This is a genomic window from Cupriavidus sp. SK-4, from assembly GCF_000611125.1.
In the GTDB taxonomy this organism is placed as follows: Bacteria; Pseudomonadota; Gammaproteobacteria; order Burkholderiales; family Burkholderiaceae; genus Cupriavidus; species Cupriavidus necator.
In genome coordinates this window covers 3,956-61,626 of record NZ_JFJW01000009.1, presented here as the reverse complement: position 1 = coordinate 61,626, position 57,671 = coordinate 3,956, and the positions used below count along the sequence as shown (strand labels likewise).

General features: G+C 61.5%; 52 protein-coding genes and 3 pseudogenes (1 of these 55 cut by a window edge). 43 read left to right on the top strand and 12 right to left on the bottom strand.

Features of this window, described 5'->3' with window-relative positions; all coding sequences use genetic code 11:
* The 4 genes and pseudogenes from CF68_RS01985 to CF68_RS01975 all read left to right on the top strand — a co-directional run.
* Positions 1-1,964: the 3' portion of a MacB family efflux pump subunit gene (locus tag CF68_RS01985; protein WP_035815663.1), read on the top strand. Its footprint begins 31 nt before the window's first position; the window shows 1,964 of its 1,995 coding nt (coding positions 32-1,995); its start codon lies beyond the left edge, outside the window; the stop codon is at positions 1,962-1,964.
* Between the two features lie 9 nt (positions 1,965-1,973).
* Positions 1,974-3,392, top strand: coding sequence for an efflux transporter outer membrane subunit (locus CF68_RS01980; RefSeq protein ID WP_035815662.1), 1,419 nt, complete (start codon positions 1,974-1,976; stop codon positions 3,390-3,392).
* Between the two features lie 178 nt (positions 3,393-3,570).
* Positions 3,571-4,049 (top strand): annotated as a pseudogene (locus CF68_RS35910) (LysR family transcriptional regulator); the annotation flags it as partial.
* Between the two features lie 267 nt (positions 4,050-4,316).
* On the top strand, positions 4,317-4,514 hold the full coding sequence (locus CF68_RS01975; RefSeq protein ID WP_035815661.1) for a hypothetical protein: 198 nt from the start codon (positions 4,317-4,319) through the stop codon (positions 4,512-4,514).
* Positions 4,515-4,905: 391 nt separating this feature from the next.
* On the opposite strand, the pseudogene CF68_RS01970 reads toward CF68_RS01975, so the two are convergent.
* A pseudogene (locus CF68_RS01970) lies at positions 4,906-5,340 on the bottom strand (LysR substrate-binding domain-containing protein); the annotation flags it as partial.
* 237 nt (positions 5,341-5,577) lie between these two features.
* On the opposite strand from CF68_RS01970, the gene CF68_RS01965 reads away from it, so the two are divergent.
* The 4 genes from CF68_RS01965 to CF68_RS35905 all read left to right on the top strand — a co-directional run bounded on the left by CF68_RS01965 (position 5,578) and on the right by CF68_RS35905 (position 9,434).
* Complete coding sequence (locus tag CF68_RS01965) at positions 5,578-6,645, top strand: alkene reductase (protein WP_035815659.1); 1,068 nt, start codon at positions 5,578-5,580, stop codon at positions 6,643-6,645.
* A 10-nt stretch (positions 6,646-6,655) separates the two neighbouring features.
* The gene (locus tag CF68_RS01960; protein WP_013959757.1) at positions 6,656-7,480 is read left to right on the top strand and encodes a pirin family protein; all 825 of its coding nucleotides are present in this window, start codon (positions 6,656-6,658) and stop codon (positions 7,478-7,480) included.
* A 54-nt stretch (positions 7,481-7,534) separates the two neighbouring features.
* Complete coding sequence (locus CF68_RS01955) at positions 7,535-8,140, top strand: isochorismatase family protein (protein WP_035815657.1); 606 nt, start codon at positions 7,535-7,537, stop codon at positions 8,138-8,140.
* 169 nt (positions 8,141-8,309) lie between these two features.
* Positions 8,310-9,434 carry an FAD-dependent monooxygenase gene (locus tag CF68_RS35905; protein ID WP_084186993.1) on the top strand — a complete coding sequence of 375 codons (1,125 nt, stop codon included), beginning with the start codon at positions 8,310-8,312 and terminating at the stop codon, positions 9,432-9,434.
* Positions 9,435-9,807: 373 nt separating this feature from the next.
* On the opposite strand, the gene CF68_RS01940 is transcribed toward CF68_RS35905, so the two are convergent.
* A complete protein-coding gene (locus CF68_RS01940; protein ID WP_035815654.1) occupies positions 9,808-10,713 on the bottom strand; it encodes a LysR family transcriptional regulator in 906 nt (301 codons plus the stop codon).
* A 219-nt stretch (positions 10,714-10,932) separates the two neighbouring features.
* Here CF68_RS01940 and CF68_RS01935 point away from each other — a divergent pair, with 219 nt between their 5' ends.
* The 16 genes from CF68_RS01935 (at position 10,933) to CF68_RS01860 (ending at position 25,298) form a co-directional block, all read left to right on the top strand.
* Entirely contained in the window at positions 10,933-11,799 is an 867-nt protein-coding gene (locus tag CF68_RS01935) for a VOC family protein (RefSeq protein WP_013959753.1), read from the top strand.
* Positions 11,796-12,503 (top strand): class II aldolase/adducin family protein, encoded by a 708-nt coding sequence (locus CF68_RS01930; RefSeq protein WP_051591358.1) that lies wholly within the window; start codon positions 11,796-11,798, stop codon positions 12,501-12,503. The genes CF68_RS01935 and CF68_RS01930 overlap by 4 nt, the downstream gene beginning before the upstream one ends.
* Before the next feature lie 93 nt (positions 12,504-12,596).
* Positions 12,597-14,051 (top strand): 2-hydroxymuconic semialdehyde dehydrogenase, encoded by a 1,455-nt coding sequence (locus tag CF68_RS01925; RefSeq protein ID WP_035815652.1) that lies wholly within the window; start codon positions 12,597-12,599, stop codon positions 14,049-14,051.
* 8 nt (positions 14,052-14,059) lie between these two features.
* A complete protein-coding gene (gene dmpE, locus CF68_RS01920) occupies positions 14,060-14,842 on the top strand; it encodes a 2-oxopent-4-enoate hydratase (RefSeq protein ID WP_035815673.1) in 783 nt (260 codons plus the stop codon).
* A gap of 32 nt (positions 14,843-14,874) precedes the next feature.
* On the top strand, positions 14,875-15,663 hold the full coding sequence (gene dmpH, locus CF68_RS01915; protein ID WP_035815651.1) for a 2-oxo-3-hexenedioate decarboxylase: 789 nt from the start codon (positions 14,875-14,877) through the stop codon (positions 15,661-15,663).
* Between the two features lie 39 nt (positions 15,664-15,702).
* Positions 15,703-15,918 (top strand): 2-hydroxymuconate tautomerase, encoded by a 216-nt coding sequence (locus CF68_RS01910; RefSeq protein ID WP_080569673.1) that lies wholly within the window; start codon positions 15,703-15,705, stop codon positions 15,916-15,918.
* A 40-nt stretch (positions 15,919-15,958) separates the two neighbouring features.
* On the top strand, positions 15,959-16,903 hold the full coding sequence (locus CF68_RS01905; RefSeq protein ID WP_035815648.1) for an acetaldehyde dehydrogenase (acetylating): 945 nt from the start codon (positions 15,959-15,961) through the stop codon (positions 16,901-16,903).
* A gap of 20 nt (positions 16,904-16,923) precedes the next feature.
* Entirely contained in the window at positions 16,924-17,961 is a 1,038-nt protein-coding gene (dmpG, locus tag CF68_RS01900; protein ID WP_035815647.1) for a 4-hydroxy-2-oxovalerate aldolase, read from the top strand.
* A gap of 269 nt (positions 17,962-18,230) precedes the next feature.
* Positions 18,231-19,322 carry a porin gene (locus CF68_RS01895; protein ID WP_035815646.1) on the top strand — a complete coding sequence of 364 codons (1,092 nt, stop codon included), beginning with the start codon at positions 18,231-18,233 and terminating at the stop codon, positions 19,320-19,322.
* A 179-nt stretch (positions 19,323-19,501) separates the two neighbouring features.
* Positions 19,502-20,689 carry an ABC transporter substrate-binding protein gene (locus tag CF68_RS01890; RefSeq protein ID WP_035815645.1) on the top strand — a complete coding sequence of 396 codons (1,188 nt, stop codon included), beginning with the start codon at positions 19,502-19,504 and terminating at the stop codon, positions 20,687-20,689.
* A 24-nt stretch (positions 20,690-20,713) separates the two neighbouring features.
* Positions 20,714-21,625 carry a branched-chain amino acid ABC transporter permease gene (locus CF68_RS01885; RefSeq protein WP_035815644.1) on the top strand — a complete coding sequence of 304 codons (912 nt, stop codon included), beginning with the start codon at positions 20,714-20,716 and terminating at the stop codon, positions 21,623-21,625.
* Between the two features lie 7 nt (positions 21,626-21,632).
* A complete protein-coding gene (locus CF68_RS01880; protein WP_035815642.1) occupies positions 21,633-22,640 on the top strand; it encodes a branched-chain amino acid ABC transporter permease in 1,008 nt (335 codons plus the stop codon).
* Positions 22,633-23,376: an ABC transporter ATP-binding protein gene (locus CF68_RS01875; protein ID WP_035815641.1), complete on the top strand. Its 744-nt coding sequence runs from the start codon at positions 22,633-22,635 to the stop codon at positions 23,374-23,376. Before CF68_RS01880 ends, CF68_RS01875 begins: the two co-directional genes overlap by 8 nt.
* A gap of 1 nt (position 23,377) precedes the next feature.
* Entirely contained in the window at positions 23,378-24,070 is a 693-nt protein-coding gene (locus CF68_RS01870) for an ABC transporter ATP-binding protein (RefSeq protein WP_035815640.1), read from the top strand.
* Positions 24,060-24,443: a YciI family protein gene (locus CF68_RS01865; RefSeq protein WP_035815639.1), complete on the top strand. Its 384-nt coding sequence runs from the start codon at positions 24,060-24,062 to the stop codon at positions 24,441-24,443. Before CF68_RS01870 ends, CF68_RS01865 begins: the two co-directional genes overlap by 11 nt.
* 6 nt (positions 24,444-24,449) lie before the next feature.
* The gene (locus CF68_RS01860; protein WP_035815638.1) at positions 24,450-25,298 is read left to right on the top strand and encodes an NAD(P)-dependent oxidoreductase; all 849 of its coding nucleotides are present in this window, start codon (positions 24,450-24,452) and stop codon (positions 25,296-25,298) included.
* A gap of 222 nt (positions 25,299-25,520) precedes the next feature.
* On the opposite strand, the gene CF68_RS01855 is transcribed toward CF68_RS01860, so the two are convergent.
* From CF68_RS01855 to CF68_RS01830, 6 genes are all read right to left on the bottom strand, one after another.
* The gene (locus CF68_RS01855) at positions 25,521-25,925 is read right to left on the bottom strand and encodes a heme-binding protein (protein ID WP_035815636.1); all 405 of its coding nucleotides are present in this window, start codon (positions 25,923-25,925) and stop codon (positions 25,521-25,523) included.
* Positions 25,926-26,004: 79 nt separating this feature from the next.
* Entirely contained in the window at positions 26,005-26,898 is an 894-nt protein-coding gene (locus tag CF68_RS01850; protein ID WP_035815635.1) for a fumarylacetoacetate hydrolase family protein, read from the bottom strand.
* Positions 26,899-27,450, bottom strand: coding sequence for a VOC family protein (locus tag CF68_RS01845; protein ID WP_035815634.1), 552 nt, complete (start codon positions 27,448-27,450; stop codon positions 26,899-26,901).
* Positions 27,451-27,480: 30 nt separating this feature from the next.
* Positions 27,481-28,524, bottom strand: a complete 1,044-nt coding sequence (locus tag CF68_RS01840) for a CDP-6-deoxy-delta-3,4-glucoseen reductase (RefSeq protein WP_035815633.1) — start codon at positions 28,522-28,524, stop codon at positions 27,481-27,483.
* 296 nt (positions 28,525-28,820) lie between these two features.
* Positions 28,821-29,738, bottom strand: a complete 918-nt coding sequence (locus CF68_RS01835; protein WP_035815631.1) for a LysR family transcriptional regulator — start codon at positions 29,736-29,738, stop codon at positions 28,821-28,823.
* A 128-nt stretch (positions 29,739-29,866) separates the two neighbouring features.
* Positions 29,867-30,745 (bottom strand): LysR family transcriptional regulator, encoded by an 879-nt coding sequence (locus CF68_RS01830; protein WP_035815629.1) that lies wholly within the window; start codon positions 30,743-30,745, stop codon positions 29,867-29,869.
* A 111-nt stretch (positions 30,746-30,856) separates the two neighbouring features.
* Here CF68_RS01830 and CF68_RS36930 point away from each other — a divergent pair.
* Together CF68_RS36930 and CF68_RS01825 are read left to right on the top strand one after the other, a co-directional pair.
* A pseudogene (locus CF68_RS36930) lies at positions 30,857-30,970 on the top strand (alkene reductase); the annotation flags it as partial.
* Between the two features lie 50 nt (positions 30,971-31,020).
* The gene (locus tag CF68_RS01825; protein ID WP_051591356.1) at positions 31,021-32,001 is read left to right on the top strand and encodes an alpha/beta fold hydrolase; all 981 of its coding nucleotides are present in this window, start codon (positions 31,021-31,023) and stop codon (positions 31,999-32,001) included.
* Here the strand turns inward: CF68_RS01825 and CF68_RS01820 are convergent.
* Positions 31,992-32,924: a LysR family transcriptional regulator gene (locus CF68_RS01820; RefSeq protein WP_051591359.1), complete on the bottom strand. Its 933-nt coding sequence runs from the start codon at positions 32,922-32,924 to the stop codon at positions 31,992-31,994. The two genes, CF68_RS01825 and CF68_RS01820, sit on opposite strands and share 10 nt — an antisense overlap.
* A 266-nt stretch (positions 32,925-33,190) precedes the next feature.
* On the opposite strand from CF68_RS01820, the gene CF68_RS01815 reads away from it, so the two are divergent.
* The 4 genes from CF68_RS01815 to CF68_RS01800 all read left to right on the top strand — a co-directional run bounded on the left by CF68_RS01815 (position 33,191) and on the right by CF68_RS01800 (position 38,105).
* A complete protein-coding gene (locus CF68_RS01815; RefSeq protein ID WP_013959611.1) occupies positions 33,191-33,775 on the top strand; it encodes an isochorismatase family protein in 585 nt (194 codons plus the stop codon).
* A gap of 71 nt (positions 33,776-33,846) precedes the next feature.
* Positions 33,847-35,328 carry an efflux transporter outer membrane subunit gene (locus CF68_RS01810; protein WP_369798840.1) on the top strand — a complete coding sequence of 494 codons (1,482 nt, stop codon included), beginning with the start codon at positions 33,847-33,849 and terminating at the stop codon, positions 35,326-35,328.
* 38 nt (positions 35,329-35,366) lie between these two features.
* A complete protein-coding gene (locus tag CF68_RS01805; RefSeq protein ID WP_035815628.1) occupies positions 35,367-36,539 on the top strand; it encodes an efflux RND transporter periplasmic adaptor subunit in 1,173 nt (390 codons plus the stop codon).
* A 30-nt stretch (positions 36,540-36,569) separates the two neighbouring features.
* The gene (locus tag CF68_RS01800) at positions 36,570-38,105 is read left to right on the top strand and encodes an MFS transporter (RefSeq protein ID WP_035815627.1); all 1,536 of its coding nucleotides are present in this window, start codon (positions 36,570-36,572) and stop codon (positions 38,103-38,105) included.
* 31 nt (positions 38,106-38,136) lie between these two features.
* Here the strand turns inward: CF68_RS01800 and CF68_RS01795 are convergent, their stop codons facing one another.
* Together CF68_RS01795 and CF68_RS01790 are read right to left on the bottom strand one after the other, a co-directional pair.
* Positions 38,137-39,225 (bottom strand): porin, encoded by a 1,089-nt coding sequence (locus tag CF68_RS01795; RefSeq protein ID WP_013959608.1) that lies wholly within the window; start codon positions 39,223-39,225, stop codon positions 38,137-38,139.
* A 177-nt stretch (positions 39,226-39,402) separates the two neighbouring features.
* Positions 39,403-40,455, bottom strand: a complete 1,053-nt coding sequence (locus tag CF68_RS01790) for a tripartite tricarboxylate transporter substrate binding protein (RefSeq protein ID WP_084186991.1) — start codon at positions 40,453-40,455, stop codon at positions 39,403-39,405.
* A gap of 134 nt (positions 40,456-40,589) precedes the next feature.
* Here CF68_RS01790 and CF68_RS01785 point away from each other — a divergent pair, with 134 nt between their 5' ends.
* The 7 genes from CF68_RS01785 (at position 40,590) to CF68_RS01760 (ending at position 48,502) form a co-directional block, all read left to right on the top strand.
* Positions 40,590-41,534 (top strand): LysR family transcriptional regulator, encoded by a 945-nt coding sequence (locus tag CF68_RS01785; protein ID WP_035815626.1) that lies wholly within the window; start codon positions 40,590-40,592, stop codon positions 41,532-41,534.
* Positions 41,535-41,683: 149 nt separating this feature from the next.
* Positions 41,684-42,478: a class II aldolase/adducin family protein gene (locus CF68_RS01780; protein WP_035815625.1), complete on the top strand. Its 795-nt coding sequence runs from the start codon at positions 41,684-41,686 to the stop codon at positions 42,476-42,478.
* Positions 42,479-42,768: 290 nt separating this feature from the next.
* Positions 42,769-43,746, top strand: coding sequence for a tripartite tricarboxylate transporter substrate binding protein (locus CF68_RS01775; RefSeq protein WP_035815623.1), 978 nt, complete (start codon positions 42,769-42,771; stop codon positions 43,744-43,746).
* A gap of 33 nt (positions 43,747-43,779) precedes the next feature.
* Positions 43,780-45,585, top strand: coding sequence for a thiamine pyrophosphate-binding protein (locus CF68_RS01770; protein WP_051591354.1), 1,806 nt, complete (start codon positions 43,780-43,782; stop codon positions 45,583-45,585).
* Positions 45,586-45,631: 46 nt separating this feature from the next.
* Positions 45,632-47,104 (top strand): aldehyde dehydrogenase family protein, encoded by a 1,473-nt coding sequence (locus CF68_RS01765; RefSeq protein WP_035815621.1) that lies wholly within the window; start codon positions 45,632-45,634, stop codon positions 47,102-47,104.
* Positions 47,105-47,864: 760 nt separating this feature from the next.
* Complete coding sequence (locus tag CF68_RS35900) at positions 47,865-48,107, top strand: antitoxin (RefSeq protein WP_084186989.1); 243 nt, start codon at positions 47,865-47,867, stop codon at positions 48,105-48,107.
* Positions 48,104-48,502, top strand: coding sequence for a type II toxin-antitoxin system VapC family toxin (locus CF68_RS01760; protein ID WP_022538166.1), 399 nt, complete (start codon positions 48,104-48,106; stop codon positions 48,500-48,502). Before CF68_RS35900 ends, CF68_RS01760 begins: the two co-directional genes overlap by 4 nt.
* A gap of 1,059 nt (positions 48,503-49,561) precedes the next feature.
* On the opposite strand, the gene CF68_RS01755 is transcribed toward CF68_RS01760, so the two are convergent.
* Entirely contained in the window at positions 49,562-49,990 is a 429-nt protein-coding gene (locus CF68_RS01755) for a hypothetical protein (protein ID WP_035815618.1), read from the bottom strand.
* Positions 49,991-51,039: 1,049 nt separating this feature from the next.
* Here CF68_RS01755 and CF68_RS01750 point away from each other — a divergent pair.
* From CF68_RS01750 to CF68_RS01725, 6 genes are all read left to right on the top strand, one after another.
* Complete coding sequence (locus CF68_RS01750) at positions 51,040-52,371, top strand: DUF3300 domain-containing protein (protein ID WP_035815617.1); 1,332 nt, start codon at positions 51,040-51,042, stop codon at positions 52,369-52,371.
* Between the two features lie 17 nt (positions 52,372-52,388).
* Positions 52,389-53,306: a DUF2950 domain-containing protein gene (locus CF68_RS01745; RefSeq protein WP_035815667.1), complete on the top strand. Its 918-nt coding sequence runs from the start codon at positions 52,389-52,391 to the stop codon at positions 53,304-53,306.
* An 82-nt stretch (positions 53,307-53,388) separates the two neighbouring features.
* On the top strand, positions 53,389-53,643 hold the full coding sequence (locus tag CF68_RS01740; RefSeq protein WP_035815616.1) for a hypothetical protein: 255 nt from the start codon (positions 53,389-53,391) through the stop codon (positions 53,641-53,643).
* Between the two features lie 61 nt (positions 53,644-53,704).
* The gene (locus tag CF68_RS01735) at positions 53,705-54,292 is read left to right on the top strand and encodes a DUF1344 domain-containing protein (RefSeq protein ID WP_013959533.1); all 588 of its coding nucleotides are present in this window, start codon (positions 53,705-53,707) and stop codon (positions 54,290-54,292) included.
* Positions 54,293-54,437: 145 nt separating this feature from the next.
* On the top strand, positions 54,438-56,756 hold the full coding sequence (locus CF68_RS01730; protein ID WP_035815614.1) for a DUF3141 domain-containing protein: 2,319 nt from the start codon (positions 54,438-54,440) through the stop codon (positions 56,754-56,756).
* 39 nt (positions 56,757-56,795) lie between these two features.
* Positions 56,796-57,671 (top strand): phosphate acetyltransferase (locus tag CF68_RS01725; protein ID WP_255351069.1); only part of this gene is annotated, 876 nt, incomplete at its 3' end.

Sequence of the window (57,671 nt, the reverse complement as noted above, 5' to 3'; positions counted from 1 at the left end):
TGACGCGCCGGTTTCCTTCCTGGGACCGCGACGTGGTCGTGCTCAAGGACATCAACCTGTCGATCGATGCCGGCGAATTCGTGGCCATTGTGGGTACATCGGGCTCCGGCAAGTCGACGTTGATGAATATCCTGGGCTGCCTGGACCAACCGAGTTCGGGCAGCTACCGTATCAATGGGCGGGAAATCGGTGACCTCGGTCACGACGAGCTTGCCTATCTGCGGCGACAGCGCTTCGGCTTCATTTTCCAGCGCTACCAACTGCTGACGTACCTCGATGCATCGGCCAACGTCCAGATGCCCGCGGTCTACACCGGCGCCGGGCAACGCGCAAGGCAGGCGCGTGCCCTCGAACTCCTCGGGCAACTGGGGCTCGGAGAGCGTGCCAATCACAGGCCAGGCCAATTGTCGGGCGGCCAGCAACAGCGTGTCAGCATTGCACGGGCGTTGATGAATGGGGCAGACGTCATCCTTGCGGACGAGCCAACGGGTGCGCTCGACTCCTCGAGTGGCCAGCAAGTGATGGACACCCTTCGGGATCTGAATGCCCGCGGCCGCACCGTGATCGTCATCACGCATGATCCCGGCGTCGCCGCGCATGCAAGCCGTGTCATCGAACTGCGTGACGGCGAGTTGGTCGCGGACTCGCGACAGTACGCCATCCCTCGGGATGGAATCTCTCCTGACAACGCGAGCGCGACGGCGTCACCCGGCCGGGCAGCCCGGCCCGCCGCGTGCACTGAACCGTTGCTCGGGGATAACGATACGCCGCGTAGCTTTATCGAGGCGCTGCGCATGGCGTCACAATCGATGGTGGCTCGGCGGTTGAGGACGATACTCACAACGCTTGGCATCACGATCGGAATCGCATCCGTCGTAGCGATCGCATGGATCGGAGAAGCCGCCAAGCGGCAAGCGCTCGAATCATTTGGCAGTATCGGGACGAATGTCATTCACGTCTATTCAGGTCGGGACTGGGGCGATCCCCGGGCGTCGGAGATCCAGACGCTTGTACCGGCCGACGCGGCCGCCCTGGCAGAGCAGGCATTCGTCGACGATGCGACGCCTGAAACTCCGCAGGGCGCCACCGTACGTTACCGGGGCGTCGACGCCTTGGCGGATGTCATAGGGGTGAGTGCGAACTACGCCCGGATGTACGGGGCAAGGCTTGTCGAGGGGGCATGGTTCGGACAAGCCGCCGTGCAGCGCCGCGCGCAGGTCGTGGTCATCGACGAAGTGGCGCGCCGCAAGCTGTTCCCGGCTGCCGGGAGCGCGCTGGGAAAGATCATCCTGATCGACAACGTGCCATGCGTGGTGGTCGGCGTTGCCGTCGTGAACGCGGGCATGCTCCTGAACCCTCGGCAATTGAACGTGTGGTTACCCTATACCACCGCCAGTGACCGGCTCTTTGGCCGTCAGCACGTGGAACGGATCATCGTACGCGGTCACGAACGCATTCCTGCGAAGGTGGTCGAGGAGGGGGTCGAGAAGATCCTCACGCTGCGCCACCGTACGAAGGATTTCATGACAATCAACCTTGACGAAGTCGCCAAGAGGAGGCAGAAGGCCCAAGGCGTGCTGACGCGCATGTTGCTGACCGTCTCCGTGATCTCGCTGATTGTCGGCGGGATAGGCGTGATGAACATCATGCTCGTTTCCGTCGCGGAGCGCACCCAAGAAATCGGCATCAGGATGGCCGTCGGTGCAAGACAGCGGGACATCCTGATGCAGTTCCTCTGCGAGGCGGTGATGGTGTGCCTGCTGGGTGCCGCGCTCGGAATCGGACTTGCGCTGCTGGTGGGCCTGATCCTCCCGTGGCTCGGGCAGCAGACGAGGATGGCATTTACCCTCGGGCCTGTCGTGGTGGCAACGCTATGCTCGACGCTGGTTGGCATCGTGTTCGGCTATTTCCCTGCCCGGAACGCCGCCCGCCTGAACCCGGTCGACGCGCTTGCCCGCGAGTGAGACGACGCCATGCCGACATACACATCAAGGCGGCGACGCGGATCGTGCTGGGTGGGCGCCGCGTGCCTCGCCGCATCGTTGGCAGGCTGCTTGCCGGCCAGCCAATATCTCACTCCTGCCGTGGAAATCCCAACGCAATGGAACCAGTACGGAGACGGTGGCGACGCACAGACGCGCACCCGTGAGCTGGGGGCTGGCGCACCGTCCGAAACGGTGCCGTACGATTGGTGGCGAGCTTTCGGAGATGCCAATCTGGATCAATTGGTGGAGGACGTGCTGGTTGTCAACAGCCAGCTGGCGGCTGCGGCGATCCGTATTCATCAGGCCCGGTTGCAGGCCGGCATTGCGGCGAGCAATGCATATCCAAGAATCTCCTCCGGGCTAGGGCTCAACGCCGGTCGCGAAACCGGTTCGCTCCGGGTTCAGGGCGATTATTCCGTTTCGCTCAGCTACGAGCTGGATCTCTGGGGCAAGCTGGCGGCCGAGCGCGACGCCGAGCGCTGGGCCGCAAGGGCCGCAGAGGCAGAACGTGAAGCGATCAGAATGACCCTCATCGGGGACACGGCGAAGCACTACTGGCAGATCGGCTATCTGAATCATGAGCTCGTCCGCAACGAGGCGGATATTGCCAATGCACAGAGGACGCTCGCCATCGTGCGGGGCCGGCATGAGGCCGGCGCCGCGCATGGCCTGGACGTCGTACGCGCCGAGCAAGGTGTGGCGACGCTGGATGCGCTGAGGCTGAACCTGCTGGCGCAGCGCACGCGGCATCGGAATGACCTCGCGATCCTGCTGGACCGCCCGCCACAGGGCTGGCTGCACGAACCTGGGCATCTGCCCGAAGGGTACTTGCCAGGCGTACCCGATTCCCTGCCTGCGGATCTGTTAAGCCGTCGCCCCGACCTGCGCAAGGCCGAATTCGAGTTGCGCCAGTTGCTTGCGAAAATCAACCAGGCCCGTGCGGAGCTGTATCCCACTTTTTCGCTCACCGGTAAGGCTGGGCGCTCCAGCGCCAGCCTCGTGGGTCTGCTGTCAAACCCGATTGACGGGATTGGACTAGGCGTTGTGCTGCCGTTGCTCGACTGGGGGATGCGGCAGCGAGGGGTGGAGGTGTCGCGCGACGAATACGAAGCCAACGTCGCCGAGTTCAGGAAAACGTGGTACACGGCGCTCGCCGAGGTTGATTCCGCCTTGTCGGGGCGCTGGCAGCTCGAGCAGCAGAAGTCCCTGCATGCCCTATCGTTGGAGCGGGCCCAGCGCGCAGAAGGCCTGGCTCGCGCTCGCTTTGTGGCAGGGCTGTCCGACGTGCAACCCTGGCTTGACGAGCAAAAACAGGTGCGCCAACTGCAGGGCGCTTGCGCGAAGAATCGCCTGGACCGATTGAACAATATGGTCACGCTGTACAAGGCGCTAGGCGGTGGTGCGTAGGTTGGCACTGCTGAGTAAGCCCAAAATACGATCCTCATGCCGAAGGGGATCCCTTCTATGTCAATTTGGGTCGAAGATCCCTACGTTTCGGTAAAGTTTCAATATCGTGTCGCCTTCATCTTTCTATTGCTGTTATTTTGTGATTGGCGTGCAGTCGCTGAAGAGTTGGTGGTGCGCACTCTTACTGCGCACCACCCATAGTACGTGCCTGAGTCCTGTGGTCAGCTGTTCCTGGAGCACGCACGGCGCATCCTCGCTGCTGTAGAGCAGGCGCGAGACAGGGTACAGGCAGTCGCTAATGGGCTTCACGGCCAATTGCGCATCGTCTTGTCGGACTGTAGCGCTCGATCACGCCTACCCGCGTTGCTCGCGTTGTGCGGCAGGAAGAACTGGAGGTTGAGGTGCGACTGTTCGAAGCGCCGTTGTCTCAGCTGATCAGGGGACTGCACGATGGTCAATACGACGTCGGACTCTCTCTATCCAACGAAGTTGACGATGGCACCTCCTGCACATCCCCTTTGGAGCGAGCCCATGGTGGTAGCGGTGCCGCCGCGCCATCCGTTGCTTGCCTATAGATATATCCTGCCGGAGGAGCTACTGCGCTATCCGTTGGTGCTCTTCGATTCCCAAGCATGCGAGGGGCATGCTCGTCTGGTCAACCTTAACCATAACTTCCGAGGAGATATCCGTGAAACGTTGGACCCCGTTTGCTCTGACGCTGTTGTTCGGGCACCGTCTTGGCGCAGGCCCAGCCCGCTGTGCCGGCTGATGACATGAATGCGTTTGCTGCCGTGCAAACCGCCTACTCGTGCGAGGAGGCCGACAAGATCAAGTTCAGCAAGGACGCCTACCTCGCCTTGGACCCGACCGAGCGCGTGTTCTTGGACGCCACGTGGCAGAGCTGCCAGACGCCCAAGGAACAAGATGGTAAAGGATGTGGTCACCAACATCCCGCTGGTGTCGAAGGCGGATAAGGACAACATCAAGAAGGTCATCGACAAGGCTACTGGCGTGCCCTCGGTCAAGATCGACAAGAAGAACGTCGAAGTGCAGGCCGGCGGCGTGAAGGTCAGCGTCAAGAAGCCGAAAGTCACCATCAAGAAGCCCAAGATCACGCTGTGAGGGTCTAGCCGCCTTGGCCGCGCCAAAGGTGTTGATCCGCTGCTAGACGATGCATGATCGTCTGCAGAAGGAACAAAGTTCAGCTGTGGTGGCTGGCAGGCGGCCGGATGCTCGTTGCCTGTAGTCTAATGGGCCGGCGGCGGGCAGTCCAAATCTTCCAAAGCATGGGCGGGAAGCCGGCTAGGAGTGCCAATCCTTAATTTCATGATGATGAAATTATGAAGTTAGAGAACGGTGCAATGGATGGGGAGATCACCGCCTACGCGTTTGCCTCATTGCGACCCGTTGCGGCCATATAAACGCCGGCGCTTCAGTGACCACAATCCTCTTCATATGCGACGCTCGGAAAAACTGATAACGAGCACCTAACTCGCACGCCCCTGTTTGCAAGCTAACGGAACGAGACTTTCCGGCATGCAGTGGAACTGCCCCAGGAGCCCAAAGCACTAATTCTCCTTGCCAGCCGTTGGCGCAAGAACTCGATAAAGCGCAGAGTTTTCGCAGGTAGCAAGCGGGCTTCGGTCAGCGCATAGACCGGGGGCGAACTTGTCTGCCACTCGGGCAGAATTCTTCGCAGGCGACCCGCCGCCAAATCTTCCGCAGCCATCTCGACCGGCAGAAGTGCCACACCCAGGTCCAGCGTCGCCAACCTCCGGAACATGCCGACGCTGTTGACCTGGAACCACCCGCCGACCTCAACCTCAACGGTTTCCTCACCTCGCTGGAGCATCCACTTTCCTGCTTTGGGGAAGCCGAGGCACTCGTGCCGTGTCAGGTCGGTGGGATGGGCCGGCTCGTCGGAAAGTTCGAGATGTAGCGGTGAGGCCGGCGGCGCCTCGAAAGCTACGTATCTGGACGACCTCGACAAACAAGGCCATGTCGTTCAACAGTTCCACAGAGATTGCGCCATTTATGGATCAATGATTGCCAATCTACCGCCTTTATCTCCCTCGTGAATCAATCCACGATACGTGCATCGCCACCGCGTGTTGGGGCGGACGGTGGGCAAGCCGGTCTAGCGGCCTCCACGCTTCCGCACCTCGTTACCTTCAAGGACTTCAACATGAACAAGCTTCTCACCCCCGTTCGCATTGGTCGCTACGTTGCGCCGAACCGCCTCGTCATGGCCCCGATGACCCGGTCCCGCGCGGGCAACGACGGTGTTCCCAGCGACATGACCGTTACCTATTACGCTCAGCGTGCCAGCGCAGGCCTCATCATCTCGGAAGGCGTATTTCCGTCCGCCATGGGTAAGGGCTACGTGCATACCCCCGGCATCGAGACCGAGGCCCAGGTTGCCGCATGGAAGAAGGTGACTGAGGCCGTGCACGCACGTGGCGGTCGCATATTCATGCAGTTGATGCATTGCGGCCGTGTCTCGCATCCTTCTTTGCTGGATGGCGCGACGCCCGTGGCCCCTTCTGCCATCAAGCCCGAGGGGCAGGCATGGACGCCCGGTGGCCAAGTCGACTTCGTCACGCCCCGCGCACTGGGCCTCGGCGAGATCGCCGGCATCATCGATGAGTATCGCCAGGCCACCCGCCGGGCGATCGACGCCGGATTCGACGGTGTGGAACTGCACGGCGCGTCCGGCTACCTGCCCGAACAATTCCTATCGACGGGCAGCAACCAGCGCCAGGATCAATACGGTGGTTCCGTTGAAGGCCGCGCCCGCTTCATGCTCGACGTGCTGGCTGCCATGGTCGCCGAGGCGGGGGCGGACCGCGTGGGCATCAAGATCTCTCCAGAGATGAACTACAACAGCATCACGGATGCCGCGCCGCAAGAAACTTACACGTATCTCGTCGACAAGCTTCGCGGAATGGGCCTGGCCTATCTGCATGTCGCCCTGTTCGGAACGAAAGTCGACTATCACGCGTTGCTGCGCCCGCTTTTCGACGGCGCATACCTGATCGGAAGCGGCTTGACGCAGGACAGCGCCGAAGCCGTACTCGACGGAGGCAAGGCCGACGCCACCGTATTCGGCGGTGCGTTCCTTGCCAACCCCGACCTGCCGGAACGCTTCCGTCAAGGTGCCGCCCTCAACGCGCCGGACCGCGACACGTTTTTTGCCCCGCCCACCGCCAAGGGATACATCGACTATCCGGCGCTGGCTGCTGAAGCCGCCTAAGGAGTCAACCATGACCACCACCGCCCGCATGCAACGCGCTAACCGGGGAAGCCATTTCCGGGCATACCGCCTGCATGGCGCAGATCCGGCGTTACTTGATCCGTTCATGGGAATCGACCATGCCTGGATGAGCGCTCCAACGTTTCCGCCGCATCCACACGCCGGCTTTTCCGCGGTCACCTATCTGTTCCTCGATTCGGAGACAGGCATTGCCAATCGCGATTCGTTGGGCAACAGCGTGCTGATCGAGCCCGGCGGCCTGCATTGGACCGCCGCCGGGCGTGGTGTGATCCATGAGGAGAACCCTGCCGTGTTGGGAAGCACGACCCACCTTCTGCAGATCTTCGTCAATCTCCCTCGGGAACGTCAGGAAGCCGCGCCGTTTGCGCTGACCCTGGCACCGCAGGACGTGCCGGTGGTGCAGCGGCCCGGCGTGCGCATCCGGGTTCCCCTTGGCAGCTTCGGCGACGCGCGCTCCCCGCTGGTACCGCCGACCGATGTCACCTTGCTCGATATCTCGCTAGACGCAGGCGCAGCGCTGGACCTGCCTTTGCCGGCGGGACACCAAGCCTTCGTCATGCCGATATTCGGCAGTGCGGAACTCGATGGAGAGACCTTCGGCCTGGATAACCTCGGTGTTCCGATCCGTCCTGCCACGACCGATGCGACGACATTCAAGCTCATCGGAGAGCCCGGCGGAGCCAAGGTCGCGGTGTTCATTGGTCGCCCTTTGCATCAGCCCGTTCTTTCGAATGGCCCTATGGCTTTCGCGAGCCAGGAGAGTCTGTCCGCAGCAACCGCCGCTTATCACCGCGGCGATCTGGGAAGCCTGTAAGAGCTGCCCACACACCGGGGGCCTATGCCCCATTCATCACCAAGGAGATTCATCATGAAGGTTGAACGATTCACCGCAGAAAATAGCGCATTGCTGCTTATTGACCATCAGGTTGGCACGATGCAGCTGATCAAGAACATCGACCAGCAACTTGCAGCCAAGCAGTCGATCGCGCTGGCCAAGATGGCCAAGATCCTGAATCTGCCGGTTGTGATCACGTCGAGCCAGGAGGACCGGGCGCAAGGCCCGATTCTTCCAGAGATCGCCCAGATCCTGCCTCAGGCACACGCGGCCCGGATCAAGCGTCCCGGCGTGGTGAATGCATGGGCCTATCCCGACTTCCGCAATGCGGTGCTCGCCACCGGGCGCAAGAACCTGATCATGGCGGGCGTGACCACCGACGTCTGCCTTATCTTCCCTGCAATTGATGCTGCAGTCGAGGGCTTTGCTGTTCAGGCCGTGATGGACGCCTCGGGATCGCCGAGCGATCTCTCCGAAGAATTTTCGCGTCAACGGATGCACGACGCCGGCGTGGTGCTCACCGCGACTAACACGCTCATGGCGGAGATCGCGCAGGATTGGTCAACGCCTGCCGGCCAACAGTTGATCGGCTTGTTGTTCAGCGATGTGTTCCCGGCCCTCGGCGCCAGCATCTCCTGAAGCCGAAGCCAGAAGCTGTCGACCGAAGTGAGTCTCGTTCGGTCGATAGAACGGGCCTTGTTGGCCATGCGGTACTGGTTTGATCTGCCAAAGAATCATCCTTCTTCACATGCTCCTTGCGACTGAACATACTCGGCCGCAAGCGAAATTTCATGAGTGATCCCTCCCCATGAACGCCCCCCACTCGCAAATCGTTATCGTCGGCGGCTCACTTGCCGGCCTGACGCTTGCATTGGCGTGCGCATCAAGAGGTGTGCCGGTTCATGTTGTCGAGCGCTCGGCCCGCCGCGTACAAGGTGGCGACAGTCTGAGTGTGGATCTTGCGGCGCTGGCAGCGACGGTCGGTCATAATCCGCGGTTGCATCCCATATTGCCCGTCGTACCCGCGTATCGTGATCGTCATCTGACCACCTGGCCGGCGCTGTATTCGTGGCTGCATGACCGCGCTGCCGAAACGCCGGGCATTCTCATTGAGGAAGGAAAATCCGTCACATCGGTCGCAAACGTGGGTGATCGCGCGCAACTTCTCTTTTCGGACGGAACGGAAATGGTTGCCGACGCGGTGATTGGCGCTGACGGGTACCGCAGCACTGTTCGCCAGGCTATCGCGCCAGACGCGCCCCTTGCACGTCATGCGGGTTACGTTGTGTGGCGGGGTCTGATTGATGAGCGGGTGCTCGGGCGAGCCATCCCGTTGCCCGCGACCGGCGGATTGTGGATTGAATTTGTTGAGGGATATCGGTTGGTCGCCGCCGTGCTTCCGGGGCGCGATGGATCTCTCGAAGTCGGTCACCGCCAGGTCACTTTTGCATGGTTCGATGTGCACCGGGAAGCGTTGCTCCGCCGCACCAATCGGCTGACCGCAGATGGGTACCTAGTGGGGACACTGGGACCAGGAACAATTGACACCGAGGTCCGCGAGGCGTTGCTTGCACTGGTTCCGAGGCTTTGGCCCGCGACATGGGCAGAAGCGGTGGATGTCGGAATCCGCTCGACAGATGTACTGAGTGGCGCCCCTATCGCTGAATATGAACCGTCGCGGCTATCGGCCGGCCGGTTGGCGATCGTGGGTGACGCCGCCCATGTCGTCTCACCCATGACTGGACGTGGCTTTGCGACTGGCGTAGAGGACGCAGCCGTGCTCTCGCGATTACTCGCTGACCAGCACGTCGGCGAATCGGTCTCTGCGCCCCTCGCGCGTTACGAAGCAGCAAGACTTCCTTTCGTCCGTGCGCTGGTGAATCAATCAAGGCGAATCAGCGCGGACTATCTTCGCTACGCAAGAGGACCATGATCGGCACCGCCGCACGCATGCGATCTCAACCATCCATCGCCAACATGGCTCCTCGATCGCCGGGGGGGGCCTGAATGGTTGCATCTTACGAGGCAAGCCTACTCGGAACCTTCGGTGGTTCTCACGACGCGGCAGTGAGCGGCATTCGGCTTCAGCGATGGATCCAAGGCGTGAATAGCCGCTTGCAGGCGTTCGCCCTCAGGATCTTCGATGAAGCCTCGGAAAGAAGCCTCGTCCTCCCATTGCGCGTAATTGATTACATGGCGCCGATCGTGGCGCAGTAGCGCAACCTTCTCGTGCAGGCGAGCAGTCTTGAGTTCCGATGCGCAAAGTGCTCTGATTGCTACGGGCCGCGCCCCGTCCCGGCAATTGCTCAGTCGGCGTCGGTAGCGAAAACCTCTGTGACCACGGAGCGCAGCCATTTCGATTTGGGATCCTTGGCAAAACGCCGATGCCAGTACACCTTCAGGTCGTAATGCGGAATTTCAACTGGAGGCGTTACGATGCGCACCCTTTTGGAGTCGGCGAACACATTGGCGACCGTACGCGGCAGCACCACCACCAGATCGGATTCGGCGATGATGGTGGGGATGCTCATATAGTGCGCAGTATGCAAGACGATATTGCGCTGGATACCCTGTTTGGTGAGAACCTCTTCAAACATCTCCTGGCTACGACTTCCATCCTTGACGAAAGCATGTTCTGCAGCCTGAAATTGCGCCAGGGTCATGCGCGGTCCTTTGATCCTGTGCCCGGTGCGCACCATACATACAAGGTCATGCGAGAACAGGCGCCGCTGGAAGAATTCGGCCTTGCGTAGATCCGGGAAATAGCCCAGCGCCAGATCGACCTCGCCGGCTCGCAAGGCGTCCTCCAACTGGGCGGGGGCAAGGCTGACGCCACGAATGCGCGCAGACGGCGCCGTAGCGCGGATGTGTTGCACCAGCTTTGGCAGAAACACGATCTCTCCGATCGCGCTCAGGCAAAAGACGAATTCATCGCTGCACACCCGCGGATCAAATTCCGGCGCCCGCAGGATATCGTGATCGATGGCGTCCAGGACTTCCCTGGCCTTGCCCGCCAGGCTTTGCGCGCGGGGCGTAGGTGACATGCCATCGACCTGCCGGATAAACAGGGCATCTCCCAATGACTCGCGCAACCGGGCGAGGGCGGCGCTGGCCGCCGGCTGGCTCATGTTCAGGCGCTTGGCCGCCGCCGTCACGCTGCCGGTGTCGTAGATCGCCAGCAAGACCCGCAGCAAATTCAGATCGAGTCGCATGGATATCTGAAAAGCAAATAATCTGAATTATAACAATTTGCTTTGTTTATGCGTTCGGCGCCGCTACATTTTTCGAAAACCAGCCGGCGGGATGCTCAGCATCGATGCCTGCGGGGCAGGAGACGAACGTAGCCAGGCCGGTTCACGCTGTGACCGGGGAAGCGCGTGCCTGAGGACTCCTGCCTCGTGATCTGCCGGCGGCGATCAACAGGAGACCCGATGATTCACCTTTCCGATATCCGTTATGTGCGTCTTGGGACGCGCGACCTGCAGGGTTGCGAGCAGTACGCTACGCAGGTGCTGGGCCTGGAGGTCGCGCATCGCGAGAGAGGCGCTCTGTACTTCCGCTCGGACAGCCGAGACCACACGCTGTGCTATTTCGAGGGCGGCCCCAAAGACCATACTTCCGCCTTCGAGGTAGCGTCTCCCGCCGAGCTTGCCGCGGCCGCCGACTTGCTCGATCGCAACGATGTGCGTGTCGTCACGGGCTCCAAAGAGCAGTGCGAGTTGCGACGGGTTGGTGCCTTCATCAACTTTCGTGATCCGTCTGGCAACAGCATTGATCTCGTGGTCGCGCCCGACCACAGCGGTCGCCGATATTTTCCATCGCGCGATGCCGGCATCACCGGCTTCAGCCATATCGGCTTGCGCTCGACCAGTCCGGCGCGCGACGAAATATTCTGGACGGGGCTCTGCAATGCAAAGGTAAGTGACTGGATCGGCGAGGCGCCATTGCTGCGAATCGACGAGATCCACCACAAGATCGCGCTGTTCCCTTCCACTTACGCCGGCGTCCAGCATATCAACCACCAGGTGGAGAGCGTCGATGACCTGATGCGGTCTTACTACCTCTTGCGCGAACGGGGGGTCCGCATCCTGTTCGGTCCGGGACGGCATCCCACCTCGGGCGCGGTGTTCCTCTATTTCGAAGGTCCAGACGACATGATCTACGAGTACTCGACAGGCGTCAGGACCATCTCGGTGGAAGACGAGAAGACCTACCGCCCTCGGCATTTTCCCACCGGGACTTCGTCATCCTTCTGCATGTGGGGTGCCAAGCCGGACATTGCCGAGTTTCGTTCATGAGCACGGCCTCCACGCTCATTGACGCGCAACAACGCCTCCTGCGTGTGGCAGCGCGGGCGATCGGTCGGGCTCATCTTGCCCATGCCTATGGACATTGCAGTGTGCGCCTCAGCCCGGGCGAGTTTCTGGTGTGTGCGGCCAAACCGATGGGACTGATCGGGGGAAGCGACACCGGCACGGTGGTGAACGTCGACGGGGCGCTGCCAGAAGGCGTGCTGGGCGAAGTCCGCATTCACCAGGAGATCTACCGGCAGCATCCGCACGTTGGCGGCGTCGTGCGCAGCATGCCACCGGCCGTGATGGCGTTGTCGGCAGCACGTCTGACACCGCGCTGCCTGCACGGCATTGGCACGTACTTCTCCGCCGGAGTGCCGCTGTGGGACGACCCGCAACTGGTCCGCACGCCTGAGCAGGCGGCAGGTGTGGTCGAAACCCTGGGTGCGGCCAGCGCGGTGGTGATGCGGGGCAACGGCGCCGTGGTTGCCGGCGCTTCGCTGGAGGATGCGGTGGTGCTGACGTGGTACCTGGAAGATGCGGCACGCATGGATCTCGCGTTACGCGGTGCGGGACTGAGCGACCGTGCCGCAGTCATCCCGCAGGCGGACGCCGAACTGCGGGCGACCCGCGCTGGCCGGATCTTCGAACGGATGTGGGAATACCTGACAGCCGGCGATCCGGAGGGCACGGCGATCGGATCAGCCTAGCGCTCCAGGCGAACACGCGCTGCTGCTTGGGTCCGACGCGCCCTGGACGGCGCGGCTCCCATCCCTTTCAAAATCAATCACCGAGGCAATTGCATGAAACAATTCCGCAACTTCATTAACGGAGAATGGGTCGGCACCGGACGGACCTTCGAGAACCGCAATCCGGTCGACAACAGCCTGATCGGGCACGTCCACGAGGCCGGCCAGGCAGAGGTCGACGCCGCCGTCGCGGCCGCGCGCCGCGCGTTGCAGGGCGAGTGGGGGCGCATGACGGTGGCCCGGCGCGTCGAGCTGCTGCACGCCGTGGCCGACGGCATCAACCGCCGCTTCGACGAATTCCTGCAGGCCGAGATTGCCGACACCGGCAAGCCGCTGTCGCTCGCCAGCCACGTCGACATTCCACGCGGCGCGGCCAACTTCAAGGTGTTCGCCGACCTGATCAGGAACGTACCGGCGGAGAGTTTCGCGATGGCTACGCCCGACGGCGGCCAGGCCATCAACTACGCGGTGCGCTCGCCGCGCGGCGTGATCGGTGTGGTATGCCCCTGGAACCTGCCGCTGCTGCTGATGACCTGGAAGGTCGGCCCCGCGCTGGCCTGCGGCAATACGGTCGTGGTCAAGCCGTCCGAGGAAACACCGGCTACCGCCACCTTGCTCGGCGAAGTGATGAACGAGGCTGGCGTGCCGCCCGGCGTGTACAACGTGGTCCACGGTTTTGGCCCGGATTCCGCCGGTGCATTCCTGACCGCGCACCCGGATGTGAACGGCATCACCTTCACCGGCGAAACCCGTACCGGCGAGGCCATCATGAAGGCCGCTGCCAACGGCGTGCGTCCGGTCTCGCTGGAGCTGGGCGGCAAGAACGCCGGCATCGTGTTCGCCGACGCGGATTTCGACAAGGCCGTCGCCGGCATTGCGCGCTCGGCCTTCGAGAACAGCGGTCAGGTGTGCCTGGGCACTGAGCGCGTCTACGTGCAGCGGCCGATCTTCGAGCGCTTCGTCGCGGCGCTCAAGGCAAAGGCCGAAGGCTTGCGGCTGGGCTCCCCGGACGGCGACGGCGTGAACATGGGCCCGCTGGTTTCGCTGGAGCACCAGGCCAAGGTGCTGTCGTACTACAGGAAGGCGGCTGAAGAGGGCGCCACCGTCGTCACCGGCGGGGGCGTGCCCGAGATGCCCGAAGCGCTGGCCGAAGGCGCCTGGGTGCAGCCCACCATCTGGACAGGCCTGCCCGAGGATTCGGCCGTGATCCGCGAGGAGATCTTTGGCCCTTGCTGCCATATCGCGCCGTTCGATACCGAGGAAGAAGCCATCCGGCTCGCCAACGACACGCCCTATGGCCTGGCCGCGACGGTGTGGACGTCCGATCTCGGTACGGCACACCGTCTGGGCAGCGCGCTGGAGGTGGGCATCTGCTGGATCAACGCATGGTTCCTGCGCGACCTGCGCACCGCCTTCGGCGGCGCTAAGCAATCTGGCATCGGCCGCGAGGGCGGAGTGCATTCGCTGGAGTTCTATACCGAGCTGCGCAATGTGTGCGTGAAACTGTGAGCCAGGCCATGAAACCAGAACAAATCCTCGATATCGCTGCTGGCCTTCACCATGCGCTGTCCGCGCGCCAGGCCATCGCACCGCTGACCGAAAGCTATCCGGATCTGTCCCTCGACGACGCCTACGGCATCCAGCTCGCCATGGTGCAGCATCGGCTGGATGCCGGCGAGCGTGTCATCGGCAAGAAGATCGGCGTGACCAGCCGGGTGGTGATGGACATGCTCGATGTGCGCCAGCCGGACTTCGGGCACCTGCTGTCCGGCATGGTCTACGGCGATGGCGCCGCCATTGCCGCCGACACGCTGATCGCGCCCAAGGCCGAGGGCGAGATTGCCTTTGTGCTCAAGGAAGACCTGGAAGGCCCGGGCGTGACCAATGCCGATGTGCTGCGCGCCACCGCCTACGTGCTGCCGTGCTTCGAGATCGTCGACTCGCGCATCCGCGACTGGAAGATTCGTATCCAGGACACGGTGGCGGATAACGCATCGTCCGGTGTGTTTGTGCTGGGCGACGCCGCCGTGGACCCGCGCGGGCTGGATCTCGGCACGGTCGGGATGACGCTGGAGAAGAACGGCGAGATCGTCGCCACCGGCGCCGGTGCCGCCGCGCTCGGCCATCCGGCCAACGCCGTGGCGTGGCTGGCCAATACGCTGGGCCGTCTCGGCATGGGGCTGAAGAAGGGCGAGGTGATCCTGTCCGGCTCACTGGCCGCGATGGTGCCGGTCAAGGCCGGCGACCAGCTTCGCATCAGCCTGGGCGGCATCGGCTCGGCCGGCGTGCGCTTCATCTGAACGGATTCCACATAGCAGCCCAGGACATCGCCATGAATCTCACCCAAGACATCATCCAGCAGCTCGCCGAGCATCTGGAGAACGCCGAACTCAACCGCGAGCCGGTGCGCAAGATCACCGACGACTATCCCGAGATGGACTGGGACGATGCCTACGCGATCCAGGACGCGATCCGGGCACGCAAGGAGGCACGCGGCACGCGCATTGCCGGCCTCAAGATGGGGCTGACCTCGTTCGCAAAGATGCGCCAGATGGGCGTGACCGAGCCGGTCTATGGCTTCGTGACCGACTACGGCGCCTGCATGGATGGCGGCGCCATCGATACCGCATCGCTGATCCATCCCAAGGTGGAGGCGGAGATCGCCTTCGTCCTTAAGCGTCCGCTCAAGGGGCCCGGCTGCCATATCGGCGACGTGCTGGCCGCGACCGACTTCGTGCTGCCGGCGGTGGAGGTGATCGACTCGCGCTACGAGAACTTCCGTTTCGACCTGAAGAGCGTGATCGCGGACAACACCTCCTCGGCCCGCTTCGTAGTGGGCGGCACGCATCGCAGCGCCGATGGCATCGATCTGAAGAACCTCGGCGTGGTGATGGAAAAGAACGGCGAAGTGGTCGCCACCGCCGCCGGTGCGGCCGTGCTCGGACACCCGGCCAGCAGCGTGGCCATGCTGGCCAACATGCTGGGTGCGCAGGGGCGCGAACTGCCGGCCGGCACCTTCATCATGACCGGCGGCGTGACCGAGGCGGTGGCGGTGCAGGCGGGCGACAACGTTACCGTGCGCTACCAGCACCTGGGGACGGTATCGATGCGCTTTGTCTGATGGCAGCACAGCTAGCGGGAGCAAGACGGTGTGCTCCCAATGACCAATGACAGGAGTGAAGTAATGCCCATCATGCAAGTTTTCCTGATGGAAGGAAGGACGGAGGAACAGAAGGCGGGCCTGATCGGCGCGCTCACTGACGCGGCGGTGGCGTCGATCGGCGTCCCGCGCGAATCCGTGCGTGTGCTGATCACCGAAATGCCCAAGGCGCATTTCGGCATCGGCGGGAAATCCGCCAAGGAATTGGGCCGCTAATCAGGCCGCTAACGGACAGCGGCGGCAACGGAGAATCAAGATGGACATGAAAGCAGGCAAGCACAAGGTTGCCATCATCGGCTCGGGCAATATCGGCACCGACCTGATGATCAAGGTGATGCGGCACGGCCGTCATCTGGAGATCGGCGCGATGGTCGGCATCGATCCCGCCTCCGACGGCCTGGCGCGCGCCGCGCGCCTCGGCGTGCCGACTACCGCCGGGGGCATCGACGGCCTGCTGGCAATGGAGAGCTTTGGCGATATCCGTATCGCTTTCGACGCCACTTCGGCCGGGGCGCACGCGCACCATAACCAGTTGCTGCAGCAGCATGGCGTGCGGGTGATCGACCTGACGCCGGCGGCGATCGGCCCCTATGTGGTGCCCGTGGTCAACCTTGATCAGCACCTGGAGGCCAGCAATATCAATATGGTCACCTGCGGCGGCCAGGCCACCATTCCGATGGTGGCGGCGGTATCGCGTGTGGCGAAGGTGCACTACGCCGAGATCGTGGCATCGATCTCCAGCAAGTCGGCCGGGCCGGGCACGCGCGCCAATATTGACGAGTTCACCGAGACCACCAGCCAGGCGATCTGCTCGGTAGGCGGCGCCGCGCGCGGCAAGGCCATCATCGTGCTGAACCCCGCCGAGCCGCCGCTGATCATGCGCGATACGGTGTTCACGCTGTCCGATCTTGCCGACGAGGCGGAGATCGAGGCGAGCATTGCGCAGATGGTGCAGGCCGTGCAGGCCTATGTGCCAGGCTACCGACTCAAGCAGCGCGTGCAGTTTGAGCGCATTCCCGCTTCCGCGCCGCTGAACGTGCCGGGCATCGGGCCTGCCAGCGGATTGAAGACCACCGTGTTCCTGGAAGTGGAGGGCGCCGCTCACTACCTGCCGGCCTATGCCGGCAATCTCGACATCATGACCAGCGCCGCGCTGGCTTGCGCCGAACGCCTGGCCGAGACCAGCCTGGCAGCCGCCTGACCGTGCAGAAGGAGACAGACATGGATCTGAACAAGAAGCTTTATATCTCGGATGTCACCCTGCGCGACGGCAGCCATGCCATCCGCCACCAGTACAGCCTGGACCACGTGCGCCGCATTGCCGCGGCGCTGGACGCAGCGGGCGTGGACTCGATCGAGGTCGCGCACGGTGACGGCCTCTCTGGTTCGAGCTTCAACTATGGCTTCGGCGCGCATACCGATGTCGAGTGGATCGCCGCGGTAGCCGATACCGTGCGTCGCGCCAAGGTGGCGACGCTGCTGCTGCCCGGAGTGGGCACGGTGCACGACCTGCGCGCTGCCTACGATGCCGGCGCGAGGGTCGTGCGCGTAGCCACGCACTGCACCGAGGCGGACGTCTCGCGCCAGCACATTGAATTCGCGCGTGAACTCGGAATGGATGCCGTCGGCTTCCTGATGATGAGTCATATGACCGATCCCGCCGCGCTGGCGCAGCAGGCGAAGCTAATGGAAAGCTATGGCGCGCAGTGCATTTACGTGGTCGATTCCGGTGGGGCGCTGAACATGAACGATGTGCGCGATCGTTTCCGCGCCTTCAAGGACGTGCTCAAGTCAGAGACCCAGACCGGCATTCACGCCCACCACAACCTGAGCCTGGGTGTGGCCAACTCCATCGTCGCGGTGGAAGAAGGCTGCGACCGCGTGGACGCGAGCCTCGCCGGCATGGGTGCGGGCGCAGGGAACGCGCCGCTGGAGGTGTTCATCGCAGCTGCCAGCCGGCTGGGCTGGAATCACGGCTGCGACCTCTACACCCTGATGGATGCCGCCGACGACATCGTACGCCCGTTGCAGGACAGGCCAGTACGCGTGGACCGGGAAACGCTGGCCCTGGGCTACGCGGGCGTCTATTCGAGCTTCCTGCGCCACGCGGAAGCCGCAGCAGCACGCTACAAACTGAAGACCGTCGACATCCTGGTGGAACTGGGGAAGCGTCGCATGGTGGGCGGTCAGGAGGACATGATCGTTGATGTAGCGCTCGACCTCATTACGCAGCGAGGCGAGGAACGCGCTGAAGCTTAGCGACAATTTTCGCCGGGGATTGACAGACCGGGCGAATTCCGGACGAGCCGGCTCATCAAGCGGCTGCGAATCGAAACAACCGCCGAACGAGCCGGGCTCGATTTCGTCGACTGCGGGCGAGGCGTCGTATGCGGCCCCGTGCCGAATGGCACAACACCTGGTCACAGAAATTGCCGGCACGTACGGCTGGGCATTTACCACCTTGACGGAGGCTCGGTGGCGCTCTCGCAACGTCAGCCAATAACTATATGAAAGGTAATGGAGGAGACATGGAGATTCGTAAGATGGCCGCTGCGCTGCTGATGGCAGCTCCCGGATTGGCCGCCGCGCAGAACGTAACGTTGTATGGAGTCGTCGACACCGGCATCGCCTTCGTCAATGGCGTTGGCCAGGCACGCGACACCGAAGCTTTCATGCCTGGCCTGACCAGTACCGTTCCGTCCCGTTGGGGCTTGCGCGGGAGCGAAGACATCGGTGGCGGCAACAAGGCGATCTTCTGGCTGGAGTCGGGTTTCCTGCCAGACAGCGGTGCGTCGAGCCAGGGAGGGCGGCTGTTCGGCCGCCAGGCGCTGGTAGGCCTGTCCGGGCGCTGGGGGCAGGTGGCCATCGGGCGCCAGTACACGATGCTCTTCTGGGCCATGGCCGAGCCCGACATGCTTGGCCCAAATCTCTTTGGTTCCGGATCGCTCGACAGTTACATACCCAATACGCGCGCTGACAATGCCGTGTCCTACAAGGGCACCTTTGGTGGCCTGACAGTTGGCGCCACCTACAGCTTCGGTCGCGACACGGTCAATGCCGGCCCCAGTCCGGGCGGCACCAATTGCGCGGGGGAGAACCCGGCAGACCAACGCGCGTGTCGCGAGTGGTCGGTGCTCCTGAAATACGATGCGGCGCGCTGGAGTATAGCGGCGGCCTACGATTCGCTGCGAGGCGGGCCTGGTGCCTTTGCGGGCCTGACAAGCAGCGCCCTGACCGACGACCGGCTCTCCCTCAACGGGTATTTCATGGTGGGAGAGGCGAAGATCGGAGGCGGATGGCTGCGCCGCGACAACCGGGCAAGCGCGACGCCGCGCAGCGATCTCTACTACCTGGGGACGTCCTACCCGATCACGCCGAGGATCAGCGTCGATGCTGAGGCCTATCACCTTCGCTTTCACAACAGCCCGAACAAGGCATGGATGTTCGCAGGCCGCGGCAGCTATGCGTTCTCAAAACGGACCTCCGCGTATGCGACCGCAGGCTTTATCGACAATCTCGGCAACCTCGCCTTGTCCGTCAACAGTGGTCAGGCCGGTACCAACCCGGCGCCAGGTGGGAACCAGTTTGGCGCAATGGTCGGCATGAAGCACATCTTTTAGGCGAGTCATTTTGTATGGCGCCGGGGAGCGGCGCCCCTTGAGGATCCAGGCAGTCTTCATGCTACATCTGGCTCCCCAGAATCATTCCGCATGCATTCCGTATTGCCGCACGCAATGCGCTGTGCACACAGTGGCCGCCGGGAATAGACGGACCACAAATACACAAAGAGGAGACTCACATGCTTCAAGTAAAGAGATGGATTGCCTTCACTGCCATCGCCCTGTCCTGCACGCAGGGTGCACAGGCCGCTGATCCAATCAAGATCGGTTTCATCGGCTCCCTCACCGGACCACTGTCGACTCTGTCGACCGACATGAAAGACGGATTCAATCTCGCGCTCAAGCACAAGGGGGGCAAGCTGGGCGGTGTTGACACAGTCGTGGCCTACGGCGACGACCAGGCCAACCCGGATACCGGCAAGCAGGTCTACGAGCGCATGGCCAAAAGCGAGAATGTCGACATCATCACCGGCATGGCATTCACCAACGTGATGCTGGCCGTGGCACCAACGGCGTTCAAGGACAAGATCTTCTTCGTCAATTCCAATGCAGGTCCCAAGGAGCTCGCCGGGGCCTCATGCAATTACTATTACTTCAATCCTACCTGGCATACCAGCGCGCTGTCCGAGGCTGCTGGCCGCTTCGCCACCCAGAAGGGGTACAAGCGGATATTCGTGATTGCGCCGAACTACCAGGCAGGTCGCGAGCATGCCGAGGGCTTCGAGAAAGAATACAAGGGCGAGATTGCAGGCCGCGCCCGCAACAAAGTGGGCCAGCTGGATTTCTCGGTAGAAATCGGCCAGATACGCGCCGCCAAACCTGACGCGGTCTTCTTTGCACTGTGGGGGCCGATGGCGATCAATTTTGTCAAGCAGTTCAACCAGGCCGGCCTGAACAAGAAGATCGACCTGGTCACGGCCGGCTTCGCCGTAGACGCGGACATCCTGCCTGCGCTCGGCGATGCAGCCGTCGGCATCTACAACACCAGTCAGTGGAGCCCTGACTTTCCGAACGCCACCAACAGGAAATTCGTCGAGGATTTCGAGAAGGAATTCAAGCGACCCGCTTCGAGCTACGCCTCGCAGGGCTATGAGGTCGGACTGCTGCTGGATGCCGCGATTCGCGACAGCAAGGGCAAGTACAAGGATGACAAGGTACTGCACGACGCGATCATGTCGGCAAAGTACGAGTCGGTGCGCAGCTACTTCAAGTTCTCCTCAAACCAGAACGCGACCCAGCACATCTACTTGCGCCAGGTGGTGAAAAACGAGAAGGGCCAGCTGACCAACAAGACCGTCAGCAGCACGCCGGTATATGCCGACCAGAGCGATCCCTACGTGGGCGAATGCAAGCTCGCGGCGAAATAGGGTAACCGTTGGAAGGAGTACATCATGCTGGTTTTTCTGTTCGAACAGCTCCTCAACGGCGTGCAGTTCGGGCTCATGCTGTTTCTGCTGTCAGCGGGCCTGACGCTGGTGTTCGGCATCATGAACATGATCAATCTGGCGCATGGGTCGCTGTACATGATCGGCGCCTACCTGGTCGCCACGCTGACCCTGAAGACGGACAGCTTCCTGCTCGGGCTGGCCGGCGGCGTGGCGCTGACCGCGGCGATTGGCATCCTGCTCGAAATGAGCCTGTTGCGCCGGCTTTATGACAAGGACCATCTCACCCAAGTGCTTGTCACCTTCGGCATCATCCTGATCGCCAACCAGGCGGTGCAGGAGATCTGGGGGGCGCAGCCGATCATGACCAGCATGCCGGCCTCGTTGAGCGAGTCCGTGCCGCTCGTCGGTAGCTTCGAATATCCGGTATTCCGGCTGTTCATTATCGTCGTCGGCCTGCTGATCGCCGCACTGCTGGCGCTGCTCATCAAGAAGACGCGGGTGGGCATGTGGATCCGGGCGGGCGCGTCCGACCGCGAGATGGCCTGCGCCATGGGGGCGAACATCAACCTTGTGTTCTCGCTCGTCTTTGGTCTCGGCGCGGCGCTGTGCGCCATCGCCGGAGGCCTGCTCGGTCCTTTGCTGTCGATCAATGTCGGCATGGGCGAGAGCGTCCTGATCCTGGCCTTCGTGGTGGTGGTGATCGGTGGCATCGGTTCCGTCCAGGGTGCGCTTGCCGGCGCTGTGCTCGTCGGCGTTGTCGACGCGCTGGGCCGGGCGTTGATTCCGATGGCGCTGCGTGGCTTGCCGGATCAGGGGCTGGCCGATTCGCTGGCATCCACGCTGTCTGCCGTTTCGATCTATCTACTGATGGCGCTGGTCTTGTACTGGCGGCCGCAAGGTCTTTTCTCGCGCTGAGGCTGTCATGAAATCTCATTCTCACATTGCCTGGGCACTGCTTGCCGTCCTTCTGCTCGCTTTCCCCGCGATGGCACAGGCGTTCGGCGGCAGCTTCTATGTCGGCTTTGCCACGCGCGTGCTGATCCTGGCCCTGGCCGCAACCAGCCTGCGACTGCTGGTCGGCGAGCTGGCCCTCGTATCTTTTGGACACGCCGCCTTCTTTGGCACCGGCGCCTTCGTGGTGGCCATCTTGTCAAAGGAACTGACCGCACCGGTCGGATTGGTGCCTGGTACGGATTCCGCATGGATCGCCTGGCCGATTGCCGTCATGGTGTCGGCGTTGCTGGCGGTAGTGATCGGGATGATCTCGCTGCGCACGAAAGGCGCTTACTTCATCATGATCACGCTTGCGTTCGCCCAGATGACCTTCTATTTGTTCGAATCACTGAAGATGTACGGTGGCGACGAGGGCATCAACATGGCGCACCGCTCCAGGCTTGGCTTCGGTCTCGATACTGGTGACAACGTTACGTTTTACTATGTGGTCCTCGCTACCGTGGTCCTGGCGAACCTGTTCTTCCGCTTCCTGATCCGGTCGCCGCTGGGGCGCGTGATGAAAGGCATCAAGGAGAACGAAACCCGGATGCAGGCGCTCGGCTACCGCACCTACAGGTACAAGCTGATGGTGTTCGCGATCGCCGGTGCCGCAGCAGGGCTGTCCGGTGCACTGCTGGCCAACCAGAACAGTTATGCCAGCCCGAACCTGTTCAGCTGGCTGCAGTCCGGCAACCTGCTCATGATGGTGATCCTCGGCGGCAGCGTGAACTTCTGGGGTGGCGCTGTAGGTGCCATCGTCTTTTGTGTGCTGGAAGAAGTGCTGCCACACCTGACCAGATACTGGCAGATCGCCTTGGGCGTCTTTGTCATCCTGGTTGTCATGCGTGTGCCGGAAGGATTGACCGGCCTGCGGTGGCGCGTCCGCGTCCCGCATGCGGCGCAGCGCCGTTCGTCGAGCGAGGTGGGTAATGGCTGAGCAAGTTTTATCGGTAAGGGGCCTCGTCAAGCGCTTCGGCGGACTGATGGCCACCGATCATGTCGACTTCGACATCACGGATAACCAGATCCACGCGCTGATCGGGCCAAACGGAGCAGGCAAGACCACGTTCATATCACAGCTCGCCGGCGGTTTGCATCCGGATAAGGGATCCATTGCATTCTACGGAACCGACATAACACGCCTGAGCATGGCCGAGCGCGCCGACATGGGCCTGGTACGCTCTTACCAGATCACCAGCATTTTCCGCAATCTCTCGGTGTTCGAGAATCTCGCCATCAGCGTTCAGTCGCGGCTGAAGGCAAGCTTCCGCTTCTTTGGTAAGGCATTGGTCGAAGAACTGCGCGAGGAAGTGGTTTCGGTTGCGCACCGCATCCAGTTGGCGGACGAACTTCATACCCAGGCCTGCCACTTGTCATATGGTCAGCAGCGCCAGCTGGAAATCGGGCTCGCGCTGGCGCTAAGGCCGCGCCTGTTGCTGCTTGATGAGCCGATGGCCGGGCTATCCCCGAACCAGGTACCCTGGTTTGTCGACTTCATCAAGAGCCTCAAGGGAAAGAACCTGTCCATCCTGCTGATCGAGCACGACATGGACGCAGTCTTCAGGCTGTCCGATCAGATCTCGGTGTTTGTGGCGGGAAAGCGGATCTTTAATGGATCACCCGACGAAGTCAAGAGCAGCGCGGAAGTAAAGCGCGCCTATCTGGGAGAGTGATATGAGCCTGCTGGAACTGACGTCGGTTGAGGCCGGCTACGGCGCGAGCCAGGTGCTGTTCGGTGTCGACCTCTTCATCGATGAAGGCGAAGTGGTAACGCTGCTCGGCCGCAACGGCATGGGCAAGAGCACGACCGTCAAGGCCATCTCCGGCCTGCTACGGCCGAGGCGCGGCAGTGTGCGCTTCAACGGATGCGAGGTGGCCGGGATGGCGCCGGAACGCATCAGTCGAAATGGGATCGGCCTGGTGCCGGAAGGCCGCCGGATTTTTTCCAACCTGACGGTATACGAGAACCTCGTTGCGTTCGCGCGCCGGGGCCAGTGGACCCTGCCGCGGATATACAAGCTGTTTCCGGTCCTGGAAAGGCGTAAGGGAAACATGGGCTTCCAGCTCTCTGGGGGCGAGCAGCAGATGCTGGCCATTTCGCGGGCGCTGCTGACCAACGCCAGGCTTCTGCTGATCGACGAGGCGACCGAAGGGCTGGCGCCCCTGATCCGCCAGGAGATCTGGCGCTGCCTGCACGAGGTGAAGAAGGAAGGCCAGTCGATCCTGGTGATCGATAAGTACATCCAGAACCTGATTGACCTAGCTGATCGTCACTACTTCATCGAAAGCGGACGGATCGGATGGACAGGGAGCAGCGCGCAGCTGACTGAACAGCCGGAGATCTGGGAGCGATATCTTGGAGTCTGATCGTTCGCCTGTAGATTCATTGATTGCCGGCATGCTCAACCAGAAACTGTATGTGATGCTACGCCGGACCGTGCGCGCCGAGTTGCTGACCGATGAACTCGTCGCGCTTCATTTGAAATGGATGATCGCGCAGGAGCGCGAGGGAGTGATCTTCGCCTCTGGCCCATTCATCGTGCGCGGCCGGCCGCGTGGTGCTGGCGGCGGCATGACTGTATTGCGTGCGACCGATGAGCAGGAAGCGATAGCAATCGGCGATACTGACCCGTTTGTGGCTGCTGGCGCCGTGGAATACGAGTTGCTCACCTGGATGCTGATGGAAGGCGGCCTACGCCTTACTCTCAACTATTCCACCGGAAAATTCGAACTTGGTTAAGAAGAGATGACATCTATTGGAATTCTGGGAACGGGTGGCATCGGCCTGGCCATCGCCCGCAAGCTCATTGGTGCGGGTACAGTGCCCTTCGGCTATCGCCGTGCTGACAACTCCGCCTTTGTTGAGGCCGGCGGCCGGCACTGCGCGTCGGCGGCGGAGTTGGTCGACCAGTCGGACATCGTGCTGTCGTGCGTGCCAGACGCGGCGCTAGAATCCCTGTTTTTCTGCGCAGGTAATGTGCTCGCGCACGTCAGGGCCGGTCAGACATTCGTCGACCTCGGGGTAGCGCCGATCGAGCTTAAGCGCAAGGTGCGCGACCGCTTGTCGCGTGCATCAGCAATCTTCCTTGACGCTCCCGTCATGGGCAATCCGCCACTGATCGAAGCGGGTCGCGCGGTGGTATACATGAGCGGAGAGGAGGAGGCCTGCCGCGTTGTCGAAGACGAACTGCGGAAGTTCGCCGCCGCCCGTTACGTGGGAAAGTTCGGCGACGGCTCCAAACTGAAGTACGTGTCCAACATGCTGCTCGCCGTACATACGGTCGCCGCGGCAGAGGCGGTTGTCTACGCGAAGAGATCGGGGCTCGACATCGGCACGTTGCTCGACCATATCCCGCCGATCGCGCAGTCCGGTGTACTCGGGATGCGCGGCAAGACGATGGCCAGCGGCGCCTACGGTAAGGGTGCGGGCACGGTATCGATGCTGCTCGACGTGATCAACGTGATCCACGACGACGCGTTGGCGTCGGGAATGGAACTTACGTTCTTAGGCAGCGCGAAGCAGTACTATGAAAGAGCGGTATCCGAAGGGTTGGGAGACTCAGACACCGAGAGCTTGGTGGAAGTGATCTCCTGAAATGCGCATAGGGCTCGCTTGAACGAGGAAAGGCCGGAAATGTTGCCGAGAACATTTCCGGCCAATTTCGTTGTCGAAACGCATGCGCGCAAACCGCTTCCACCCTGGCACTGCCACGCGGTCATTCTCTACCTGCGGTCGATCCGCAGGATTGGCACGCCGCGTCGTTAGCTGCGTCGACGATTGGCGCGTGGGGAAAACTGGCCGCCCGCGCCAGGCGGGCTAGGCCAGCGCAGCGATGCCAGCGCGTGCGATTTCAACATCTTCGTTGGAGCGGACGCCGCTCACACCGATCGCCCCGGCGCAGCTACCGTTGACCATGATTGGCACGCCGCCTTCCAGAAGGCAATCCAGGCCGGGCGCCGTCAAGAACGCCTGCCGACCTGCATTGACCATATCTTCATAGAACTTGCTTTCACGCTGGCCCATCGCCGCCGTGCGGGCCTTGGCGGCTGCGATGTAAGCGGTTGCGGGTGGGGCACCATCAGCCCGCTGCAGCCATTGCAGATGGCCGCCATCGTCGACGATGGCAATCGTCACGACCCACTGTTTTGCGCTGGCATAGGCCAAGGCAGCGTCGGCTACCTGCTTCAGTTCCGCCATACCGAGACTGATCTTCTGATACATCCTTAAGTCCTCTCCATTAATGGCAGCGCCGGCGTCAACGTGCGCCGGCGCTGCCCGCTAGTCTCAATCGCTACGCCGCTTATGCGATCGTGAACTCGAACTCGCCAATGTTCTCGATCCACTGCTTGACGACATCGCCCGGCTTCAGGAAGTCGCTGTTCGGCATGCCAACCCCGGCTGGCGTACCCGTCAGGACAACGTCGCCCGGGAGGAGCGTTACGCGCGAGGACAGATGGGAGATCTGGTCGGCGATGTCGAACAGCATCTGGTTGGTGTTGGAATCCTGCTTGAGCCTGCCGTTGACCCACAGCTTCATGCTCAGGTTCATCGGGTCGCCGATGAATTGCGCAGGCGTGATGGCCGGGCCCATCGGGCAGGAACCGTCGAATGACTTCTGGCCGATCCAGTCATAGCGGAAGGGCGAGGTCTCTGCCGCTTCGGGGCGGAAGATGTGGTCGCGAGCGGACAGGTCGTTGGCGACGGTATAGCCAGCGACATGGTCAAGCGCTTGGTCCCGCGACACATCCTTTGCAGGCTTGCCGATGACGACCGCCAGTTCCACCTCCCAGTCGAGCATCGTCGACCCGCCGGGCAGCGCCACCCTGGTGCCGGGACCCACCACGCTCGATCCGGTCGCCTTGAGCGAGTGCCAGGGTTTCTCGCCGCTGCCCTTCGGATCGGGGTTGATATTGAGCTTGAGGCGCTCCCTCATTTCCTCCACGTGGTCCTTGTAGTTCGCGCCCGCGAAATAGATGTTCCGCGGCGCCGGAAGCGGCGCAACCAGTTCGGCATTCTTTACGTCTTCCCGCTCGGCCAGTTTGGGGCCAAGCGTCGCGAGCTTTGTGGAAGCGTTGGACCAGTCCGCGAGCACTTCGATCATGTCGTGGTAGGCGCGGGACGGGTAAATTTTGCCGTTAGTCATCATGCCGGTGCGCACGCCCTCGGGCACCTTGAAAGTAACGAGCTGGATCATTTAGTCTGCCTTTCCGAAGATATTGAGTTCAGGAAGCGCGTTGAGGTCGGCTTTTTCGTCGTCGGAGAACCGGTCCCCGAAATCGAAGAAGTCGTCATGCTGGAACCCGTTCGGGTAGTACTGGATTTCCCACCAGTTGTGGTCCAGGTCTTCCAGGTAGAACGAGTACACGCTGTGCTGCTCGTGCGGTTCCAGCACCTGGCGGATCTTGTACTGGTCTTTGTACTTGAGCGCCGCCTGGTAGGCAGCGTCCACGCTCTCGCGCGACGTGACGTCCAGCCCCCAGTGGTTAAGCACGTTGCAGGGGTGGACCGCGTCGCCGACTTCCACGCACACAATGTGGAAGCGCATACCCAGGCGAACCGACATCGACGGTTTGGCGTGGCGGCGGCACTCCAGGCCGAGGAACTCCTCGTAGAACTTGCGGGACTCCTTCAGGCTGTAGCATTCCAGTGTGCCATGTCCCAGGCAGAAGGGTTTTACGTGCGAATTGCGCTCTGGGACGGGCGCGGTGAAGTCCGCGGGAATGGCATCTTCGATGTTGATTTCCATGGTGTTGTCTCCTCAGTATTGCCGGGCAGCTCAAGCTGCGGCTTTCTGCCGGTCTGCTTCGTTGATGAAAGAATCGGCGTAGAACTCGCCTTCCGGAAGGCCGCACCGCGCCGTGAAATCGCGGCGGGCGGAATCGACCACGACCGGCGCGCCGCAGGCATACACCTGACAGGCGGACATGTCGGGGAAGTCTTCCATGACCGCCTCGTGCACGAATCCGCTGCGACCGGTCCAGTTGCATTGCGGGGTGGCGTCACTCACGACAGGAATGAACTTGATGTGGTCGTGCTCAGCGACCCATTTCTCGGCAAGCGCAGCCATGTAGATGCATGCACGTGTGCGACCGCCCCAGTAGAGGGTGATGGGACGCTTGTTTCCGCACGCGATGCTGTGGTCGATGATGGACTTGATCGGTGCGAAGCCGGTGCCCGAAGCAAGCATGATCATCGGTTTGTCGCTGCGCGCGCGCCAGTAGAAGGACCCGAGCGGCATTTCCAGCATCATGGTTTCGCGCAGCCTCATCGTGTTGAACACGTGTTCCGTGAAGCGACCACCGGGAACGAGGCGGACGTGCAGGTCAAACTGCCTTACACCTTCGCTGGCGGGGGCGGTCGCGATCGAGTAGCTGCGGCGTGTGCCGTCCTTGAGCAGGAAGTCAACGTACTGGCCGGCCTTGAAGACGGTTGGCTCGTTCGGCGGCAGGCCGATGGTGATCAGCATGACGTCTGGCGCTACCCGTTCGAGATGCAGGACGCGGCACGGCAAACGGCGCACCGGGAAGGCTTCCGCGGGGTCCAGCTCGCCGACTTCGATGCTGCAGTCGCCGATGGCTTTGGCCGAGCACAGCAGCGCCTTGCCGGCACGCTTGTCGTCGTCACTGAGGTAGGTCGGGTGGACATTGCCGAAATCAACCTTGCCGTGCTTGACGGTGCCGCGGCAGGTGTTGCAGACACCAGAGCGGCAGCTGAAAGGCATGAGCAGGCCGGCAGCCAGGCCGGCCTTCAGGATCGTCTCGCCGTCGTCGCACTCGAACTGGTTGCCACTGGGCAGCAGGGTGATCGTGTGCCTGGTCATGACAAGAGCCCCCAAGCCGCTGCGATCGGGGAATTGGGCGCTGTCTTAACATGCGCTGACGGGCACAGCTGAGATATCTTCATCGCGTCTCCTCCTTCTTCGGGAATGCGATGGGAGGTTAGGGCGCGACTCGCAGTGCGTCTATGCAGTGGCGTCAATGTAAGGTATTGACACAGTGAATACCGGGGGGAGTCGTGAGGTGCGAGGCGGAAATCGCCAGGATCAGGCCAGCTCGCGGATGGAATGTGCCCTGCACGCATCAGCAGAGCATTGATATGTCAATGCCGTTCGGCGTGTCAGGTGGGAAACAAGCTCTTGAACTGGGCGCGTAGCCACTGATTGGCAGGGTCGTGGTGATAGCGTGCGTGCCAGTATTGGAATATCTCGATATGCGGAATATCGAACGGCAGGTCGAAGACCTGCACGGGGGCCGTTTCGCAGAACGCCTGCGCCAGCACGGACGGTACGGTCATGATCAGGTCGGTGCTGGAGATGATCTTCGGGATGCCGAGCGAATTCGCTACGCGCAATGCGACACGGCGGCGCACGCCGTGTTTCATGAACTCTTCCGCGAGGAGCGCCTCCAGCGCGGCGTGATTGCCGAGAGCAGGCACGTAGGAGATGTGCGAGGCGTTCAGGTAGGCGGGCAAGGTCAGGATACCGTCTATTTGGGGATGCCCCTTGCGGGCAACGGCGACGTAATGACCTGTCGTCACGCGCTGGCGGAAAAAGCTCGGCCCGAAATCTGAAAAATAGCCGATAACAAGGTCCACGTCGCCATTTGGCATCGCCGCTTGCGCGAGCTGCGATGTCATTTCCATAGCCTCGAGATCTACCCCGGGCGCGATCTCGGCGAAGCGGGTGACGATCTTCGGCAAAAAGACGCGTTGTCCCATTTCGTTCATGCAGATGGAAAAACGCCGACAGGAGGTCATCGGGTCGAAGTACCGCTTGTCCTCGATCGCCCGGCGGAGTTGTCCCAGCGCCTCCTGGACCGGTTCCGCCATTTGCAAGGCCAGCGGCGTTGGCCTCATGGCACCATCAGAACGCACGAACAGCGGGTCGCCGAAGAAATTCCGCAGGCGCGCGAGCGCGTTGCTCGTGGACGGCTGGGTCAGCCCCATCTCCTCTGCGGTCCTGGACACGCTGCCGACACGGAGCATCGCATCAAAAACCAGCAGGAGATTCAGGTCCAGTGAGTAGAGCTTGTTCATCGTTGCGTCGGGGTGGACGAATTGATTGTATCAATAGTAGGGCGCTGCCAGTTGAAGGGAATGAGCCACGGAAGCGCCGGTCAACTCCGGGATCGTCATGGCACGTTGCGACCCCGGTGAGAGCGGTCTCACTGCTCCAAGCGCTCTCGCAGGAACTCGATAAAACGCTGCGTCTTCGCCGGCAGCAGACGCGTCTCGGTGATGGCATAGACGGGGATGGGTGTGGCCTGCCACTGTGGCAGCACTCGACGCAGTAGCCCATTGGCCACGTCGTCACCAATGATTGCTTCCGCCAATACGGCGATGCCGAGGTCGAGCGTCGCGAGGCGCCGGATCATGCCCACGCTGTTGAGCAAGAACCGGCCGCCGACTGCGACTTCAACCGTTTTCGTCGCGTCATTCAGTGTCCATGCGCTGGCTTCCGTTGTGCGCAGCCGCAGACACTCATGCCGTACAAGATCGGCCGGCTGGCTTGGCTCGCCGAAGCGTTCGATGTACTGCGGCGAAGCGTAAAGATAGCGGGGCAGGCGGGCGAGGCGGCGCGCGATCAGGTTCGAACTTGGCGGTTCCCCCATGCGGATCGCGACATCGAATGGCTCGGCCACCAGATCGACGCGCCGCGGCGTGAGGTCGAATTCAAAGCCGATGCCAGGATAGCGGTGGGCGAATTCCGCGATCAGCGGCGCCAGCAAGATATTGGCCAAATCCACCGGCAGCGAGGCATGCAGCACGCCACTGGGCTGCGCCAGCATTTCGCCGAGTTGCTCGTGTGCAAGCCGCGCCTCGTCGACGATGCGCTTGCAGCGCTCGAAATAGACCTGGCCAGCTTCGGTCAGCTCGATCTTGCGTGTGGTGCGATGCAGCAGGCGCAGCCCGATCGCCTTCTCCAGGGAGCTGATGCGGCGCGACAGTGTGGAGTTCGGCACACCGATTGCCTCGGCCGCCCGGCGAAAGCTCCTGGCTTTGACGACCTCCACGAACAGGGCCATGTCGTTCAGCAGTTCCATTCTGACTGCTCCATGAGTGGATCAATCAATTCAATTTTGCCATATTTATCCCGCGAGTGATTTGCCGGATGATGCTTTACATCAACCAATCACTTCGGAGCACAGCACAGCATGAACCAGCTATTTGCCCCCATTCGCATTGGTCGCCATTCCCTGCCCAACCGCCTGGTCATGGCCCCGATGACCCGTTCGCGCGCCGATGATGCGGGCGCACCAAGCGACGTCGTCCGGTCATGAGCGAACGTACAGCGTCTTCCGCAGAAAGAGAGAACCTGATGAATATCCCGTTGATTCAAAGGATGAAACGCGCAGCCGGGTACGGCTCAGTACACGATGTTCCCCAACTGGCGGCAGGATTTACGGATGTCTTTGAAAGCTATCTGGTCCCGGCTGGTGACCTTACCCTGCATGCCGTCATCGGCGGCCAGGGGGCGCCGCTGCTACTGCTTGGCGGGTGGCCGCAGAACTGGTTCGCATGGCGGCACTTGATGCTGCCGTTGGCGCGATCCTTTACGGTTATCGCCGTCGATCCCCGCGGCGTGGGACTCTCGGACAAGCCGGCAACCGGTTTCGACTCCAAGACGCTCGCCGCCGATATGTTCGCGCTGATGGATGCGCTAGGCTTTGAGCGCTTCGCTATGGCCGGCCACGACATCGGGATGTGGACTGGCTTCGCGATGGCGTATGACCAACCTGGCCGGATAGACCGGATCGCGCTCGGTGAAGCGCTCATTCCAGGCGTATCGGACTCGCCACCACTTCTCCCCAACGAACGTTGGCTGAGCGATTTCCTTTGGCACTTCAACTTCAACCGTGCGCGCGAGGTCAATGAGCGCCTCGTCGAGGGACGCGAGTCCATCTATTTCGGCCACCAGTTTGCGACGAAGGCCGGCTCTCCCGACGCTGTTCCCGCCTACGCGAGAGCGTTCTACATCGAGCAACTCAGGCGCGATCCAAACGCGCTTCGTGCAAGCTTCGACTATTACCGGGCGATAGACGAATCGATCCCTCAGAATCGTGAACGTGCGCGCAGTGCGAAGCTAACGCTGCCAGTGCTGGCGTTCGCCGGCGAACTGGCCTGTGGCGGCAGCGTGGAAGCGGAACTGAGGACGGTGGCGGATAACGTGCAGTCGGTGATCATCGCGGGCAGTGGCCACTATCCGGCGGAAGAGAAACCGGAGGCCATGCTCGGGGCGCTCCAGGCGTTCTTCGCGCCTTACGCGGATGGGGAGCACGACGCGATGCGCTATCTCTGAGGCGGCGCTGCTGGGTCTTCCGGCCATGGGATGCCCTTGATCGCTTCGATGACAAGGCTGCGAAACCAGATATTCGCGGGATCTTTGTGGAAGCGTTGATGCCAGTAAAGTGCAATCTCGAATGGCTCCAGGGCCAACGGCAGGGGGCGAAGGACCAGAGGGTAGAAACGAGCCAGCACATTGGCCAGGGCTTGAGGCGCTGTCCAGATCAGATTGGAGGCAAGAAGGGCGTGGGGAGCTGCCAGGTACTGCGGCATGCGCAGCTTGATGCGCGATTTTGCTCCGGCCTCGAGCAGGGCGCGCTCGAGAAGGATATGCCCACTGCCCGAGTACGTAATTAATAGATGGTCCTGTGCCAGGAACGCTTCGAGGGGGAGGTCGGGTCTCGTTGCAAGCGGATGGCCAGCCCGCATCACGCAAATGTATTCCTCCTGGAACAGCGGGCACTTGTAGATATTGCGTTCGAGAGCCGGCAGATAGCCTACCGCAACGTCCATGCGGCCGGTCGCAAGAGCGGACAGGGTTTCGTCGATCGGCGCGTAGACGGTCTGGATGCTGCTCTGCGGTGCGGCACGCAGTAGTTCCTGCTGAATGCGTGGCAGCAACACGACTTCGCCTATATCCCGTGTGCGCATCGTGAATTGACGCCTGGCATGCGTTGGGTCAAAGGGCATCAAGGTGCCAGTAGTCTTGCGGATTGTCGACAGAGAGTCGAGCAGCGCTCCCGCAATTGCCGTGGCCAGAGGCGTCGGCTCCATCCGCCGGCCGACCAGCATGAACAGCCGGTCCCCATACTCCGCCCGAAGCCGCTTCAGGGCGCTGCTGACCGCCGCCTGGGTGAGCCCCAGATTCTCCGCGGCCGCAGTGACCGATCGATCTCTCCAAAGCGCCTCAAACACATAAAGCAGGTTTAAGTCTTTCAAGGTTTCTCCCTGGTCGGTCAACCGCAGAAGGTGCTCCGTCTTCGCCCGCGGTAACACCAGATTGCCTGTGCTGCACGCCGGAGAAGCATAAACCAGGTTTATACATTGGTTTTAACTGAGCCATCTGGCTTTAGAGGGGCTGCGGCGACAAGAATGCGGCTACAACAAAAAGCAAGCGTGAATCAGCGACAACATTGCGACCGACATTGAAACCAGTCCCAATCCTGGGGCGTTAGTGCCCCAGCCCTACAGCCAGGAGATTCATCATGACGTACGAAAAATTCAGTGCCAACAATGCCGCGCTGCTGTTGATTGATCACCAAGTTGGGACTATGGGATGGGTGAAATCTATTCCGTTCGAAGAGATGAAACGCAATGCGCTGATGCTCGCAAAGGCGGCAAGCATCCTGAAGCTCCCGGTGGTACTGACTTCCAGCATGGAGGAGTACGCTCAGGGGCCGCTGTTGAGCGAACTGGAGCAGATCCTGCCCGCCGAGTTTGCTTCCCGCGTCAAGCGCCTGGGTATCGTCAACGCCATGGACGATGAAAACTTCGCCGCCGCCGTCAAAGCTACGGGCCGTAAGAAGCTCATCATCGCCGGTGTCACCAATGACGTCTGCACGGTCTATCCGGCGCTGAGTCTGGTGCGCGATGGGTATGAAGTTCAGGTAGTTGCAGATGGTGGTGGCTCACCAAGTGTCATGGCCGATGACATCGCCTTGCGGCGGATGGATAAAGGCGGCGTGACGCTGACCACCACCAACCAGCTGATTGCAGAACTCGCCGGAAGCTGGGCTACGCCAGAAGGCGGCCAATTGGTGCAAGTGTTGATGACAGCGCTTCAAGGCTAAAAGCGTTCTTGGAAGACTGGCAGAACTTCGACGTGAGGTTCTGCCAACCTGAGATCCGGTGACGTTTGACCGTGAGAACGCATCCCAGACCAGTTCCATATCCAGCCTCACTATTGCAGCGGGGGCTCAGGGTGATCCTCGCATCGGCCGCGACGGTGACGCTGGCTTCGTGTTTGAGTTCCGGAGGTCTGGCAAGGAATTCAGCATTAGATACCGCGGCTCGGTTGACTACCAGTCGGAGTTTGGAGAGCACTTCAATCTCCCCTGAATCCTGGCCGAGTGAAGCTTGGTGGACGACGTTTGGTGACCACCAGTTAGACGAGCTCGAGCGGAGGGCATTGAGCGGTCAACCAAGTCTACGCCTGGCAGCGGCCCGCGTCCGCCAGGCAGAAGCCCTTGTTGGAGTCGCCGGTGCTAATCGTTTTCCGCAAGTTGGGGCGAGCTTGAAGAGCACCCGACAGCGATACAGTGCAAATAGCACGGTGCCGAAGCCACTGGCCGGCAGCTGGGACGTCTTTAGCGATCTGAGCCTGGGCGTCAGTTACGAAATAGACTTCTGGGGGAAGAACCAGGCAACGTTTGAAGCCGCCCTGAATCGAGCGCAGGGAATAGAAGTTGACTATCACGCAGCACAGTTGTTAATCACAACATCGATTGCGCGCACCTATCTCAGGCTTGCGCACGGTTATGCGCAAAGAGACCTTGCCGAAGCCACATTGAAAGAGCGCGAGAAAATTCTGCAACTTACCCAGCAGAGAGTTGCTGCACAAATCGACTCAAAAATGGAGTTAAAGCAGGCAGAGGCCGCTCTGCCCGCCACACGAAGCGCCATCGCGAGCTTCAATGAACTCATCGCGCTGACGGAGGCACAACTTGCACAGCTCGTGGGCGAAGGCCCCGACTGGGGCATGGCCATCTCCCGTCCACGACTAAACCTGTCCACGCCAGTTTCACTGCCGAGCAATATCCCCGCAGAACTCATTGGTCGGCGCCCTGATCTGGTAGCGCAGCGGTGGCGCGTTGAAGCGGCTAGTAAAGACATCGAGGTGGCGAAGGCGCAGTTCTACCCGAACGTTAGTCTGACAGCGTTCATGGGCTTCCAGAGTCTTGGATTGCCGGATCTTCTCACCGCAGGCAGCCGCGTCATAGGAGTGGGGCCCGCGATCTCACTTCCTATCTTCGACGGAGGCCGCCTCCGGGGAAACTTGGCGGCACACCAGGCGGAGTATGACATTGCGGTCGAACAGTACAACGGAAATCTCATTGCCGCGGTACACGACGTAGTCAATCAGCTAACGTCAATGAAATGGCTCAGGGAACAAATCGACGAGCAACACCAAGCCCTCATCCTGGCGCAGGAAGCCTTTGAGCTCTCAACGAATCGATACAAGAGTGGTGTCGGTAACTACCTCCAGGTGCTTTCTGCGGAGAGCCTGGTACTTACACAAAAGCGGCTTCTGGTCGAGCAAGAGGCGCGCGGGCGTGAATTGACAGTCGACTTAATTCGCGCGCTTGGCGGCGGCTATGTCCCGGAAGAAAGTACGGAGCAGTAACGCCGATCGAGCATGGCAATGCTGGATACGAGGCAAACATGGCACACCCGGAAAACGACCCTGAAGCACCAACGGCAAAAAGTCATCAGCCGCGTAAGCGCCAGCTGCTGAACATTGTGATTCCGGTCGGTGTGGCAATCGCTTCGGCCATCGTAGCAGTTTTCTGGTATGGCGCCGCACGCAATCAGGAGACGACTGAAGATGCTTACGTGGAGGGGAACATCGTGCAGGTGACGCCACAGATCTCCGGTGTCGTCACTGCGATTGGCGCAGACAACACTGATTACATCGCGGAGGGCCAGGTACTGGTGCACTTGAATGATGTTGACGCGCAACTCTCGCTCGCCCGCGCTCAAGCTGCTCTCGCGAGAGCGGTCAGGCAGGTTCGCGGTCAGTTTGCCGCTGCAAGCCAGACCAAGGCTAATCGTGACTTGAAGGCAGCGGATCTGAACAAGGCGCAAGCAGATGTCATGCGGCGCAAGGCTCTGGTAGCGAGCGGAGCGATTTCGGGAGAGGAACTGCATCACGCCGAAGACGCGCTCGTCGTCGCCAAGGCCGCCTTTGAAGCGGCCGAGCAGCAGTTGGTCGGGAGTCGCGCTCAAATCGACGGGACGAAGGTTTCATCACATCCCGACGTAATGAGCGCGGCAACGCAAGTGCGAGACGCATATGTTGCACTACAACGCACAACTATTCGGGCACCAGTAAGCGGTGTTGTGACCAAGCGTAGCGTCCAGGTCGGGCAACGCGTTAATGCCGGCACGGCACTGATGTCTGTGGTGCCGTTGGACCATCTTTGGGTGAGCGCCAATTTCAAGGAATCCCAGCTCAGGCATATCCGCATTGGTCAACCTGTAGCCCTGATTACGGATGTGTACGGGAGGGAGATTGAGTACCAAGGGGTCGTGGTCGGTCAGGATGCCGGCACCGGCAGTGCGTTCGCCCTGCTCCCTGCCCAAAATGCGACCGGCAACTGGATCAAGGTTGTCCAGCGAGTGCCGGTGAGGATAGCGCTAGATTCATCTCAGATCGCCGCCCATCCTCTGCGCGTTGGCCTGTCGATGAAGGTGATCGTCAATACCACGAAGCGGGATGGTAGGGCTGTAGCGAAGAAAGGGCATAGTCCGCAATCCTACAAGACAGATATTTTTGCCAACGAACTCGCGAACGCAGACGAAATGGTGGACAAGCTTATCCAAGCGAATCTCTAGTTGTCACATCGATCCAGATCGGGAGTCATCGTGAGCCAACCATCGAGAAAGCCGCAGCTTCTCCTCCTTACCATATTCCTGCTGAACGGCATCGAGTTCCTCCAGACCGGCATGATTGCGTTCGCGTCTGCTCCGATCATGGGCGAGATCGGGGCTGGGCCAGAAGAATTCAGCTTGGTCAGCGCAGCCTACGCAAGCGTTGCCGTCATGGCTATATCCCAGCAGCGCTGGTTTGTAGAGCGCCTGGGATGGCGTAGGTTTTTGCAGTACTCGTTGAGCACCTTCATGATCGGAGCGGTCATTTGCGGATCAAGTCAAGCTTATAGTGAATTCCTTCTTGGCCGTCTCGTGATGGCACTGGGTGGGGCGTCATTCATGACCTCGGCGCGCATCATGGTCAATCACATTCATCCTGGCCCACAAAGATTTACCGGGATCAAGGCGTTCGCTGTTGCGCTCGCCGCCGGTACCGCGGCCGCGCCGTGGTTGGCATCGGTTTCGGTGGCGAACGACAACTGGAGTTCGATATTCTGGATCGTGGTCGGCGCCTCAGCGGTAGTGTTTGTACTGGTGACGGCGGTTTTCGATGGTGAGTCGCCGTCGTCAAGTGACAGTGATAAGTCGCAATCGCATCCCGTCTTGCTAATGTTGCTGGCTAGCGGTGCATTCCTTCTGCTTTATTCGCTCCAACGGACCTACTACGATTTCTACAGCGACGGCATTCCCATTTTTTTGACCGCTTCAGTTGCAGTCGTTGCTCTCATTTACTATGTCAGCGCCGAGCATCGACGCGAGACTCCTTTGATCAGAGTCAGGGCGCTGCTAAATCCACGCTATGTCGCAGGCGTTCTGCTTTTCACCTGCTGCTACGTCATTCTCGGTGCGGATAACTATGTGCTTCCCGCCCTGTTGCAACGGACACTTGGGTATCCGTGGCAGACTGTTGGGCAGTTTCAGGCAATGGGATTGGCCTCGGCTCTCGTCAGCTGGTTTATCCTGGCGCGACTTCTGCCAAAGTATCCGAGTCCTCGTAAATTCTTTGTGATTGGCTTCGGCGCGCTGGCGACGTTCGGCTGGCTTCTGTCCGGGCTCACGCCTGCAGCCAACCTCTGGCTGGATATCCTGCCGGCATTGCTGCTAAACGGGGTCTTCATGATGTTTGTCATGGCCAATGCTGCAATCCAGACATTCAGGGATGTCCAGTACGACGAAACGGTGTTCTCCCATGCCCAGCAAGCTAAAAATATGCTGGCGCAGATCGGTCTGGCGCTAGGAATCAGTCTGGCGACAATCGGACAGCAATGGCGGTCGACAGTGCACTACGACGCGCTGGCCAGAAATATCCATCTCGGCAACCCCATTTATCTACAGGCTGTCGACCACCTGGCAAGCCAGGTGTCGACCGTACTCGGGCAAGCGGACGCAGGCAGAGTCGCCGTGGCGCTGGTCGCGCAGTCCTTGGCTCAACAGGCAAATCTTCTCGCAAACCTTGACCACTTTTCCGTGATTGCGGTCATTGGTGGACTCGGTGTCGTGGTCAGCTTAAGCCAACGGCTGCTCAAGTAACTTATCGGGCTTGCGAGCGGCCGGGCCGCCGTCAGAATTTGTGTCGAAGGTTCAGTGTGACGCCAGTCTGGTTCTGCCCGGCCGCGATGGTGCTGCCGAAGCCGTTCAGACCGAGATTGGAGTTGTCCCTGTTGCGCGCATAGCCGATGGTCAGGAAGGCGTCGGTGCGTTTGGACAGCGCATAGTTGGCTGACCCTACCAGGCTCCACGGGTCTTGGCCAGAGCGCTTGTCGTTAAAGTAATAGCCGGCCGCTGTGAGGCTCAGGGCCGGTGTGGCCTGCAGGCGGTAACCCAGCCAATAAACATCGTTCCGGCGGCCTGGCGCGGTCGCCGCCAGCCCGATATTGCCGCTGAACCAGCGATAGCCGGCGAACAGCGTGGAACTGCCAAAGCTGAAGTTGCCGGCCGCTGCAAGGCGGCGGTCGCGCTGTCCAGAATTCTGGCCCGTGAGGCCGCGCGTGCCTTGCTGCTGGTCGTAGATCAGGGTCAGGCCGAAGGGGCCGCCCGCGTATTCCAGCCCGCCGCCGAAGGCGCGGTCGCTCTTGAGGTCGCCCGCGGTTTCACTGGCAAGCGAACTGGCGCCGCCGCTGGTGATGGTGGTACCCCTGGCAAAGCTGTACAGCGCGACGGCGGTCACGGGCCCGAACTTCCCTGTGTACTTGGCAGTGTTGTCGTAGCGACCGACGAAGTTGGGATCCATCATCAGCGCGGAATAGTGCGCGGCCAGCACCATTGGCTCATAGTTGATCAGAAGGTCATACAGTGCATTCTGCTGCCGCCCGAGTGTGACGCGGCCCCACTGGTTTTCCAGCCCGGCGAAGGCCTGTCGCCCGAAGAGCCGGCCGCCCTGGCTGGAGGTGCCGGCGTCGAGGTCGAATCCGCTCTCCAGGACATAGACCGCCTTGGCGCCGCCGCCGAGGTCCTCGACGCCGCGCAAGCCCCAGCGCGAGCCGGACACATTGCCCGAGGTCATCCGGAACAGTTTGTCGCCTTGCGCATTGGCATTGCTGAGGTACTCGAGGCCGATGTCGGCTACGCCGTAGAGCGTAACCGACGATTGCGCGGCGGCAAGCTGTGCCGATGTCGCCAGCAGAATGCCGAGGCACAGTGTTCTTCTCATGGAATCCTCCATTTTTTTATTGCACGCAGGGTGGAAAACGCTGCGCCGCGCAGTGAGCGCGGCGCGAGTGGGCGCACTGAGGCAGGCGGTGCGGCGCATGTCCGCGTCGGCTCCCAGGTCCAAGTACGACTTGTGGATTGACGTTTCTGTGCTGCCGGAACGGGCAGCAAGCAAGCACTATTCGAGAGATATCGCGTACTTCGCCGCGAGTTGCTTCCAGAACGGGATTTCGGTCGCGATTGTCGCGGCAAAAGTTGCCGGATCTGAACCCACCGCGTCATATCCCTGGGCCTCGAGGATCTTGCGCACCTCAGGCTTTTTCATTGCGGCCAACGTGAGCGCGACCAGTCTCTTCAGAACGGGCTCAGGCAGGCCGTTCGGGGCAATGAGCCCGAACCACACGCGCATATCCAGGCTGGTCACGCCTTGTTCCGACGTTGAGGGTATCGCCGGAATGTACCTGCTGCGGTCATGACCGGTGACCGCCAGCACTCCGATACGGGGATCGCGGCTATACGGAAGCGCATTGGCTACCGTGCTGATAAAGATGGGCACCTGGCCGCCCAACGCATCGACCAATGCCGGCGCACAGCCCTTGTAGGGAACATGGACGAAGCGTACATTCCACGCCGCGGCGAGCATGGCGCCGGCGAAATGCTGCGGTGTGCCGTTTCCGCACGATGCGTATGCGAGCGGCTGGCCAGACGCTTTCGCTTTGGCGCGAAGGGCCGACAATGCCGATATGCCAAGCGTGTTCGATACACCAATGACGAGCGGGGACGAGGCAATCAGCGAGACCGGCTGGAAATCTCGCTGCGGATCGAAGGCTAACCGCTTGTACAGCGCACCATTCATCGTGAGATTGCTGGTGGTGAGGCCAATGGTGTAGCCGTCTGCTTGCGATTTCGCGATGGCATCGAGGCCGATGTTCCCGGACGCGCCGGCGCGGTTTTCTACGACAAAAGGTTGTCCTGTATCCGTCGTGAAGGATTTTGCGAGTACGCGAGCAATGCTGTCCGTTCCGCCGCCGGCGGGAAAGGGCACAACAATGCGGACCGGCCTGGTGGGATAGTCTTCTGCCGCGAAGGCGGACTGGACCACTACGGTTGACCAGAGCATTGCCGCGAGCGTGGCTGCTGCGACCTTGGCCAACGGTGCCCTTTCCGAGGCAGGGCATGACTTACCGCGGGGCCGGCAAGAAACGCGATTGATAAAGGTCGTGCAGTCCATGCTGTCTCCTGCGAGGGCCTGATGCCAGGCCACCATGTTGTTTGTGGCTGCAATTGTGGGTAACCTCATCCATATCTTCAAATAGTTCTTATACCGTAATCACATAGCAATCCAGCTATGCATGGAGGAGGCGCGTGCGCGGATTCGACCCATATCTCACTTTCCAGAAACTTGAAGTTTTCTGCACCGTGGCGGAGCTCGGCAGTGTGACGCGCGCAGCCGACAGGCTGTGCATTGCGCAACCCGTCGTCACTGCGCACCTGCGCAGCATGGAGGCCCGGCTGGGGTATCCCCTGGTGGCGCGTGCCGGCAGGAACATCGCGCTCACCGAAGCAGGAGAGCGTGTCTATCGTTGGGCGACCGAAGTCATCACGCGGACGCGCGAAATCGAGCGGGAGCTCGCAGGACTTGAGGGCGGGGGTGCCGGAAACGCGGTCGTTGCAACGTCGATGTCGATCGGCTCCTATGCATTGCCGCCACTGATAGTGGATTTCTACCGGCAGCACCCCAACGGACTGGTGACCGTTCAGATTTCAAACCCGCAAGCGGCAGTGGACGCGACGCGCATAGGGGGCTGCGATTTTGCGGTAATCCTGCTGACGGCAAAGCAAGATCTGGATGGGCTGACGGCGATTCCGCTGTGGGAGGAAGACCTTTTGCTGGTATGCGCGCCGGGCAGCCGCTGGGTCAAACAACCGTCAAGGGAACTCGACCTTCATCAGGTGCCCTTTATCAGCACGCCACGGAATCTGGCAAGGCGTGAATTGGAGGACACGCATCTGCGCAAGCATGGCCTCGAGAACCGCAGGGTCGTGCTGGAGCTGGGGCATCCTGAAGCGATGAAGCACGCGGTCCGGCAGGACATCGGGCTGAGTTTCATGCTTGCTTCCTCGATCCGCGCCGATGTGGCACGCGGAGACCTGGTGGTCCTTGATCGCCCCGACTTGCCAATGAAGATTCCATCCTACGTGGTGTACCGGGAAGACAAGCGCTTCTCCGCTTTTCAGGCAGCGCTCCTGCAGTTCATCCGCGACGCCGCGCCGCAAAACAACGCCCTGCAGGTGCATCTCAAATCATAGTTGGTGGAGTATGGATCAAGGCCTAAATAGCTAATAGACCTATCATCAACCCAAGTCTAAGCTGTAACGACGTTCCGGGCAGTAGTGCGGCGTCGTATGTCCCGGGACACGAATCGAACCACATTCGCCAACCTGAGACTAGGCCCTCCATGTGCAACTCCCATACCAATCCCGGCAGCAGCGTCGACTACGCTGAAGATCTCGATCGTCCTTCCGGCTCCGCAAGCGACACGTTGATCGAAGACCTGGTGTGCGCCAATCACATCTTGTTCGATCAGGGCATTGTCGATGCCTTTGGCCACGTCAGCGTCCGGCACGACAAGGATCCAGGCCGGTTTCTGCTGGCGAGGAACATGGCACCCGCCACTGTTACGCCAGACGACATTGTGGAGTTCAAGCTGGACGGGTCTCCAGTCAACGCGGGGGGGCGCGCCATCTACCTGGAGCGATTCATCCATGGCGAGATCTACAGGGCCCGACCCGACGTGCACGCCATCGTGCATAGCCACTCGCCTACCGTACTTCCATTCAGCGTCGTCAAGAACACCCCCTTCAGGCCCGTATGCCATATGAGCGGTTTCCTGGGCGCTGGAACACCGATCTTCGAGATTCGCGAAACTGCCGGCGACGCGACCGACCTGCTGATCCGCGATGGCAAGCTTGGCGCTGCGCTTGCGCAGAAGCTTGGCGAGGCGTCGTTTGTTTTGATGCGGGGCCATGGTTCCACCGTCGTCGGTCCCACGCTCAAGCACGCCGTCTACCGAGCGGTCTACGCAGAAGTGAATGCGCAGCTACAGGTGGGCGCTATGCGGCTTGGCGAAGTGACTTACCTCAGCCAGGGCGAAGCCGATACTGCCTGCCGGAATATCGAAACGCAAATCGAACGTCCATGGGCGCTTTGGAAGATGCGGGTGCAGCGCACCGGCGCCATGGACGGACGCTGACCTGGGCGCGTGCCGGTGCGTGTCGCTTGCTGCCAACACCGGCGCGTCTATTACTGATGCCCACATCGCTCTCGAACCGTAAGCAAAGGCTTTTCGAGAGGAACTCATAAAGGTCACGCACGAATCACGAAAACAGGAAACACCAGCCGACGGCGCTACTGACGATAACAAAAATGCCGGAATGCGGTGACGTGGAAGAGCGATTGCTGCTTCTTTACTGCACGCGCTCTAACGTGAAAGGGCCCGCAACCTGACAGGGCCCCACCCGCAGTAAATACAGGAGACAAGACATGAAATTCAATCCCGGCACAGGGATGCTTGCCCTTTGCCTTGCCACCGTGATCATTGGCGTACCTGCCTCGGCGCAGACCTACCCGACCAAGCCCATCCACATCGTCGTGCCGCTTCCGCCCGGCGGATCCAATGACGTGCTTGCCCGAATCCTGGCGCAGAAAATGTCCGAGTCTTTTGGCCAGCCCGTCATCGTTGAAAACAAGCCGGGTGCCGCAGGCAATATCGCCACCGATTTCATAGCCAAGGCCGAAGGCGACGGCTACAGCATCGCCGTTGCACCCAATCAGACCGTGGCGGTTAACCCGGTTCTGTATCCCAGGCTGCCGTTTGAGGTGAGCCGGGACCTGACGGGCATCGCCCTGCTGGGTCGCGTGCCCATGGTGCTGGTGGTGTCGCCAGGCAAGGTGGCGGCAACTTCGGTCGCCGAATTGATCGCGCTGGCCAAAGCCAACCCCGACAAGCTTTCCTATGCGTCCGCCGGCTCGGGCAGCCCGCAGCACATGGCGGCGGAAGTCTTCAAGTCCATGACAGGAACCCGCATCACCCAGATCCCATACAAAGGCTCGGCCCCCGCGCTTGTGGATTTGTTGGGTGGCAACGTGGACATGATGTTCTGCCCGATCAATTCAGCCCTGCCGCACATCCGCAGCGGCAGGCTGCGCGCACTTGGTACCAGTGGCGCGAAGCGCGTCGAGCTGCTGCCAAAGGTGCCGACGATTGCCGAGACTCTTCCCAATTTCGAAAGCGATATCTGGATCGGCATGGTTGCCCCAGCCAGGACGCCACCGGCGATCATCAACAAGCTCAATGCTGAGTTGCGCCGCTCGCTGGCGCTACCCGATGTACAGGGCAAGCTGGCCGAGCAGGGCATCTATGCGGAAACCAGCACGCCCCTCGAATTCACCAGGCTGATCGCCAGCGACCAGAAGCGCTGGGCAGAGGTGATCAGGGCCGCAAACATCAAGCCCGAATAATTCTCTTCTTTTCATTTTCACCTGGGAGTTTCCATGAACGTTCCCTCCGGTCCCTCCGTGCGCCGCGATATTCCCACGCCTTCCGAACCGGATGAAGCCGTCTGGGCCAGTGACGCGATTGCCGACATGCTGCGCGCGATGAACATCCCCTATGTGCTGCTCAATCCTGGCGCAAGTTTTCGCGGCCTGCATGACAGTATCGTGAACCACCTGGGCAATGAAAAGCCGCAGATGATGGTGGTGCTCCATGAAGAGCATGCGGTGGCCATCGCGCACGGCTACACCAAAGTTACTGGCAAGCCGCTGGTGGCCATTGTGCACAGCAATGTCGGGCTGATGCACGGCTCCATGGCTATTTTCGATGCCTGGGTGGATCGCGTGCCGGTCATTGTGCTGGGTGCCACCGGACCGGTCGACGCGAACAAGCGCCGGCCGTGGATCGACTGGATTCATACGGCGCAGGACCAGGCCGCGCTGGTGCGCCACTTTATCAAGTGGGATGCGCAGCCGGCTTCGATTCCGTCCGCGCACGAAGCGCTTCTGCGGGGCCGCCAGATTGCCACCACCGCACCCAAGGGCCCGGTCTACGTCTGTTTTGATGCGGCACTGCAGGAATCGAGGCTGGCTGAGCGGCCGGCGATTCCCGAGCCGGCGCGCTATCTCGCGCCGCCGCCGGCCCGGCCTTCGGATGACATCGTGGCGCAGGCGGCAGCGCTTCTGTCAGAAGCCAGCCGCCCGGTGATCCTGATGGGCCGCGTGTCCCGGGACGTCGAAGGCTGGGAGCAGCGCATCCAGCTGGCCGAAACTCTGAACGCTGAAGTGCTGACCGACCTGCGTGTCGGCGCGGCCTTTCCGACCGACCACCCGCTGCACGCAGCGCCCAGCGGTGCCTTCCTCACAGCTAATGCACAGGCAGTCTTGCGCGAAGCCGACGTGGTGCTCAGCCTGGACTGGCTGGATCTTTCAGGAACGCTGAAGCAGGCCTGGGGAGACAAGCCCGTCGGCAGCAAGATCATCCAGGTCTCCGTGGACCACTACAGCCACAATGGCTGGAGCATGGACCACCAGGGCCTGCCGCCGGTCGATGTCTTCATGTTGTGCGAGCCTGAGCCGGCCGTGGCCTTGTTGAACCAGCACGTCAAGCCGCGCGAGACGCCGGCGCCCGCCAAACGGCCGCTTCCCCCGGTCTCAGTGACGCTGCCCGTGCCAGGCGCCACCAGCGGTAGCAACATTACGGTGACCACGCTGGCGGCCACCTTAAAGCGCGCCGTTGGTGAGCAAGAGGTTTGCCTGATGCGCCTGCCGTTGAGTTGGAGTGGCGAGATGTGGGACTTCCGGCACCCATTGGACTTTCTAGGGTACGACGGCGGCGGGGGCATTGGCTCGGGCCCCGGCATGTCGATAGGCTCTGCGCTGGCCCTCAAAGGCAGCGACCGTCTACCGGTCGCGGTGATCGGCGACGGTGACTACATGATGGGCGTCAACGCGCTCTGGACGGCCGCCAATGCACGCATCCCAATGTTGATGGTGGTGTGCAACAACCGTTCATTCTTCAACGACGAGGTGCACCAGGAGCGCGTCGCGCGCCAGCGCAAGCGGCCGATTGAGAACCGCTGGATAGGCCAGCGCATCAGCGACCCACCGCCCGACCTCGCCATGATGGCGCGCGGCCAGGGGCTTACCGGCATCGGCCCAGTCGAGGACGCCGCCGAACTGGAAGAAGTCCTGCGCGATGCCATCGCAGCAGTCAAGAAGGGCGAGACCGTGGTGGTCGACGTGGTGGTGCAAACCGGCTACAGCCCGGCCATGACGGCGGGCCTGACGCGGTCGAAGGACTGATTGCGCTCCGGCGCCCGGCATTTCTATTGTTGAGGACACAGAACCTATGCGCGCACACGAAATTCCCCCTGGCGTCTTGCCGACGCGACGCGAACTGTACTACGGCGGTGCGTGGCACACCCCCAAGGCGGGCGGCTACGCCGAGACCATCAACCCGGCTTACAACGAGACCATTACCACTGCGCCGCTTGCCGATGAGGCCGATGTGGCCGCCGCGGTGCAGGCGGCCCATGCAGCTTTTCCAGCCTGGGCCGCCACGCCACCCGTTGAGCGGGGGCGCTACCTGCGCAAGGCCGCCGCGGTGTTGCGCGAGCATGCCAAGCCGCTGGCGCTGCTGGACTCGCTCAACAATGGCAATCCGGTGTCGGCTCTGGCCATGGACGCGGCCTTTGCTGCCGACTGTCTGGAGTACTTCGCAGGCCTGGCCACGGAAATCAAAGGGGAGACCATCCCCATGGGCGACGGCAACCTGAACTACACCATGCAGGAGCCGCTAGGCGTTATCGCCCGTATCGTGGCGTATAACCACCCACTCATGTTTGCCGCTGCACGCCTTGCCGCGCCGCTGGCGGCCGGCAACACCGTGGTGGTGAAGTCGCCCGACCAGGCGCCGCTGTCCATCCTGCGGCTAGCCGAACTGGTGGGCGATATCTTTCCGGCCGGTGTTGCGAATTTCTTGTGCGGCGGTCGTGAATGCGGCGACGCCATGGCACGACACCCGCTGGTGCGCAAGATCACGCTGATTGGCGGAGTGCCCACAGGCCGCGCCGTCATGAAGACCGCTTCGGACAACCTCAAGCCTGTACTACTGGAACTTGGCGGAAAGAACGCGCTGATTGCCTACCCCGATGCGGATCTCGACAAACTTGTGAACGGCATCCTGGGAGGTATGAACTTCACTTGGTCGGGTCAGAGCTGCGGCTCCACTAGCCGCGTCTTTCTGCATGAGTCCATCCATGACCAGGTACTGGAGAAAATCGTCCAGTTGCTGCCGGAGCGCCACAAGCCCGGGATCCCGACAGACCCCGAGACCACGATGGGCTCGCTCGTCAGCCGTGCACAACTGGAAAAAGTGCAGGGCTATGTGGCTAAGGGTCTGGAAGATGGCGGACGGCTGGTGTGCGGTGGCAAGCAGCCGGACGCCCCTGCTCTGAAGGACGGCTTCTTCTACGAAGCTACTGTGTTCGCCGACATGAAGCCGCACATGCGTTTGGCTCAGGAAGAAGTGTTCGGCCCCATCATGTCGGTTTTCAAGTGGAGCGACGAAGACGCGTTGTTCGAGCAGGTCAATGGCGTGGAGTTTGGCCTGACTGGCTCGATCTGGACGCAAAGCCTGAACACGGCGCATCGTGCAGCCAAACGCATGCACACGGGCTATGTGTGGATCAACAACTCCAGCCAGCACTTCATGGGTGCGCCTTTCGGCGGCGTGAAGCAGTCGGGCATAGGCCGTGAGGAATGCTTTGCCGAGTTGCTGGAGTTTACGTACACCAAGAATGTGAACCTGAAGCTGGCTTAAGGCGCTGGCCGGACTCAGCCCCGGGCGGACCGGGGCCGTGGGGCTCCAGTGTGGCACGCTTCAGAAATCGGACAGTATTGCAGCACAAGGGCCTCGCTGTTGAGCACAAAAAGCTCAATCGCGGTTTCCAATTGACCGACCACCAGCTCACCCGTCTTTGGTAAGAAAAATCGCGGGTGAAGCCGGTCCACCCGTCGATCTCCTTCAGCAGTCCGGCAATCTTGACGCAGCCGAGTGCCGCTCCTATGTCCGTCTGCGCCTGCAGCAGTCGCTCGCTCAGGGCTGACGGACGTCTGCGTCCCGGCCAACTCGTCGTCCAATCAGTACACTGCCAGTGACCGAAGTTGCCAGCTACTGCCGTTGGGCTGCCCCGAGGGTCAACAATGGTTAGGGGCTGCTCGCTGAGGCCGCAGGGAAGCGGCGGCGGGCCGATAAGGTCCGATAACGGGCGCTTATTCCCGCCTGTCCCGTAAATCCTGCCTTGACCAGCGTGCGACCCCGAGAGCACCGTCGCGCACCACTCCGGACAGGCATTAGGGCGGGCTTTTCATACTGATGGGCTCGACAAAACTCGAGGGCGTCACCGCCATGGCGCATCGTTTGCCTGAACGCGAGGAAGGCCGCAAGGAAAGGGCTTCTGCGGCACACGAATACTTAAGGTTCCAAAGGGACTCGAACGCCGCATATGGCCAGAGCGGTTGAATCGGCGACTGCGGTCGTATAATATATCTATGTTTTGTAGATACATATAGAGGGTGAAATGGAATTCGCCAAAATCTTCCGCCATGGTGGCTCCCAGGCCGTACGGCTGCCCAAGGATTTCCGGTTTGACAGTACGGAAGTCCGTATCCGTCGGCACGGGGCTGCGGTGATCCTGGAACCTGTCCCGCAAGACTGGGCATGGCTGAGCCCGCTGATCGGACCGGTTGATGCCGATTTCGAGTCGGCAGCGGTCACCCAACCTGCTGGACAGGAGCGTCCTGGACTGGATGTGTTCGAATGAAATATCTGCTCGATGCCAACGCAGTGATAGCGATGCTCAAGGGAGAGCCAACCATGCTTGAACGACTGCGTGCGCACCTGCCGTCCGATTTCGGGCTGCCGTCAATCGTTGCCCATGAGCTGTTCTATGGTGCCTACAAGAGTCAGCGGGCGGCTGCGAACCTAGCACGCATCGAAGCTTTGCAGTTCGAGGTGGTACCGTTTGATGCCGAGGACGCTCAGCATGCCGGAGAGATTCGCGCGCAGCTGGCGGCCGTCGGTACGCCGATCGGCCCTTATGACGTCTTGATTGCGGGGCAGGCGAGAGCGCGTAACCTGATTCTCGTGACACACAATATCCGGGAATTCGCCCGCGTCGCGCAACTGACGGTCGAAGATTGGCATACCGGTCACTGACTGTACCTAAATCGCCGCTGCTCGCGTTACCTTTGCATCGGCTGTCGGTCTGGGCAAGCTCGGTACGCTGTGCCACAATTCGCGAGCGGTCTTGTTCAGCAAGGCTCACTTGAATCCGCCCCAACTCTATCGCACGCTGTCTCCGACCGGGAATCCCGTACTTAGCAATCTCTCGGCTATCCATCAGAGCGATGGCAATGCGCTTGGCGCTCCGTGCTGCGCATGAGGAGCCGGCTCATTCATAAAGTTCAGTTGCGCCTTGGCAGATGCCTTCACCTGAGGGCAGGCCATGCGGCGGCTATTTGAACATAACGCCCGTACACCAAAATTTTGCTGGTTGCTGGGGTGGTATGTTTGATTGGGAGAGAAGGGCAGGGTGCGAGCGCCGCCGGCACCTCAGTCGGCCATCGACGCGCAAGCGTTCGACTCGTTAGAAGAGTCGAAATGCGCAGCGGCATACACGGCATTGCACGCCCAGACTTCTTCCTCGTCCTTCTAGAAAGTGACCCATTTGCCGTCGCTGACGCAATGGGCGCCAGGGAAGACTTCGGCATGGCGGCCGGCGGCCAACTCCCGCATATGAGGCCGGATGTATGGCTGCAATCTCCACCTTCGAGCCATCGATCTTGAAGCCCTGGCAATAGACGTCGACCGCCAGAAGCCGGTCAATGGATCGTAGCAGCCTGGGGCATTCCCCTACTTGCCCCGCTGTGGATGGCTGCTGTTTCCGCCGGTTGATGAACTGGTGCTTGCCCGTCTCGCAGCTCTGACTCACGTTAACGTCGACAGACTAGTGGCGATCCAAAACACCAGCAGCGTGGGTGTCCGACCGACGCGGCCTTTCATTCTGCTTCGAGTGCCTCGCTCTGAATCCCCTCGATGTCTTTTCGCCTCGCTGGAAACGTGAGTGGCTGAATCCGGCGGCAACTGTCTGTGAAATTCACGATCACCGCTCCAGGCCACCTCAAGATGTCATGAAAGACGCTTTTCGTCAGGCGCCTGAATTCCCGAAGGAGAACCTGTGCGGCCAAACGTTTTTTGGCCTGACTAACCGGCCCGTCACGCTTCAAGAATCTCAAGACCGTTCTCGGCACACCATTGTCTCAGCGCTCTTTCGACAGAGTCGGCTTCAAACGTATACCAGACCTCGAGAACGCCCTCGCGCCGCAGCAAATCCTTGAAGCGCGAGTAAGCCCCTTGCCGTTGGAAAAATCCTTCGACCTGGTCGTAACACGCAGGCAGCTCTTGTGCGACAAAGCGTAAGGCGAGAGTTCTTCCAAGATCGAGATCGTTCTTATGTGGTATCGCAAGGTATCGGTCGGAAGTTTCAAGGTCGTCAGGAATATCCTCGTCGAACGCGTCATTGGAATCAGAGGTCCAATAGACTCTGCCCGTATCGAGCGAGACATACGCGTTGTGCTCCATCGGCGCCGCGTAGCTAACGAAGTCGAAGGCCATAGAAAGATCCTCGTGTTTGACTGCGACCATGGCTCTACTCCCATAGGTTGTCGCGTGCGAGTTGTACGGGCTCGGAGATATTCGGCGACCGCGGTTAAACGACTCAATGTGACGCAATCCAGCTGCGAACATTTGGCCCTTAGCCTTTACCCAAGGGCAACGCTTCATAGTACCGCAGCGCGCTTCGCAGCTCTGCGCGACCCATGGTCACCGCGTCCGCTAGTTCGCTTTGGGCTACCTTATGCGCCGACTCATGTCGCCCGCCTCTCTGTTCGAAGTGGCGGAGAACGGCGTACTGACCTACGGCTTGTACCGGCCGGCTACTGCCGTGACCCCCAAGCCAGGAGCCCAGGTCATCGCCGCGGCCACCGGGGCGAGGCGGGCGGAAGCGCGGTCCGGCCATGCGGACTACTTCGCATATCACGCTGTACCCACAAACTCGCGAGTGCTTGGCGCATTCCGCTATCACGTCACTGACATATGGCGGCGCACGCTCCGGCGACGCAGCCAAAAGGACGCAATGACATGGGAGCGAATGAACCGGCTCGCAGATGCTTGGCTCCCGCAACCTCGAATCCTCCATCCATGGCCCGATCAGCGTTTCGCCGTCAAACACCCGAGGTAGGAGCCCGGTGCCCGAATTGGGCACGCCGGGATCTGTGCGGGGGGTGCTCAGTAATGGGCATTCCTACCGCGTAATGGGTGTCCGATGAAACGGGGCAACCCCAGTCGACGATGGATCACGCATATTTTTCTTATTTCTCCTTCTGAAAAATTTCATGTCAGCTTGCGTGACGGTTGCGGCTAGATTGGGCGCAAAGTGCGTACGGTACACAATGTTTGCGGCCGACTTCCCTTTGGAACTGTAGTCCAGGCTTCGTAGGAAACAGGAACTTGTCGAGCCCTGTGCCGGGATCCGCCTGGGCAACATCAGCCACCAACTTATCAGGCTTACTTCATCCAGGCGCCAGCGTTCACCGGTTCGTTAGCCGGAAGTTGCCGTGTTCATGAACGATTGTGCCAATGGGGTCTCCAGGTCCGCGGGGGTAACCGGCAAACGGCCACTGGGAGGATGGGGGATGAATCGTTGGCTTATACATATGTTCCGTCATGTCGGAGCATGGCTGTTCGCCAGTCTGACGCTGATCGCCTTTAACGCGTATGCGCAAGCTGCGTCGGACCAGCCGGCTCCCTTCAAGCCTGAAGAACTCGAGGCACTGGTCGCGCCCATCGCCCTCTACCCCGATTCGGTGCTGTCCCAGGTCCTGATGGCCTCCACGTATCCGCTCGAGATCGTGCAGGCTGCACGCTGGGTCAAGGCCAATCCGAAAGTGAAAGGCGATGCCGCCCTGAAGGCGGTCGAGAGCCAGCCCTGGGATGTCAGCGTGAAGTCGCTAGTGGCGTTTCCCCAGGCGCTTGAGCCGATGAACGACAAGCTCGACTGGACGCAAAAGCTGGGCGATGCCTTCCTCGCCCAGGAGAAGGATGTGCTGGCGGCGGTGCAGCGGCTGCGGTCGCGAGCGCAGCAATCGGGGAACCTCAAGTCGAACGAGCAACAGAACGTGATCGTGGAGTCGCCTCCGGCTCCGGTCCAGGGGCAGCCCAGCCAGACTGTTGTGCGGATTGAGCCCGCGAACCCGGAGGTCATTTACGTGCCGGCCTACAATCCGACCGTTGTCTACGGCGCCTGGAGCTCTCCCGCCTATCCACCTTACTACTGGCCACCATATCCTGCCTACTATCCGGGCGCAGCGCTGGCCACTGGCTTTGCATGGGGCGTCGGCCTAGCCGCTGCCGGGGCCATCTTCGGCAACTGCAACTGGGGTGGCGGCGACGTGAACATCAACGTCAACAAGGCTGCCAATATCGACCGGAACTTTGACCGCACCAAGGTGCAGGGGGGTGGACGATGGCAGCACGATGCCTCGCATCGGAAAGGCGTGGCGTACCGGGATAACGCTTCGCGTGAGAAGTTTGGTGGCAGGAGTTCCGCCGGTTCCGACAGGCGCAATGATTACCGTGGTCGCGATGGCGGTCGGGGCAGCTCGGACCGGGCGTCTGCGGCCGATCGCGGAGGGCGTGGGGGGGCGGACCGGGCGTCTGTGGCCGATCGCGGAGGGCGCGGCGACCGCAGTGGTGCCGGAGACCGCGGCGGCGTGTCGAATCGTGCCGGGAGCGGGCGTGGCGGCGGCGCGGGCGGCGGTCGGGAGAACGCGTTCCAGGGCGTAGGCGGGGGTGGCGCCGCGGCCCAACGTGACTTTGACCGGGGCCGATCCAGCATGCAGTCTTCTGGACACCGCCAAAGCGGTGCGGCCAGAGGAGGCGGCGGTGGTCACGGCGGCGGCGGATTCGCAGGCGGAGGCGGCCGTGGCGGAGGCGGTGGTGGTGGGCGTGGCGGCGGTAGGCGCTAATCTTGGGGGATGCGATCATGGACTCGATACAACGACTTCCTCGGTCCCGGTCTTGCGCCTGGGGCAGCGCCATCGCCATGGTGCTGGCGCTATTGACCTTGGGGATCGCCCCAGCTCATGCGCAGAAAAACTTCAGCTCGCCCGAGGCTGCTATGAACGCATTTGGCGAGGCGGTTGCCACCAGCGACGACGATGCGATGAAGTCCCTGCTTGGTGCCAATTATCACGAACTGATCCCTCCGGTTGGCGCAGAGATTCGCTACCGCTTCCTTGAGGCCTGGAGCCAATCGCATGCCATTCGCCCCGAAGGGGGCAACCGCGCTCGGATTGCGGCCGGCAATGACGGCTGGACCTTGCCGATTCCACTGGTGAAAACGGCCAAGGGATGGCATTTCGATACCCGCGCCGGCGTTGCCGAAATGCAGTTGCGCCGCATCGGCAGCAACGAGCTGGCGGTGATGCAGACCTTGCTGGCCGTTTGCGATGCGCAGAATGAGTACACGCAGATGGCCCAGAAGACGCAGGGTATGTCGGTGTACGCGGCGAAGCTCGTCAGCTCGCCCGGCAAGCACGACGGCCTGTACTGGCCAACCAAGCCCGGCGAGGCGCAAAGCCCGCTGGGACCAGCGTTCCTTGAGGCCGGCATGCGTAGCAGGGGCCAGGGAGGCTACTACGGTTATCGCTACAAGCTGCTTACCTCGCAGGGAAGCCATGCTCCGGGTGGCAAGTATGACTATCTCGTGAATGGCAAGCTCTTCGGTGGATTTGCGGTGATCGCGTGGCCGGTTCGCTACGGCGACACCGGCATCAAGAGCTTCATGGTCAGCCACGATGGGCGAGTCTTTGAGCGTGATCTTGGACCGGATAGCGCAGCCAAGGCCGTGGCGATCCGGTCATTCGACCCGGGGCCGGGCTGGACCGAGGTGACGCCGTGACACGCACGCTGCTTGCCTGCCTGCCGTCGAGCGATGATGTCGACGGCATTTTCCGATATTTGGCCTAAACCGAAGGTGAGTCATGTCTATTCTCTTGCTTGGGAACCTCGACGCTAAAACCACTGATGAGGAAATCGGCGCCTTCCTGGTGAAGTACGGATTCCCGGAATACACCAGCATCGAACACATGGAAGGCGACGGCACCAGGCCTGCCGTGCGGCTGACCTTCGATACCCTCGACAATGACACCCTGGACAAGCTACGGAGGCGTATTCACGATATGTTTTGGAAAAGTCACAAGATCACGGCTCTCATAATGAGAGAGCGCTTCAGCTGAAGCGAGGGGCGCATAGAACACTCTGAATGAGTGCAACGCAAGTCTGATCAGGGGATACACCATGAAACGCATGTCATTGCTGGCCGCTGCGGTGTTGGTAGCGGCTAGCGCTTCTGCGTGGGGGCAAACCGAAACCCGCGTGGATATTACGCAGTCACCCGGACAGGCGACAGCGACCGGCACGGCAAAGCTCACCGCCAAGATCGTCAAGATCGATGCGCCGACGCGAACGGTTTCGCTCAAATCCGCCGACGGCAAGACCACGGACCTAGTCGTGGGACCGGAGGCGAGGAATTTCGAACAGCTCAAGGTCGGCGATACCGTCACGATAGAGTACAAAGAAGCCCTGACCATGAGCCTCAAGAAGGATAAGGGGCCGCTCGCAATGCACGAGCGCGAGACCTCGGACCGTGCTGCGCCGGGAGCAAAGCCAGGTGGCACAGTCGGCCGGGAAGTGACCGTCACGGCGGACGTTGTAGCGGTCAATACCAGCGCCAAGACCGTGACCCTGAAGGGGCCGAAAGGGCGCACGGTGGACCTCGTGGTGGGGGATCCAGACCGTCTTAAGGGCATCAAGAAGGGCGATCGGGTCGAAGCAGTCTATACCGAGGCCGTTGCGGTGTCGGTGCAGCCGGCCGCGGGCAAGTAGCAGCACCGGAGCCAGGACGAGCCAAGCCCGGGCTCCCATCCTGGCGTCCGCAGTCGGGGGCGCAGCCAATTCGGTATTTCGCCACGGCGAACCGCCCCCGGCCCCCCTTGGCTCTTCTGTCACAGAATTTCCAGCGGAGATCGACATGGATGCAGCAAAGCAACTGGTTCACGCGCGTGAAGTTGGCCTGAAGACCGGCATGGTGCTGCAAAGGCGCCTGAAGATTGCGCAGGAGGCCTATCGTGGACGCGTCCAGCAGGCCGTTGGGGATCCGAGCGCCGGCCCGCCCACGCCGATGGCCGGCATGGATCCGATGAGCGGCTATGCATATGCCATCGACGGCATGCAGCGTGCCATTCTGTTCTGGGACACGCTTAGGCAACGGGGCAACAACTTTGTCGAAAATGCCATGCAGGGGCTCAAGCCGGTCCTGCATTTTGGCTACGAGACCGTTTTGGACGGGCGCCAGTTCCAACGGCCCGTCAACTATGCCCTGTTGAAAATTACACCGCCCGATGGCGTGACGATCGACGATAGCCGTCGCCCCTATGTCATCATCGATCCCCGCGCCGGCCATGGCCCCGGCATCGGCGGTTTCAAGGACGACTCGCAGGTGGGCGTGGCGATGCGTGCCGGCCATCCGGTGTATTTCGTCATCTTCTTCCGCGACCCCGAGCCGGGGCAGACCCTGCTGGACGTGTGCGAGGCCGAGCAACAGTTCATCAGAAAAGTGCGCGCGCTGCATCCGCACAGCGCCAAACCAGCGATCGTCGGCAATTGCCAGGGGGGGTGGGCCGCGATGATGCTTGGGGCCTCGGACCCGGACGACGCCGGGCCGATCGTGATCAATGGCGCACCGATGTCGTACTGGAGTGGTGCCTGGAGCGCGGGTGAAGGCGACAATCCGATGCGTTATTCCGGCGGGCTCCTGGGCGGCACTTGGTTGGCTTCGTACACGGCGGATCTGGGCAACGGCAAGTTTGACGGCGCCTGGTTGGTGCAGAATTTCGAGAACCTGAATCCGGCCAACAGTCTCTGGGACAAGTACTACAACCTGTACAAGAAGGCCGATACCGAACCGCCGCGCTTTCTGGAATTCGAGCGCTGGTGGGGCGGCTACTACCTGATGAACCGCGAGGAGATCGAATGGATCACGCGCAACCTGTTCGTCGGCAACAAGCTCTGGGACGGTGACGTCAAGAACGCCGGCGGCAAGGCGTTCGATCTACGCGAGATCCGCTCGCCTATCGTGCTGTTTGCCTCGATGGGCGACAATATTACCCCGCCACAGCAGGCATTCAATTGGGTGGTGGATATCTATGGCAGTACCGAGGAGATCAAGGCTCGCGGCCAGGTGATCGTCGGCATGTTGCACCGCAGCGTCGGCCATCTCGGCATCTTCGTCTCCGGCACGGTCGCGAAGAAGGAGCACGCGCAGATCGTCTCGGTGCTCAAGAGCATCGAATTGCTGCCGCCGGGGCTCTACGGCATGGTCATCCATGAGCGCAAGGGCAGCGCTGGCGTGGACTATGAGGTCGAGTTTGAGGAGCACTCGCTCGAGGAGATCGCCAGCAGGCTTAACCGCTTTGATCGCGTCGACGAGAAGCCGTTCGAGACGGTCGCCAACCTGTCGGACTTCACGCAGCGCGCCTACGAGCTTTTTGCGCAGCCTTACGTCCAAGCGGTGTCCAATGAGATGACAGCGCGGGTGCTGCGCGAATTCCATCCGCTGCGCATGCAGAACTGGCTATTTTCGGACCTGAACCCGTGGATGGCATGGTTGAAGCCCGCGGCCGACGCGGTCAGGTCCAGCCGGCAGGCGCTGGACCCGGACCATCCGCTGCGGCAGCAGGAACAAGCGGGGGCGGAAATCCTCAGCGCGGGATTGGACGCCTACCGGGCCGTGCGCGATGCCATGACTGAGTACACATTCTTCAACGTGTACGCCAACCTGTTCCCGTTCCTGTCAGGGAGCGAGCCTCCCGCCCGCGCGGGCACATCGGCCGCTACCGCCCCGCAGGACCTGCCGGAAGTCAAGACGGCGCTGGCCGCAGTTGGGCGTGGCGGATACGCCGAGGCCATCGCCCGGCTCGCCTGCCTGCTGAGCCGAAAGGGCGAACCACTGCCGCTGTCCAGGCTAGAGTTGCGCAAGGAACTGGTGACGGACTATGCGGATCTGCTGCCGGAACTGGCGCCCGACGCCTGGCGCAAGATCCGCGGTCAGCAGGAACTGATCGCGCGGTACGCGCCCGAGCAGGCGCTTCAGACCCTGCCGGTACTGCTCAGGCATCAGGCCGACCGGCAGCGGCTGCAGGCGTTGGCGGAGAAGCTGCGTACCGATGAGCGCCTGCTTGGCGCCACGCCCACCGCTGAGCAGGCGGCAATGCTTGAGCAGATCCGCACGCTACTTAGCGCCAAGCCGGGACGCGTGGGCGGCACGGCCGTCCTGAAGCGCGCGTTCTAGCGCGCCGTGGGTCGCCTGCATCGCCGGCGACCGACACCAATGACCCTGATGCAGGAGCAAACCGTGAACGCCAAGCATGAGAAGTACCAGCGTCTGATCGATTTCTGCAAGACGATGCCGCCCACGCCTACCGCGGTGGTGCATCCGTGCGACCAGTCTTCGCTCGAAGGCGCGGTGGAGGCCGCACGGCTGGGCCTGATCGCGCCGATCCTGGTCGGGCCACGCTCGCGCATCGAGGACGCTGCGCGCGCAGCCGGTCTCGACATCCGCGAATACCCGATCGTCGATGCCGATCATAGCCATGCGGCAGCGGCGGCCGCCGTGCAGCTAGTGCGCGAAGGCAAGGCCGAGGCCCTGATGAAGGGCAGCTTGCATACCGACGAGCTGATGGGAGCCGTGGTCAAGGGCGACAGCGGCTTGCGCACCGCCCGGCGCGTCAGTCACTGCTTCGTGATGGACGTGCCAGGGCACGAGGACGCCCTGATCATCACCGACGCCGCCGTCAATATTGCCCCGACGCTGGCCGAGAAGGCTGACATTCTGCAGAACGCGATCGACCTGGCCCACGCATTACGGGTCGAGGAGGTGCGCGTGGCGATCCTGTCGGCGATGGAGACGGTCAACCCGAAGGTGCCATCGACGATCGATGCCGCCGCGCTGTGCAAGATGGTCGACCGCCACCAGATCACCGGCGCGGTGGTCGACGGGCCGCTTGCCCTGGACAATGCGATCAACCTGGATGCGGCGCGGATCAAGAAGATCGATTCGCCCGTGGCGGGGCGTGCCAATGTCTTGCTGGTGCCGGACCTGGAGGCCGGCAATATGCTCGCCAAGAGCCTGACCTTCCTGGCCGGCGCCGACGCCGCGGGCATCGTGCTGGGCGCGCGGGTGCCGATCATCCTGACCAGCCGCGCC

Coding starts and splice junctions, on each gene's coding strand:
- CF68_RS01980 (WP_035815662.1), top strand. CDS start 1,974: ATGCCGACATACACATCAAGGCGGCGACGCGGATCGTGCTGGGTGGGC.
- CF68_RS01975 (WP_035815661.1), top strand. CDS start 4,317: ATGGTAAAGGATGTGGTCACCAACATCCCGCTGGTGTCGAAGGCGGAT.
- CF68_RS01965 (WP_035815659.1), top strand. CDS start 5,578: ATGAACAAGCTTCTCACCCCCGTTCGCATTGGTCGCTACGTTGCGCCG.
- CF68_RS01960 (WP_013959757.1), top strand. CDS start 6,656: ATGACCACCACCGCCCGCATGCAACGCGCTAACCGGGGAAGCCATTTC.
- CF68_RS01955 (WP_035815657.1), top strand. CDS start 7,535: ATGAAGGTTGAACGATTCACCGCAGAAAATAGCGCATTGCTGCTTATT.
- CF68_RS35905 (WP_084186993.1), top strand. CDS start 8,310: ATGAACGCCCCCCACTCGCAAATCGTTATCGTCGGCGGCTCACTTGCC.
- CF68_RS01940 (WP_035815654.1), bottom strand. CDS start 10,713: ATGCGACTCGATCTGAATTTGCTGCGGGTCTTGCTGGCGATCTACGAC.
- CF68_RS01935 (WP_013959753.1), top strand. CDS start 10,933: ATGATTCACCTTTCCGATATCCGTTATGTGCGTCTTGGGACGCGCGAC.
- CF68_RS01930 (WP_051591358.1), top strand. CDS start 11,796: ATGAGCACGGCCTCCACGCTCATTGACGCGCAACAACGCCTCCTGCGT.
- CF68_RS01925 (WP_035815652.1), top strand. CDS start 12,597: ATGAAACAATTCCGCAACTTCATTAACGGAGAATGGGTCGGCACCGGA.
- dmpE (WP_035815673.1), top strand. CDS start 14,060: ATGAAACCAGAACAAATCCTCGATATCGCTGCTGGCCTTCACCATGCG.
- dmpH (WP_035815651.1), top strand. CDS start 14,875: ATGAATCTCACCCAAGACATCATCCAGCAGCTCGCCGAGCATCTGGAG.
- CF68_RS01910 (WP_080569673.1), top strand. CDS start 15,703: ATGACCAATGACAGGAGTGAAGTAATGCCCATCATGCAAGTTTTCCTG.
- CF68_RS01905 (WP_035815648.1), top strand. CDS start 15,959: ATGGACATGAAAGCAGGCAAGCACAAGGTTGCCATCATCGGCTCGGGC.
- dmpG (WP_035815647.1), top strand. CDS start 16,924: ATGGATCTGAACAAGAAGCTTTATATCTCGGATGTCACCCTGCGCGAC.
- CF68_RS01895 (WP_035815646.1), top strand. CDS start 18,231: ATGGAGATTCGTAAGATGGCCGCTGCGCTGCTGATGGCAGCTCCCGGA.
- CF68_RS01890 (WP_035815645.1), top strand. CDS start 19,502: ATGCTTCAAGTAAAGAGATGGATTGCCTTCACTGCCATCGCCCTGTCC.
- CF68_RS01885 (WP_035815644.1), top strand. CDS start 20,714: ATGCTGGTTTTTCTGTTCGAACAGCTCCTCAACGGCGTGCAGTTCGGG.
- CF68_RS01880 (WP_035815642.1), top strand. CDS start 21,633: ATGAAATCTCATTCTCACATTGCCTGGGCACTGCTTGCCGTCCTTCTG.
- CF68_RS01875 (WP_035815641.1), top strand. CDS start 22,633: ATGGCTGAGCAAGTTTTATCGGTAAGGGGCCTCGTCAAGCGCTTCGGC.
- CF68_RS01870 (WP_035815640.1), top strand. CDS start 23,378: ATGAGCCTGCTGGAACTGACGTCGGTTGAGGCCGGCTACGGCGCGAGC.
- CF68_RS01860 (WP_035815638.1), top strand. CDS start 24,450: ATGACATCTATTGGAATTCTGGGAACGGGTGGCATCGGCCTGGCCATC.
- CF68_RS01855 (WP_035815636.1), bottom strand. CDS start 25,925: ATGTATCAGAAGATCAGTCTCGGTATGGCGGAACTGAAGCAGGTAGCC.
- CF68_RS01850 (WP_035815635.1), bottom strand. CDS start 26,898: ATGATCCAGCTCGTTACTTTCAAGGTGCCCGAGGGCGTGCGCACCGGC.
- CF68_RS01845 (WP_035815634.1), bottom strand. CDS start 27,450: ATGGAAATCAACATCGAAGATGCCATTCCCGCGGACTTCACCGCGCCC.
- CF68_RS01840 (WP_035815633.1), bottom strand. CDS start 28,524: ATGACCAGGCACACGATCACCCTGCTGCCCAGTGGCAACCAGTTCGAG.
- CF68_RS01835 (WP_035815631.1), bottom strand. CDS start 29,738: ATGAACAAGCTCTACTCACTGGACCTGAATCTCCTGCTGGTTTTTGAT.
- CF68_RS01830 (WP_035815629.1), bottom strand. CDS start 30,745: ATGGAACTGCTGAACGACATGGCCCTGTTCGTGGAGGTCGTCAAAGCC.
- CF68_RS01825 (WP_051591356.1), top strand. CDS start 31,021: ATGAATATCCCGTTGATTCAAAGGATGAAACGCGCAGCCGGGTACGGC.
- CF68_RS01815 (WP_013959611.1), top strand. CDS start 33,191: ATGACGTACGAAAAATTCAGTGCCAACAATGCCGCGCTGCTGTTGATT.
- CF68_RS01805 (WP_035815628.1), top strand. CDS start 35,367: ATGGCACACCCGGAAAACGACCCTGAAGCACCAACGGCAAAAAGTCAT.
- CF68_RS01795 (WP_013959608.1), bottom strand. CDS start 39,225: ATGAGAAGAACACTGTGCCTCGGCATTCTGCTGGCGACATCGGCACAG.
- CF68_RS01790 (WP_084186991.1), bottom strand. CDS start 40,455: ATGGACTGCACGACCTTTATCAATCGCGTTTCTTGCCGGCCCCGCGGT.
- CF68_RS01780 (WP_035815625.1), top strand. CDS start 41,684: ATGTGCAACTCCCATACCAATCCCGGCAGCAGCGTCGACTACGCTGAA.
- CF68_RS01775 (WP_035815623.1), top strand. CDS start 42,769: ATGAAATTCAATCCCGGCACAGGGATGCTTGCCCTTTGCCTTGCCACC.
- CF68_RS01770 (WP_051591354.1), top strand. CDS start 43,780: ATGAACGTTCCCTCCGGTCCCTCCGTGCGCCGCGATATTCCCACGCCT.
- CF68_RS01765 (WP_035815621.1), top strand. CDS start 45,632: ATGCGCGCACACGAAATTCCCCCTGGCGTCTTGCCGACGCGACGCGAA.
- CF68_RS35900 (WP_084186989.1), top strand. CDS start 47,865: ATGGAATTCGCCAAAATCTTCCGCCATGGTGGCTCCCAGGCCGTACGG.
- CF68_RS01760 (WP_022538166.1), top strand. CDS start 48,104: ATGAAATATCTGCTCGATGCCAACGCAGTGATAGCGATGCTCAAGGGA.
- CF68_RS01755 (WP_035815618.1), bottom strand. CDS start 49,990: ATGGTCGCAGTCAAACACGAGGATCTTTCTATGGCCTTCGACTTCGTT.
- CF68_RS01750 (WP_035815617.1), top strand. CDS start 51,040: ATGAATCGTTGGCTTATACATATGTTCCGTCATGTCGGAGCATGGCTG.
- CF68_RS01745 (WP_035815667.1), top strand. CDS start 52,389: ATGGACTCGATACAACGACTTCCTCGGTCCCGGTCTTGCGCCTGGGGC.
- CF68_RS01740 (WP_035815616.1), top strand. CDS start 53,389: ATGTCTATTCTCTTGCTTGGGAACCTCGACGCTAAAACCACTGATGAG.
- CF68_RS01735 (WP_013959533.1), top strand. CDS start 53,705: ATGAAACGCATGTCATTGCTGGCCGCTGCGGTGTTGGTAGCGGCTAGC.
- CF68_RS01730 (WP_035815614.1), top strand. CDS start 54,438: ATGGATGCAGCAAAGCAACTGGTTCACGCGCGTGAAGTTGGCCTGAAG.